Source organism: Candidatus Enterococcus myersii (genome assembly GCF_017316025.1).
Classification (GTDB): Bacteria; Bacillota; Bacilli; order Lactobacillales; family Enterococcaceae; genus Enterococcus_C; species Enterococcus_C montenegrensis.
The window spans coordinates 72,325-129,995 of record NZ_JAFLVT010000013.1 but is presented as its reverse complement, the minus strand read 5'-3'; the positions used below and the strand labels follow the sequence as shown (position 1 = coordinate 129,995).

The 57,671-nt window shown below is 37.9% G+C and carries 54 protein-coding genes and 1 other annotated feature (1 of these 55 running past the window's edge); of the genes, 6 read left to right on the top strand and 48 right to left on the bottom strand.

The window, feature by feature from the left end; genetic code table 11:
- From JZO76_RS09880 to map, 4 genes are all read right to left on the bottom strand, one after another.
- Positions 1-659, bottom strand: the 5' end (the start) of a protein-coding gene (locus tag JZO76_RS09880) for a heavy metal translocating P-type ATPase (RefSeq protein WP_206903903.1). 1,426 nt of this gene lie to the left of the window's left edge; 659 of the gene's 2,085 nt are visible here — the first part of the coding sequence; it begins with the start codon at positions 657-659; its stop codon lies beyond the left edge, outside the window.
- Between the two features lie 117 nt (positions 660-776).
- Positions 777-1,907, bottom strand: a complete 1,131-nt coding sequence (locus tag JZO76_RS09875) for a glycosyltransferase family 4 protein (protein ID WP_206903902.1) — start codon at positions 1,905-1,907, stop codon at positions 777-779.
- Between the two features lie 18 nt (positions 1,908-1,925).
- Positions 1,926-2,864: a YihY/virulence factor BrkB family protein gene (locus JZO76_RS09870; protein WP_206903901.1), complete on the bottom strand. Its 939-nt coding sequence runs from the start codon at positions 2,862-2,864 to the stop codon at positions 1,926-1,928.
- A gap of 185 nt (positions 2,865-3,049) precedes the next feature.
- Positions 3,050-3,814, bottom strand: a complete 765-nt coding sequence (gene map / locus JZO76_RS09865) for a type I methionyl aminopeptidase (protein ID WP_206903900.1) — start codon at positions 3,812-3,814, stop codon at positions 3,050-3,052.
- 236 nt (positions 3,815-4,050) lie between these two features.
- On the opposite strand from map, the gene JZO76_RS09860 reads away from it, so the two are divergent.
- Positions 4,051-4,494, top strand: coding sequence for a flavodoxin (locus JZO76_RS09860; protein WP_206903899.1), 444 nt, complete (start codon positions 4,051-4,053; stop codon positions 4,492-4,494).
- 266 nt (positions 4,495-4,760) lie between these two features.
- On the opposite strand, the gene JZO76_RS09855 is transcribed toward JZO76_RS09860, so the two are convergent.
- The gene (locus JZO76_RS09855) at positions 4,761-5,333 is read right to left on the bottom strand and encodes a TetR/AcrR family transcriptional regulator (RefSeq protein ID WP_206903898.1); all 573 of its coding nucleotides are present in this window, start codon (positions 5,331-5,333) and stop codon (positions 4,761-4,763) included.
- 260 nt (positions 5,334-5,593) lie between these two features.
- On the opposite strand from JZO76_RS09855, the gene JZO76_RS09850 reads away from it, so the two are divergent.
- From JZO76_RS09850 to zwf, 3 genes are all read left to right on the top strand, one after another.
- On the top strand, positions 5,594-6,823 hold the full coding sequence (locus JZO76_RS09850; RefSeq protein ID WP_206903897.1) for an aminopeptidase: 1,230 nt from the start codon (positions 5,594-5,596) through the stop codon (positions 6,821-6,823).
- Positions 6,824-7,128: 305 nt separating this feature from the next.
- Positions 7,129-7,776, top strand: coding sequence for a metal-dependent transcriptional regulator (locus JZO76_RS09845; RefSeq protein ID WP_206903896.1), 648 nt, complete (start codon positions 7,129-7,131; stop codon positions 7,774-7,776).
- Positions 7,777-7,787: 11 nt separating this feature from the next.
- Positions 7,788-9,311: a glucose-6-phosphate dehydrogenase gene (gene zwf / locus JZO76_RS09840; RefSeq protein WP_206903895.1), complete on the top strand. Its 1,524-nt coding sequence runs from the start codon at positions 7,788-7,790 to the stop codon at positions 9,309-9,311.
- A gap of 86 nt (positions 9,312-9,397) precedes the next feature.
- On the opposite strand, the gene JZO76_RS09835 is transcribed toward zwf, so the two are convergent.
- The 19 genes from JZO76_RS09835 to JZO76_RS09745 all read right to left on the bottom strand — a co-directional run bounded on the left by JZO76_RS09835 (position 9,398) and on the right by JZO76_RS09745 (position 34,006).
- Positions 9,398-10,837, bottom strand: coding sequence for a glutamate synthase subunit beta (locus tag JZO76_RS09835; RefSeq protein ID WP_206903894.1), 1,440 nt, complete (start codon positions 10,835-10,837; stop codon positions 9,398-9,400).
- A 1-nt stretch (position 10,838) separates the two neighbouring features.
- Positions 10,839-15,308, bottom strand: coding sequence for a glutamate synthase large subunit (gene gltB, locus JZO76_RS09830; protein WP_206903915.1), 4,470 nt, complete (start codon positions 15,306-15,308; stop codon positions 10,839-10,841).
- A gap of 254 nt (positions 15,309-15,562) precedes the next feature.
- A complete protein-coding gene (gene ileS / locus JZO76_RS09825; RefSeq protein ID WP_206903893.1) occupies positions 15,563-18,355 on the bottom strand; it encodes an isoleucine--tRNA ligase in 2,793 nt (930 codons plus the stop codon).
- A 73-nt stretch (positions 18,356-18,428) separates the two neighbouring features.
- Positions 18,429-18,639: a binding site (T-box leader), on the bottom strand.
- Complete coding sequence (locus JZO76_RS09820; protein WP_206903892.1) at positions 18,623-19,384, bottom strand: DivIVA domain-containing protein; 762 nt, start codon at positions 19,382-19,384, stop codon at positions 18,623-18,625. (Overlaps the previous feature by 17 nt.)
- An 18-nt stretch (positions 19,385-19,402) precedes the next feature.
- Complete coding sequence (locus JZO76_RS09815) at positions 19,403-20,185, bottom strand: RNA-binding protein (RefSeq protein ID WP_206903891.1); 783 nt, start codon at positions 20,183-20,185, stop codon at positions 19,403-19,405.
- A 20-nt stretch (positions 20,186-20,205) separates the two neighbouring features.
- The gene (locus JZO76_RS09810; protein ID WP_051113726.1) at positions 20,206-20,415 is read right to left on the bottom strand and encodes a YggT family protein; all 210 of its coding nucleotides are present in this window, start codon (positions 20,413-20,415) and stop codon (positions 20,206-20,208) included.
- A 70-nt stretch (positions 20,416-20,485) separates the two neighbouring features.
- Complete coding sequence (locus JZO76_RS09805; RefSeq protein WP_206903889.1) at positions 20,486-21,022, bottom strand: cell division protein SepF; 537 nt, start codon at positions 21,020-21,022, stop codon at positions 20,486-20,488.
- Positions 21,023-21,036: 14 nt separating this feature from the next.
- A complete protein-coding gene (locus JZO76_RS09800; protein ID WP_206903888.1) occupies positions 21,037-21,714 on the bottom strand; it encodes a YggS family pyridoxal phosphate-dependent enzyme in 678 nt (225 codons plus the stop codon).
- A 24-nt stretch (positions 21,715-21,738) separates the two neighbouring features.
- Complete coding sequence (ftsZ, locus tag JZO76_RS09795) at positions 21,739-22,977, bottom strand: cell division protein FtsZ (protein ID WP_206903887.1); 1,239 nt, start codon at positions 22,975-22,977, stop codon at positions 21,739-21,741.
- 24 nt (positions 22,978-23,001) lie between these two features.
- Complete coding sequence (gene ftsA / locus JZO76_RS09790; protein WP_206903886.1) at positions 23,002-24,330, bottom strand: cell division protein FtsA; 1,329 nt, start codon at positions 24,328-24,330, stop codon at positions 23,002-23,004.
- A gap of 148 nt (positions 24,331-24,478) precedes the next feature.
- Positions 24,479-25,573: a cell division protein FtsQ/DivIB gene (locus JZO76_RS09785; RefSeq protein WP_347401461.1), complete on the bottom strand. Its 1,095-nt coding sequence runs from the start codon at positions 25,571-25,573 to the stop codon at positions 24,479-24,481.
- Between the two features lie 10 nt (positions 25,574-25,583).
- Entirely contained in the window at positions 25,584-26,678 is a 1,095-nt protein-coding gene (gene murG, locus JZO76_RS09780) for an undecaprenyldiphospho-muramoylpentapeptide beta-N-acetylglucosaminyltransferase (RefSeq protein ID WP_206903884.1), read from the bottom strand.
- A 15-nt stretch (positions 26,679-26,693) separates the two neighbouring features.
- Positions 26,694-28,058, bottom strand: coding sequence for a UDP-N-acetylmuramoyl-L-alanine--D-glutamate ligase (gene murD, locus JZO76_RS09775; RefSeq protein WP_206903883.1), 1,365 nt, complete (start codon positions 28,056-28,058; stop codon positions 26,694-26,696).
- Between the two features lie 12 nt (positions 28,059-28,070).
- On the bottom strand, positions 28,071-29,033 hold the full coding sequence (mraY, locus tag JZO76_RS09770) for a phospho-N-acetylmuramoyl-pentapeptide-transferase (RefSeq protein WP_206903882.1): 963 nt from the start codon (positions 29,031-29,033) through the stop codon (positions 28,071-28,073).
- Between the two features lie 411 nt (positions 29,034-29,444).
- On the bottom strand, positions 29,445-31,649 hold the full coding sequence (locus JZO76_RS09765) for a penicillin-binding transpeptidase domain-containing protein (RefSeq protein WP_206903881.1): 2,205 nt from the start codon (positions 31,647-31,649) through the stop codon (positions 29,445-29,447).
- Entirely contained in the window at positions 31,650-32,060 is a 411-nt protein-coding gene (gene ftsL / locus JZO76_RS09760) for a cell division protein FtsL (protein ID WP_206903880.1), read from the bottom strand.
- Between the two features lie 14 nt (positions 32,061-32,074).
- Complete coding sequence (gene rsmH, locus JZO76_RS09755) at positions 32,075-33,028, bottom strand: 16S rRNA (cytosine(1402)-N(4))-methyltransferase RsmH (RefSeq protein ID WP_206903879.1); 954 nt, start codon at positions 33,026-33,028, stop codon at positions 32,075-32,077.
- Positions 33,029-33,042: 14 nt separating this feature from the next.
- Positions 33,043-33,474 carry a division/cell wall cluster transcriptional repressor MraZ gene (mraZ, locus tag JZO76_RS09750; protein WP_206903878.1) on the bottom strand — a complete coding sequence of 144 codons (432 nt, stop codon included), beginning with the start codon at positions 33,472-33,474 and terminating at the stop codon, positions 33,043-33,045.
- Positions 33,475-33,637: 163 nt separating this feature from the next.
- Positions 33,638-34,006 carry a DUF3397 domain-containing protein gene (locus tag JZO76_RS09745; RefSeq protein WP_206903877.1) on the bottom strand — a complete coding sequence of 123 codons (369 nt, stop codon included), beginning with the start codon at positions 34,004-34,006 and terminating at the stop codon, positions 33,638-33,640.
- Between the two features lie 173 nt (positions 34,007-34,179).
- On the opposite strand from JZO76_RS09745, the gene JZO76_RS09740 reads away from it, so the two are divergent.
- On the top strand, positions 34,180-35,133 hold the full coding sequence (locus JZO76_RS09740) for a magnesium transporter CorA family protein (RefSeq protein WP_206903876.1): 954 nt from the start codon (positions 34,180-34,182) through the stop codon (positions 35,131-35,133).
- Positions 35,134-35,211: 78 nt separating this feature from the next.
- On the top strand, positions 35,212-35,328 hold the full coding sequence (locus JZO76_RS09735; protein WP_206903875.1) for a DUF4044 domain-containing protein: 117 nt from the start codon (positions 35,212-35,214) through the stop codon (positions 35,326-35,328).
- A 190-nt stretch (positions 35,329-35,518) separates the two neighbouring features.
- Here the strand turns inward: JZO76_RS09735 and recN are convergent, their stop codons facing one another.
- From recN to JZO76_RS09615, 24 genes are all read right to left on the bottom strand, one after another.
- Positions 35,519-37,195 carry a DNA repair protein RecN gene (gene recN / locus JZO76_RS09730; protein ID WP_206903874.1) on the bottom strand — a complete coding sequence of 559 codons (1,677 nt, stop codon included), beginning with the start codon at positions 37,193-37,195 and terminating at the stop codon, positions 35,519-35,521.
- Between the two features lie 18 nt (positions 37,196-37,213).
- A complete protein-coding gene (gene argR / locus JZO76_RS09725) occupies positions 37,214-37,663 on the bottom strand; it encodes an arginine repressor (RefSeq protein ID WP_206903873.1) in 450 nt (149 codons plus the stop codon).
- Positions 37,664-37,944: 281 nt separating this feature from the next.
- A complete protein-coding gene (locus JZO76_RS09720) occupies positions 37,945-38,760 on the bottom strand; it encodes a TlyA family RNA methyltransferase (RefSeq protein ID WP_206903872.1) in 816 nt (271 codons plus the stop codon).
- 1 nt (position 38,761) lies between these two features.
- Positions 38,762-39,658 carry a polyprenyl synthetase family protein gene (locus tag JZO76_RS09715; RefSeq protein ID WP_206903871.1) on the bottom strand — a complete coding sequence of 299 codons (897 nt, stop codon included), beginning with the start codon at positions 39,656-39,658 and terminating at the stop codon, positions 38,762-38,764.
- Positions 39,655-39,876 (bottom strand): exodeoxyribonuclease VII small subunit, encoded by a 222-nt coding sequence (locus tag JZO76_RS09710; protein WP_206903870.1) that lies wholly within the window; start codon positions 39,874-39,876, stop codon positions 39,655-39,657. Before JZO76_RS09710 ends, JZO76_RS09715 begins: the two co-directional genes overlap by 4 nt.
- A 51-nt stretch (positions 39,877-39,927) precedes the next feature.
- Complete coding sequence (xseA, locus tag JZO76_RS09705; protein WP_206903869.1) at positions 39,928-41,280, bottom strand: exodeoxyribonuclease VII large subunit; 1,353 nt, start codon at positions 41,278-41,280, stop codon at positions 39,928-39,930.
- A complete protein-coding gene (locus JZO76_RS09700; RefSeq protein ID WP_206903868.1) occupies positions 41,281-42,138 on the bottom strand; it encodes a bifunctional methylenetetrahydrofolate dehydrogenase/methenyltetrahydrofolate cyclohydrolase in 858 nt (285 codons plus the stop codon).
- A gap of 347 nt (positions 42,139-42,485) precedes the next feature.
- A complete protein-coding gene (gene nusB / locus JZO76_RS09695; protein ID WP_206903867.1) occupies positions 42,486-42,953 on the bottom strand; it encodes a transcription antitermination factor NusB in 468 nt (155 codons plus the stop codon).
- A complete protein-coding gene (locus JZO76_RS09690) occupies positions 42,946-43,368 on the bottom strand; it encodes an Asp23/Gls24 family envelope stress response protein (protein WP_206903866.1) in 423 nt (140 codons plus the stop codon). The genes nusB and JZO76_RS09690 overlap by 8 nt, the downstream gene beginning before the upstream one ends.
- A gap of 26 nt (positions 43,369-43,394) precedes the next feature.
- Positions 43,395-43,952 (bottom strand): elongation factor P, encoded by a 558-nt coding sequence (efp, locus tag JZO76_RS09685; protein ID WP_206903865.1) that lies wholly within the window; start codon positions 43,950-43,952, stop codon positions 43,395-43,397.
- Positions 43,953-44,151: 199 nt separating this feature from the next.
- Entirely contained in the window at positions 44,152-45,045 is an 894-nt protein-coding gene (locus tag JZO76_RS09680) for an ROK family protein (RefSeq protein ID WP_206903864.1), read from the bottom strand.
- An 11-nt stretch (positions 45,046-45,056) separates the two neighbouring features.
- Complete coding sequence (locus tag JZO76_RS09675) at positions 45,057-45,221, bottom strand: DUF6903 family protein (RefSeq protein ID WP_206903863.1); 165 nt, start codon at positions 45,219-45,221, stop codon at positions 45,057-45,059.
- Entirely contained in the window at positions 45,214-47,367 is a 2,154-nt protein-coding gene (gnpA, locus tag JZO76_RS09670) for a 1,3-beta-galactosyl-N-acetylhexosamine phosphorylase (RefSeq protein WP_206903862.1), read from the bottom strand. Before gnpA ends, JZO76_RS09675 begins: the two co-directional genes overlap by 8 nt.
- Before the next feature lie 11 nt (positions 47,368-47,378).
- The gene (locus JZO76_RS09665) at positions 47,379-48,245 is read right to left on the bottom strand and encodes a carbohydrate ABC transporter permease (RefSeq protein WP_206903861.1); all 867 of its coding nucleotides are present in this window, start codon (positions 48,243-48,245) and stop codon (positions 47,379-47,381) included.
- Positions 48,246-48,257: 12 nt separating this feature from the next.
- Entirely contained in the window at positions 48,258-49,148 is an 891-nt protein-coding gene (locus JZO76_RS09660) for a carbohydrate ABC transporter permease (protein WP_206903860.1), read from the bottom strand.
- A 117-nt stretch (positions 49,149-49,265) separates the two neighbouring features.
- Entirely contained in the window at positions 49,266-50,612 is a 1,347-nt protein-coding gene (locus JZO76_RS09655; RefSeq protein WP_206903859.1) for a carbohydrate ABC transporter substrate-binding protein, read from the bottom strand.
- Positions 50,613-50,734: 122 nt separating this feature from the next.
- Positions 50,735-51,538: a helix-turn-helix domain-containing protein gene (locus JZO76_RS09650; protein ID WP_206903858.1), complete on the bottom strand. Its 804-nt coding sequence runs from the start codon at positions 51,536-51,538 to the stop codon at positions 50,735-50,737.
- 168 nt (positions 51,539-51,706) lie between these two features.
- The gene (locus JZO76_RS09645) at positions 51,707-52,774 is read right to left on the bottom strand and encodes a M24 family metallopeptidase (RefSeq protein ID WP_206903914.1); all 1,068 of its coding nucleotides are present in this window, start codon (positions 52,772-52,774) and stop codon (positions 51,707-51,709) included.
- Positions 52,775-52,951: 177 nt separating this feature from the next.
- Complete coding sequence (locus JZO76_RS09640) at positions 52,952-53,185, bottom strand: GlsB/YeaQ/YmgE family stress response membrane protein (RefSeq protein WP_206903857.1); 234 nt, start codon at positions 53,183-53,185, stop codon at positions 52,952-52,954.
- Between the two features lie 453 nt (positions 53,186-53,638).
- Positions 53,639-54,028 carry a DUF956 family protein gene (locus JZO76_RS09635; RefSeq protein WP_206903856.1) on the bottom strand — a complete coding sequence of 130 codons (390 nt, stop codon included), beginning with the start codon at positions 54,026-54,028 and terminating at the stop codon, positions 53,639-53,641.
- Between the two features lie 109 nt (positions 54,029-54,137).
- Complete coding sequence (locus JZO76_RS09630) at positions 54,138-55,049, bottom strand: PTS system mannose/fructose/sorbose family transporter subunit IID (protein ID WP_206903855.1); 912 nt, start codon at positions 55,047-55,049, stop codon at positions 54,138-54,140.
- Positions 55,050-55,071: 22 nt separating this feature from the next.
- The gene (locus tag JZO76_RS09625; protein ID WP_206903854.1) at positions 55,072-55,881 is read right to left on the bottom strand and encodes a PTS mannose/fructose/sorbose transporter subunit IIC; all 810 of its coding nucleotides are present in this window, start codon (positions 55,879-55,881) and stop codon (positions 55,072-55,074) included.
- 24 nt (positions 55,882-55,905) lie between these two features.
- Positions 55,906-56,898 (bottom strand): mannose/fructose/sorbose PTS transporter subunit IIB, encoded by a 993-nt coding sequence (locus JZO76_RS09620; protein ID WP_206903853.1) that lies wholly within the window; start codon positions 56,896-56,898, stop codon positions 55,906-55,908.
- An 86-nt stretch (positions 56,899-56,984) separates the two neighbouring features.
- A complete protein-coding gene (locus JZO76_RS09615) occupies positions 56,985-57,476 on the bottom strand; it encodes a mannose/fructose/sorbose PTS transporter subunit IIB (RefSeq protein WP_206903913.1) in 492 nt (163 codons plus the stop codon).
- Positions 57,477-57,671 lie beyond the last annotated feature (195 nt).

The following is a 57,671-nucleotide window of genomic DNA, read 5'->3' as shown; positions in this document are numbered from 1 at the left end:
TTAACTGTTTCAGGTTTCACCATTACCAACTCATTTTTTGTAACTAAACGTGCAACGTCTGGACGTACATCCATCAAGGCTTTAATATTTTTGCGAGATTTTCCCACCGCATAATCTTGGAAACACTCACCGATTTGATATAAGAGCATAACCAATACCGCTTCTGTGTGATCTCCAATAAAAAAAGCGCCAATTGTTGCAATGGTCATCAAAAAGTTTTCATCAAAAACTTGACCAGAAAATAAATTTGTAACTGCCGTTTTCACAATGTCATAGCCGATTAAAAGATAGACGGCTGCATACAAAATTGTATTCCAAGGATCTGTAAGTTGCAAAAAAAGTAGTAATGACAGTGCTAGCGTTGTAAGTAAAATTCTTGTCACTAATACTTTTGCGTTTTTGTTTCCATGATCGTGATGATGTTTTTGGCTAACTGTATCTTTTTTTATCATCGTTACATCTGGCTCAATTTTTTTTATAAGTTGCTTACTTGTTATCTCAATGGCTTCTGCATTTTTTTCATCGCAATCAATCGCTAAGCTTGCCTGCATAAAATCCACTTGTGCCTTACTCACTCCATCAACTTTTGCTATTGCGCGTTCGATTTTAGCGGCACAATTTGCACAATCCAAACCATTTAATTGATATTTTAATTCCATTTTAACCGCTCCTTTACAACCGTTTACATGAATATCTTTTCATACGTATTATAAATGAATGCAAATTCATATGTCAAGCGTAAAAAAAGAAGTTTCGCAACTAAGCAAAACTCCTTATTATTTATCCTCTTTATCTTCTGGATGTTTGTTTAAAACATCTTGCCGAAAACGGCGATTGCCTAAAAATTTCAAAGCACACATTAACGGTTGTCGATTTTCTCCCACCAAACCAATTAATTCAATAAATAATTCTAAACCAATAGCAGTAAAGAGAATTAGCAAAACCGTCGCCCAGGTACTCGCATAATTCATTAATAAAGCAATAAAAGAAAAAACTAAGGCTAACGCATAAATTGTCAGCACTGCCCCGCGATGGGTAAAACCTAAAGAAAGCAGGCGATGATGTAAATGCATTTTATCAGCCGAAGAAATAGGTTGTTTATTAAACTTACGGCGAATCATCGCGTAAACAGTGTCTGTAATTGGCACGCCCAAAATAAACATTGGTGTTAAAATCGTGATAAATGTGGCATTTTTCAATCCTTGCAAAGATAAAATCGCAATCATATAACCTAAAAAAAGTGCTCCTGTATCGCCTAGATAAATTGTCGCTGGATGAAAATTATACGGAAAAAAACCAAGGATAGCAGCTACTAGGCTAAAGATAATAATTGCCAAAAAAACACCCGTACGCGGTAAGAAAAAGTAACTAATCAACCCGATTGTCGTTAATCCAATAATGGAAATCCCAGCCGCTAAACCATCCAAACCATCAATAAGATTGACAGCATTGGTTATTGCTAAAATCCACAATAATGTTACCGGTAAACTCAACCATCCTAATTCAAAGCGACCAAAAAACGGCAAACTAAAGGTATTAATTTCAATGCCCCCAATGAAGTAAGCCTCCAAAGCGGCTAACGTTATCCCTAGTGTTTTTTGCAGTGGAGTTAATTCAAAAACATCATCAATTAAGCCGGTAATAACAATAATTAATGCACCTAAAATCATTGGCCAAACTTTTCCAATCGGTAACGTATCATTAAATTCCCAAAGCACCGCAATCGAAAATGAAATAAAAATACTCAAGCCACCAGCTGTTGGCATCGTTTTGGTGTTAATTCTTCTAGCCCCAGGTTTATCCACTGCCCCAATTTTAAAAGCCAAAAGTTTAATAATAGGTGTCAAAACCAAAGAGATAATCATTGTTAAAAAGAGCCTTATAATAAAACGAAAGGTAAAGGTCATCGTGTTTTCTCGCTTTCTTTACTTAGAAGAGTTCTTGGAATCATCTTTGCCAATTTTAGCTTCAATTTTTTTGCTAAGCTTGGTTAATGGTCCTTTCCGATCTTGAACTTCTTGTCCGGTAATATACTCTGCAATAATTGCATTGGTAATACCACCTAAAATAATTATCGTTGCAGCCATATTCAACCACAACATTAAGACGATAAAGCTACCAATAATTTGATAACCGCTGACTTTGGCAGCGAAAAATTGCGCATACAAACCAAATGCTTGTCCCAAGACCATCCAGCCAATCGTCGCCACCACAGCTCCTGGCCAAGTGGTCATTAACTTGACTTTAGCGTTTGGTACAATCCAATAAATAATCATCATAATCGCTAGTAAAGCAACAATTGTTAGGGGCCACTTGAAGCGCTGGAAGGTGTCGATAATCTGGCCTGAAAAACCAAGTATTGGTTGTAAGCCATCTAACAACATGCGACCAAGACCTAATACGACTGTTACACCAACCATGGCGACTAAAAGTAAGACAATTACAATTACAGAGACAATTCGTACAGCAATAAAATTTTTACGATCATTCACGCCATAGGCACTGTTCATAGCCGTTTGCAGACCATTAATACTTTTACTAGCTGACCATAAGGCAGCTAGTGCTGAAATCGACAAGACACCACCAGAACCTTGGGTCAAAAGGCTTTTGATTGCTGGACCAATAAAAGTATAAACCTCTTGGGGAATAATATCTTTAACATAAGGCAAGATAGAATTTGGATCAATTTTTAGAAAAGGTAATAAATTTCCCACCGCAATTAAGAGGGGAAAAAGTGACAATAGTAAATAATACGCAACAATGACTGCGTTATTTCCGATTTGAGCATCACTAAACCGATTTTTTACAATGGTGAAAAACCGCATTAATTTTTCGTTGTTCTTTATTTTTTCAACAAACTTCATCTGGCACTCCTTTAATTTTTTTGCAAAAGAAATGTCGCTAACTAGGTAAATGAAACACTTGATAGTAAGAAAGTAATTAACAATCACGACAAACCTATCGCTTATCGAGATTGTTAATTATTTTCTTAAATTAAATTTCAGAATAAGCAAGCACCAAAAGGCACTTGCCTACTCCGTTACTCAAATTAATACGTACCTTCTTCGCCTTGGGAAGTCAAAATTTGTGGTCCTGCTTTTGTGATGGCAATTGTATGTTCATACTGACAACTCAAACCACCGTCTAATGTATAAGCCGTCCAGCCATTCGGGTCCATTTTCATTTTCCAAGTACCAGTATTTACCATTGGTTCAATGGTAATCACCATTCCTTCTTTTAAGCGCAACCCTTTACCGGCTTCACCAAAATGAGGAACAGCTGGTGCTTCATGAATGGTTGGCCCAATGCCATGACCGATAAAGTCTCGCACAACACCGAAGCCTTCTTTTTCTACATAGGTTTGAATAGCATGGCCGATATCGCCAATCCGATTTCCTACTTGTGCTTGGTCAATGCCTAAATACAAAGCCTTTTTCGTAACAGCCATTAATTTTTCAACTTCTGGCGTTGCACTGCCAACCACATAAGCCCAACAAGAGTCTGACATTGCGCCTTTTAAGTCCACGCACATATCTACCTTAACTAAATCTCCTGTGTGTAAAGGCTTCTTACGAGGAAAACCATGACAAATTTCTGAGTTAATGCTGACACAAGTTGCGTATTTGTAGCCTTCAAAACCAATTTGCGCGGCTACGCCACCATGGCTTTCAATAAAATCACGAACAAAAACCTCAATATCCCAACTTGTGATACCTGGTTTAATAAAATCACGTAAATGTTTGTGAACATCTGCCAACAACGCACCAGATTCTCGCATTGCTTCAATTTCTCTAGCAGATTTTAATGTAATCATACTGTCGTCTCCTTTTAAATAAAGATTCCTTTTAAACTAATCGTACAAATAAAAGATGATAAAAAAAGATTTTTTTATCTTTAAACCTTTATTATTCTACCACAGGCACCGGTTTTCGCCAAATATTCAAATAACACAATAGTAGGCAAGGTACCTTACTTTTGTTATAATCGTTACGAACTTCAGGAAAATCATGAGAAACGATAGTTTAATTTTTACTTAAAGGAGTGGCTGAAATGGCCTTAGCAAAAATTGTCTACGCCAGTTTAACCGGCAATACCGAAGAGATTGCCGATGTTGTGGCAGAAGCATTAGAAAATTTAAATATTGATGTTACAGTTGATGAGTGTACACAAGTTGACGCAACCGAGTTTGAAGAAGCAGATATTTGTGTTGTCGCAACTTATACTTATGGCGATGGCGAACTTCCTGATGAGATTGTTGATTTCTACGAAGAACTGCAAGAATTGGACTTAGCTGGAAAAATTTATGGTGTCTGCGGTTCTGGGGATACTTTTTATGACGACTTTGCCAAGTCAGTTGATGATTTTGAGCAAGCTTTTGAAAAAAGCGGTGCAACAAAAGGCGCTGACTCAATTAAAGTGGACCTAAATGTTGAAGCAGAAGATATCGACAATTTAGAAGACTTCGCTAAAAAACTCGTCACAGCTTTGGGATAACTAGCTCTATTATTAGAAAAGCCTACAAACTGCCCTCAGTTCTCAAAAAATTAGCATAGGATTTTTTGAAATTGTTTCTTGTATTTTTGAAAATTTCGCATACTTTGACGAACTATTTTTTAAAGCTGCACACCAAGATGATATTTGCTTGATTTCGTCAAAAAAGAACCAAAAGATTTGCTCGTGTTCTAACCAAATACTAGGTTACAAAGAACACAACTTGCATGAGGAGCTAATCTTTTGGTTTTTTTATTTTTACGCTCTAATTAATAATTAATTTCTAGTGGCTCTTTTCTTTCCACAATTTGTTTGATTGTGTCCCGCATTAAGGCAATAATTTGCTCTTCTGTTGGGTTAATAATTCCGGATGATTTCAAGGCCGCAATTCCAGTTGCGACAATCCAACAACCAGTATGCAACGATTCAATTTCACTATCTGCCAAATCTTTAAAGGCCAAATCAGCTTTTACCGCATTAGAAAAATATTGGAAAGAAAATTCCTGCATCTCTTTTCCACCACCGTACTCTTCTAAATACATCGCCCGATACAAGCGCTTATGTTCTGTCGCAAAACCAATATAATTCAAAGCTAAATCAACAATATTTTCCCCAGTGTGTTCTACTGGAAAAATCTCAGTTGCTAAATAATCGTGTAGTTTTTTGATCAACGCCATTTTAAGATCTTCCATGTTTTTAAATTCCAAATAAATTGGCTGTGTTGAACACTTCATTTTTGCCGCAATATTTCGGGCAGTGAAACGGGAAAAACCATCAGTAGCAACGACATCATAGGCCGCATTCAAAATCTGATCACGGGTGATTGTTTTCTTTCTTGCCATTATTTTTTAACTCCCTTTTCCTTTAGTCTTATCGTTTTTTTGTTATATTAATATTGTACCATGTTTTTTTGTCTTTGCAAAAAAGAAAACGACAACTATTTTTGCTTTATAAAAAAATATTTTTTAAAAAAGACGATAAAACGGAAAACAAGCCCTTTCATTGTCTTTAATTTTGTAAAATGATATTATTTAAATAGTTTGAAAATTGACAATTAGAGCTATATTTTGTCACTTCTTAAAAGAATTTGGAGGTTTTTTTTATGACAGATTTTAATACCAATTTAGCAAAATACGCTGAGCTAATTGTGGCAGTGGGCGTGAATGTTTCAAAAGGCCATACCGTCGTTTTACAAATTAGTGTCGACCAAGCGCCTTTAGCTCGCCTAATCACGCAAAAAGCTTACGCGTTAGGTGCAGCAGAAGTTTTAGTCCAGTGGACAGATGATCAAATTCAACGGGAATTCTTACTTCATGCTGATGAAGAACGTTTAGAAAATATTCCTGCTTATAAAGTCGAGCAAACAGAAGACTGGCTAAAAAAAGGAGCAAGCCGCATTAGTGTTGTTTCTTCTGATCCAGGGGCATTAGCTGGTGTCGACGCCAATCGCGTAGCAACTTATCAAGCTGCTAGTGGCAAAGCAATGATGGGCCTACGAAAAGCAACACAAGCCAATAAAGTTAGTTGGACAGTTGTCGCAGCCGCTGGAAAAGAATGGGCGCAAAAAGTCTTTCCTGAACTTGAAGCTGAAAAAGCGCAAGCAAAATTGTGGGATGAAATCTTTAAAACAACGCGAATTGATACAAAAGATCCCATTGCTGCTTGGAAAAAACACGATGAAACATTACGCAATAAAGCAGAAGAACTAAACAAAGAGCAATTTTCTGCCCTGCATTATACAGCCCCTGGTACGGATCTAATTATCGGTCTGCCAGAAAATCACCTTTGGGAAGGTGCAGGTAGCTTTAACGCTCGTGGAGAAGAATTTATGGCCAACATGCCGACTGAGGAAGTTTTCACTGCCCCAGATTTCCGCCGGATTGACGGTGTAATCTCCAGTACGAAACCATTAAGTTACGCTGGTTCAATTATTTCTGGGATGAAATTCACCTTTAAAGATGGGAAAGTCGTTGATTTTTCCGCCGAAGAAGGTCAAGAAGTTTTAGCTAAATTACTAGCTACCGATGAAGGGGCTAAAAGTTTAGGGGAAGTTGCATTAGTGCCGGATCCATCGCCGATTTCACAATCGGGTATTATTTTCTTCAATACACTTTTTGATGAAAATGCCTCCAACCACCTAGCCTTGGGCTCAGCTTATGCCTTTAGTTTACAGGGCGGAACTGAAATGAGCGAAGAGGAATTAGCAGCTCATGGTTTAAATCGTAGTCAAACTCACGTAGACTTTATGGTGGGCTCTGATAAAATGAATATCGACGGGATAAAAAAAGATGGCAGCAAAGTTCCTATTTTCCGCAATGGTGACTGGGCTTAAATTTTGTAATTTTAGTTTAATAACTAAGAACTGACACTGACAAAATTATCCAGCAATCGCGATGAACCGTCATTAAAAAAGACTTTAACCAAATTGAGTAAATAAAAAGGCCGAAAAAGGTCTTTTTATTTACTCAATTTTAGCTTTAAAAAAAATCATACGAAACATTTGTCTATCTGTACTAACTTCAAGCTGAAAACATAGTAAATCAAGCCGTTTTTTGGTAAAATTTATAGTGATAGCCTACTGACTAACAGTTAGCGAGCCATTGTGAATGAGACATTCACCAGAAAGGATTGACTCCTGTGACACCTAATCGTGAAGATTATTTAAAATTAATTTTAGAACTTGGTGGCGACGAAGAAAAAATCAGCAATAAGCAGATTGTCGCCGGACTAAGTGTTTCACCTGCTTCTGTTAGCGAAATGCTATCTAAGCTGGTAAAAGAAGGTTTAGTCGAACATACTGCCTACCAAGGTGTGCAATTGACTGAAACTGGTAAAAAAAGTGCGAGTGATTTAGTCCGTAAACATCGCTTATGGGAAGTTTTTCTCGTGGAACACCTCCACTACTCTTGGAATGAGGTCCATGATGATGCCGAAGTTTTAGAGCACGTTACATCTAGCAAATTAGCCAAACGTTTAGAAGATTATTTAAACCATCCGCCATATTGCCCCCACGGAGGACAAATTCCGGCTGAAAACGCCTTGGTTACAGAGAAAAAACGGCAAACATTAGCAGATTTTCCAGTCGGGACAAAAATTAAAATCGCTCGAGTATTAGACGAGCGAGAGTTGCTGGATTATCTCGTTAGTATTGACTTAGCCATCCACGAAGAATACACCATTACTGCTATTGCGCCTTATGAAGGTCCAATCACAATTGCCAATAAAGAAAAAAATATGGCGGTCAGTTATAAAGCTGCCAACACGATTTTTGTCGATAAATTGTAAGGAGAGATCACATGACTGAAAATACTAATGTATTGTTTACCATCTTCGGTGCTACCGGAGACCTTGCCAAACGAAAGCTTTACCCATCTTTATTCCGCTTATATAAAAAAGGAGAATTAAGCGAATGCTTTGCAGTAATTGGCACTGCCCGCAGACCTTGGAGTGATGCACATTATCATGAAGTCGTTAAAGAGTCTATTGCTTCTTTAGAACCAACAAAAGAAGAAGCAGACAAATTTGCTAGTCATTTTTATTATCAGTCTCACGATGTTTCTGATACTAGTCACTATTCGGTTTTAAAAGAATTGACAGATACTTTAAATGAAAAATATCAACTTGGCGGCAATCGCTTATACTATCTGGCTATGTCTCCCCGCTTTTTTGGGACTATCGTTACCCAATTAAAGACAAGTGGTATGTTAGCTACCGATGGCTACCATCGCGTTATCATCGAAAAACCATTTGGTTCTGACTTTACTTCTGCCAATGATTTGAATAATGAAATTAATGAAGTTTTTGCCGAAAAAGATATTTATCGAATTGATCACTATTTAGGTAAAGAAATGGTACAAAATATCTCAGCTATTCGTTTTGCCAACAATTTGTTTGAATCTATGTGGAATCAACGCTACATTGACAATGTTCAAATTAGTTTAGCAGAAAATTTAGGTGTTGAAGATCGCGGCGGCTACTACGATCAAAGCGGGGCATTAAAAGATATGGTACAAAACCACATCCTGCAAGTTTTATCTTTACTTGCGATGGAGCCACCGGTAGCTTTCACAGAAGAAGCAATCCGCAGCGAAAAAATAAAGGCCTTAAATGCCGTACGCCTTTATTCAGAAGAAGAAGTTTATACAAATTTCATCAGAGGACAATACACAACGGGTAAACTTGGGGATAAAGAATTTATCGATTATCGTCATGAGCCAAATGTCGCAAAAGATTCTACTACCGAAACTTTTGTTGCAGGCAAATTTTTAATTGATAACTTCCGTTGGTCTGGAGTACCTTTTTATGTCCGTACGGGTAAACGCCTAACGGAAAAAGGCACACGGATTAATATCGTCTTTAAACAAGTACCAATTAATGTCTTTCGTTCTAGCACGACTGAAGTTAATACCCAAAGCGAATTACCGCCAAATGTTTTGACAATTTATATTCAACCAACAGAAGGTTTTAGTATGACGTTGAATGGAAAAGAAATCGGTCAAGGTTATTCTACAAAACCCGTAAAATTGGATTACCGCAATACTGCTGAAATGGTAGAAAACTCACCAGAAGCTTACGAACGTTTGATCTTTGACGCTTTGAATGGCGATAGTACCAATTTTACCCATTGGGATGAAGTAGCACAATCTTGGCGCATCGTGGACCGCATTCGCGCTGCTTGGGATAAACAAAAACCTGATTTTCCTAATTATGCTGCTGGTACAATGGGTCCACAAGCTGCTTTTGATTTACTGGCAAAAGACGGTTTTACATGGATCTGGCAACCAGATGAATGGTATAAAGAACGGAATTTATTAGACTAAAATTCAAATCTTTATCGTTTTAACACAAAAAAACACTCCAGTACAAAGGTCATGTTGAACCTTTGTACTGGAGTTTTCTATTTTATTTACTGGTAAACTAATGCGCGCAAAGCTTCATCAACTTTTTCCGCTGTTTTACGGCCTTCAAAAATCGCCCAAATAACTAAACTTGGCCCACGTTTTGCATCCCCGGCTACTAAAACACGTTCGTTATTGGTCGTATAATCATCGTAAACTTCAGCAACTGAAAACTGTTCCAATAAACTTTTTTCTGCCCCTAAAAAGCCCATCGCAAGTAAAACCAAATCTGCTCGAACTACTTGATTGGTTTCAGGAATTGGCTGGAAGTTTTGATCAACAGCAACTGTTTCAACCCCAATCACTTGTCCTCTTTCAGCGCCAATAAAACCTGTAGTCGAAGTGCTATAAGTCGTAATCGTTTCCCCAAAAGTTTGCAGGGCTTCTTCTTGACCGTAGCCGATTTTTCCAGTTAATGGGTATTCTGGCCACGGGTTATCGCTTGCACGTTGTGTTGGCAATGCCGGTGTAATTTCTAATTGTTTGACAGAAGCGGCTCCTTGTCGAATGGCTGCACCAATACAATCATTTCCAGTATCACCACCACCAATAACCACCACATGTTTTCCAGCTAATTTTTTGCTGGTCGCATCTTTGCCATGCTTTAAAACATCCTTTGTCGCTTCGGTTAAATAATCTACTGCAAATTGAATTCCTTGAAAATGTCGTCCAGTTACATTTAAGTCTCGCGGCACACTGGCTCCTGTCGCTAAAATCACGCGATCGTATTTTTTTTCTAAATCAGCAGCGGTAATATCTACCCCAATCTCGGTATTTGCAATAAATTTAACTCCTAGCTCTTGCATCAGATTAATGCGGCGCATAACGATATCTTTGTCTAATTTCATATTCGGAATGCCATACATCAATAAACCACCAAAACGATCACTACGTTCATAAATCGTTACATTATGTCCCAATTGGTTTAAACGCCAAGCCGCCGCTAACCCAGCCGGACCACTGCCAACAATGGCAACCTTAAATTTTGTACGTGTAACAAAGAGACCACTTTCTTTTACCCAGCCTTCTTCAAAGGCTTTATCAATAATAAAACGTTCATTATCATGAATCGTTACACCATCACCATTTAATGATTCTGTGCACCCTTTTTCACATGGAGCTGGACAAACGCGACCGGTCATTTCCGGTAGTGGATTAGTTTTGGCAAGACGTTCAAAAGCTGCCTTAAATCGCCCTTGGTAAAGGAGATCATTCCACTCTGGAATTAAGTTATCATTGGGACAACCAGAGGCAACTTTTTGTGTACCGTAAAATGTTCCCGAATGACAAAAAGGAATACCGCAATTCATACAGCGGGCTGCTTGCTCTGTTCTTTGTTTCTCAGCAAGCGGTTCTTGCAGTTCATACCAGTCGGCAGTTCGCTCTGATACGGGGCGAAAAGGATTATCTTGACGTTGATATTTTAAAAAACCAAATGGATCTGCCAAATTAGCCACGCTCCTTTCCTGCAACTGAAATTGTTACTTCTTTTTTTGTGCCGATTACTTTTTCAAAAGCGGCATGTAGCAATTTATCGCCTGCCAGTCCTTGTGCTTGAAATTCTTTTAAGGCATCGTTGACAGCGTGAAATTCCTTTGGATAAACTTTAATGAAATCTGTTTTTGCTGTTTCCCAATTTGCTAAAATTTCGGCTGCTTTTGGTGAAGCAGTATATTCAAAATGATTTTCAATCAATTCTTTTAAGATATGGTCTTGTTCGTCAATTGGATACAGCTCTACCATTTCCATATTGCAGCAAGCAGGAAAACTCTTATCTGGATCGTAAATGTAAGCTAAGCCACCTGACATACCCGCAGCAAAGTTACGACCAGTTTTTCCTAGAATAACTGCAATACCACCAGTCATATACTCACAGCCATTATCACCTACACCTTCAACCACTACTTTGGCACCGCTATTGCGGACACAAAAACGTTCGCCCGCTAAACCACGGAAGTAAGCTTCTCCTTTATTAGCGCCAAAACACGCAACGTTTCCAACAATTGGTGAATTTTTTGTATCATATGCTGCTTTTTGGGGAGGAACAATAATCAAGCGTCCACCACTTAATCCTTTTGCTACGTAGTCGTTAGCTTCTCCGATTAATTTTAACTCCATCCCTTGGGTTGTAAAGGCACCAAAACTTTGACCCGCAATTCCTTCGTACTCGTATTTCAATAAACCTGGCGTTAAGGCGTAATTGCCAAAACGTTCAGCAATCCAGCCTCCCATGCGTGCGCCCACAGAGCGTTTCACATTGTTGATATTTTCTTTTACTGTTACGGTTTGTTTGGCTTCAATTGCCGCTTTAGCATAATCATCTAGCAATGGCCATTGCCGTTTTTCCAAGAAAGGATCACTTACTTTTCGTTCAATACCGGCAGTTGTAGCTAACATTTTAGAAAAATCAAGGGATTTTGCTTTACCTTTTGCTACATAACGCGGTTTAATCACTTCGGTGTGACCTATCATTTCATCAATCGTTTTAAAACCTAATTGCGCCATAATCTCCCGTAAATCTTCGGCTAAGAACATCATTGCATTTATCACGTGTTCAGGTTTGCCCGCAAAGAATTGTCGGAGGGCAGGATTTTGGGTGGCGACACCGACAGGACAGGTATTTAAACTACATACCCGCATCATGACACAGCCAACTGCCACTAATGCTAAAGAAGCAAAACTGTATTCTTCTGCTCCTAATAAGGCGGCAACGGCAATGTCTTTTCCTGTCATAAGTTTGCCATCAGTTTCTAAAATAACCCGTTGGCGCAACTGATTTAGCGCCAATGTTTGATGGGCTTCAGTTAAACCCATTTCCCAAGGCAGACCAGCATCTCGCACTGAGTTTCTAGGAGATGCGCCGGTTCCGCCATCATAGCCAGAGATTACCACAACATCTGCTCCAGCCTTTACCACTCCGGTTGCAATAGTACCCACACCAGTCGAAGAGACCAGCTTAACATTGATTTTGGCGTAAGGATTAATCGCTTTTAAGTCATAAATTAATTGCGCCAAATCTTCAATGGAATAAATATCGTGGTGCGGTGGTGGTGAAATGAGCCTAACCCCTGGAGTAGAACCGCGAATTTCTGCAACCCAAGGAAAAACTTTATTGCCTGGCAATTGTCCGCCTTCGCCGGGTTTAGCCCCTTGTGCCACTTTAATCTGTAATTCTTCAGCGCTCATTAAGTATTCGGCGTTCACACCAAAACGGCCAGAGGCGACTTGTTTAATTTTACTATTAAAGTTTCGTCCATCTGGCAGTGGTTTGAAACGATCGCGATGTTCGCCACCTTCACCGCTATTAGATTTCGCACCAATAGCGTTCATAGCTTCTGCTAAACATTTATGGGCTTCTTCACTTAAAGAACCATAGGACATAGCACCAACTTTAAATCGCTTTACGATATCAGCAGCTGGTTCCACTTCAGCCAAGTCTACTGACGGTCGGACATTTTTAAACTCCCACATCGAACGCAAAGTCGCAGGTGTTGCTAATGCTTCTTCATTCATAGCTTTGGCGTATTCTTGATAGAGTTCATAACGTCCACTACGAACTGCTTTTTGGAAATTATAAATCGTTTTGGGATTAAACAAGTGATGTTCGCCATCAGCTTTGTACTGATAACTACCACCAGAAGTTAAATAATCATTGGCATTAGCACCAAAAGCTTGTTGATAACAAGCATAATATTCTGCTTCAATTTGGGCCAAATTTAAACCGCCAATCCGGCTAGCCGTACCAGTAAAATATTGTTCTACTACTGTACTGGAAATTCCTACTGCTTCAAATAACTGTGCCCCGTGATAGCCTGCGACAGTGGAAATACCCATCCGCGACATCACTTTAATGAGACCTTTTTCACAAGCCTTACGAAAATTTTCCACTTTATCACTTAAATTATAAGCTAGTAAAGAAGCATAGGCTAAATAAGGATGTACACCACTAGCACCATAACCGACTAACATGCCACAGTGATGTACTTCACAAACCTCAGCAGTATCAGCCACAATTGAAGCCAGTGATCCTTTTCCACGAGAAACCAAATAGTTATGCAACCCAGAAACTGCTAATAAAATTGGGATTGCCATTTCCCCTTTTTGGCGGTTGCGATCACTTAAAACGATAATTGTTCCGCCATTATCGATTTTTGTTTCCGCTTCTTTAAAGACATGTTCTAAAGCTTGCTGCAAACTGTTGGGATCATCTTCATTTACTGGATACAAAATAGATTGAACCACAGTTTTTTGTTGATCTTGATCGACTGTTAATAACTTTTCAAAGTCTGCTGTACTTAAAATTGGACTGTCAATTTTTACTTTACTACAATTTTCAGCCTGATCTTTGCGAATATCGCTATCTCTACCGAGGAAAAGTTCTGTCCCAATTACCATTTTTTCACGAATAGCATCAATGGGCGGATTGGTCACTTGGGCAAATTGTTGTTTGAAGTATGTGAATAAAGATTGTGGTTTTTCACTTAAAACTGCTAGCGGTGAGTCAAATCCCATCGAAATAACAGGTTCTTCTCCATTTTCAGCCATTGGTACAATGACGGTACGTAAAATTTCATCAGTATACCCATTGAGTTGCCACAATTGTCGGATTTCTTTTTCTGACAAGGGGTTGCTTTTTTTCTTTGGTGTTTTTATTTCGTTTAAATTGATTCGCTTTTCTTTTAACCATGTTTCATAAGGCTTAGCCGTAGCATATTTTTGACGAATTTCTTCGTTACGATAAATTTTTCCTTGTTTTGTATCGACTAAAAACAGATTAGCCGGTCCTAAAACACCTTTTTCAAGTACATCTTCTGGGGCTAAATCGACTACCCCGGATTCTGAAGCAACCACAATTAACCCATCTTTTGTAATGGAGTAACGAGAAGGCCGTAATCCATTTCGATCTAAAGCTGCCCCAACAATTTCACCATCGGTAAAACATAATGCAGCCGGTCCATCCCAAGGCGCCATAAAGCTCGCATTGTATTCATTAAAGGCTTGTAGTTCCTTGGTTAAATTGGCTTCTTTTGACCAGGCTTCTGGTACCATCATCATTAATGCATGGGGAATATCGCGGCCGTTACGATACAAATATTCTAAACAGTTCTCTAGTTTTGCCGAATCTGAATTGTCTTTGTTGTAGACTTCAATTTTATGGCTATGCATCCAATTTTCCGCACCTCGAAGTGTGTTGATTTCCCCATTGTGGGCCAAAAAACGAAAAGGCTGTGCGCGGTCCCAACTTGGAAATGTGTTGGTAGAAAAACGAGAATGAGTCAAGGCAATGCTCGTCTCCATTGACGCATCTTTTAAATCTGGGTAAAAAAGGCCTACTTGGTAAGCATGTAACATCCCTTTATAAACAATTGTTTTGGCAGACAAACTACAAATGACCAGCTCATCTGGATTGTATGATTTTTCAATTTTCCGGCGCAAACGAAATAGTTGGTCTTCAAAAGCGCGGCCGCTTTTCACATCCATCGGTTTTTCAATAAATAATTGTAAAAAATTCGGCATAACAGCTTGAGCGCCAGGGCCACATTCATAAAAGTTAAAGGGTACATCCCGCGCCCACAAAACATCATACCCCGCTTGTAAAATGTCCTGTATTAAAACATTAGTCATTTGTTCTTTTTGTATTTTATCCTTAGGTAAAAATAACATTGCTACTGCGTACTCGCCTTTTTTAGGCAATGTTACTCCAGCTTCTTGGGCTTTTTTTTGAAAGAAACGATCTGGTAAAGCCATTAAAATGCCTGCGCCATCACCAGTGTCTGGTTCAGCACCAGTCCCACCACGGTGATTCATTCGCTCTAACATCGTTAAGGCATGTTCAACTAATTGGTGAGAGGGCTTGCCATCTTTTTGTGCGATAAAGCCCATCCCACACGCATCTTTTTCAAACTTGGGGTCATACATCAAGTTTTTTTCTGCAATTTTTTCCACGCAAGCACCTACTTTTTTTATTTTCTGAAAATTCTAATTTTTACTAGTTTACATTGTTTTTCACGACACTGCAATTACTTTCAAAAATTTTCATCGTTTTTTTTTAGAAACGTTCGTAAAATATAACATTTGCTTAAAAAAACAGAAACGAAATAAGGACTTGAAATGTAAGACATTCCAGGTCCTTATTTATAACATGAAAAGCCGGGATTGGCGACTTTAAATTTTTATTCGATTCCTTCAGCTACTTCATTAGGGTAATTTTCTTTGACGATTTGTGTACAGTGGTGACATAAGGTTGGTAAGGCACTATCACTGCCGACTTCTTTTCTAACTTGACGGCAACGATCACAGACATGACCATCTGCTTTTTCAACTAAAATCGCAACGTCTTCAAATTTCATAGCATTTTCTGGAACAAGGCTACCAACTTGTTCAACTTTAAAGTAATCTTCTGCGACAATTAGTAATTGCGCCAAATTGCTATCGACTGCAGTTAAAAGGGCAGCAACTTGTTCATTGGGATAAATCGTTACTTTTGCTTCTAGTGGTTTACCGATTAATTTTTCATTTCGGGCTTGCTCTAAAGCTTTTAATACATTATCTCTAAAGTCTAAAAAGGCACTCCACAGATCAAGTAATTCATCTTGGTTGGCAAATTCTTTATAGCCGGGCATTTCTGCTAATTGAACGTAATCTTCTTCTTCTGGTAAGTAAGACCAGATCTCTTCAGCTGTGTGCGGGATGATTGGTGTCAAAAGTTTTGTCAAAGCAACGACTGCTTGATAAAAGACTGTCTGCATCGCGCGACGCGCATGGTCATTTTCAGCTTCAATATAAACGACATCTTTAGCAAAGTCTAAATAGAAAGAAGATAAGTCTACTGTTAAGAAATTCATCACGGTACGATAGATGTGTAAGAAATTATATTTTTCATAGCCATCTTCTAAGATTGTCTTTATAACTTGGTTTAACCGTACTGTCATATATTTATCAACCGAGCGTAATTCTTCAAAAGGCACAGCGTCAGCTTTTGGATCAAAGTCATTTGTATTAGCTAACAAGAAGCGCATCGTGTTACGGATTTTACGGTAAACTTCTGAAACTTGATTCAAAATATCCATTGAAACCCGTACATCAGCTTCATAATCCACACTTGCTACCCACAGGCGTAAAATATCTGCGCCCATTTGATTGATAACTTTTTCAGGAGCGATGGTATTGCCTAAAGATTTACTCATCTTCCGACCTTCGCCATCTAACGTGAAGCCTTGTGATAAGACGGCTTTATAAGGTGCCACGCCATTGATGGCAACACTGGTAGTGATACTTGAGTTAAACCAGCCACGGTATTGGTCAGAGCCTTCCAAATACATATCCGCAGGAAAGCTTAATTCGGGACGTTGACGTAAGACTGCTTCATGGGATGAACCTGAGTCAAACCAAACATCCATAATATCATTTTCTTTCGTAAATTCTCCGTTTGGTGAACCAGGATGTGTAAAGCCTGCAGGTAATAATTCCTTGGCTTCTTTTTCAAACCAGATATTTGAACCATGAGCGGCAAATAATTCAGCAACATGTTCAATTGTTTCCGGTGTGATGATTGCTTCCCCATTTTCCGCATAAAAAATTGGCAATGGTACACCCCACGCTCGTTGACGGGAAATCACCCAATCACCACGGTCACGAATCATGTTGTAAAGACGTGTTTTTCCCCAAGGAATAATCCAATCCACTTTTTCGATTTCAGTTAAAATATCGCTTCTAAATTTATCAATTGAAGCAAACCATTGTGGTGTTGCGCGATAAATAACTGGTTTTTTTGTTCGCCAGTCATGAGGATAGCTATGGGTAAAGAAGTCTAGTTTTAATAATGCACCTTTATCTTCTAATAACTTGGTAACTTCTGGGTTTGCTTTGTCGTAAAACATCCCTTCAAAACCAGGTGCTTCATCCGTAAACATACCACGGTTATCAACTGGTGATAAAACTTCTAGTCCGTATTTTTTACCAACGATGTAGTCATCTTCACCATGTCCTGGAGCAGTGTGAACTAAACCAGTTCCGGCATCTAGCGTAACATGATCTCCACACATTACAAGTGAGGTCCGATCGTAAAATGGATGTTTTGCCGTCATATACTCCATTGCTGTACCTGGAAATTCCTGTAAAACTTTGACATTTTCCCAACCAATTTGATCTTTAACGGTATCTAATAGGTCTTTGGCAACGACATATTTTTTTCCATCGGCTTCAATTTGTACGTAAGTATAGGTTGGATTAACAGAAATACCAAGATTTGCTGGTAAGGTCCAAGGGGTTGTTGTCCAAATTACAAATGAAGTGTCCGTATCTAGCAAATCTTTGCCATCTACTACTTTAAAGGCAACATAAATTGATGGTGATTTCACATCTTTATATTCAATTTCGGCTTCAGCTAAAGAAGATTCACTTGATGGTGACCAGTAAATTGGTTTTAAACCTTTATAGATATAGCCTTTTTCTGCCATTTTACCAAAAACGCGAATTTCGGCTGCTTCATAAGCTGGGTCTAAGGTAACATAGGGGTTATCCCAATCACCAGCAACACCTAGTCGTTTGAAGTCATTACGTTGTTTATCAACTTGTGACATCGCATATTCCCGACATTTTTCCCGGTACTCTGCCATTGTCATTTCTTTACGTTTAATCCCTTTATTGGTTAAAACTTGTTCGATTGGTAAACCATGTGTATCCCAACCAGGAACATATGGCGCCCGAAAACCAGACATTGATTTGAAGCGGACGATAATATCTTTACTAATTTTATTTAATGAATGACCAATATGAATATTCCCATTGGCATATGGCGGACCGTCGTGTAAAACAAAAGAAGGTTTACCTTCGTTTAATTTTTGGCGTTGCCCATACAAGTCAGCTTCTTCCCAATTTTTTTGCCATTCTTTTTCCCGGTTTGGCAAATTGCCTCGCATTGGAAAACCGGTTTTACCTAGATGTAATGTTTCTTTCATCTTCATGAATATCCGCTCCTGTCCTTTATTTTTACAGTTAGCAACTGTGAAAAAGTGTATAAAAAAACGCTCATCCCTAAAAAGGGACGAACGTTGTCGTGGTACCACCCAAATTTGTACAAAACTGTACTTCTTTGTGATTGTTAACGTGAATCACACGTCAATGTTTACTTCATTCAACATTAAAACCAATAGAGGATCTTTTTTTTAGTAGGGTTCATCGGTCTTTCACTGTCACCGACTCGCTTTAGAAATGCTAAAAACTTTTCTGTTCTATTTTTGGTCTTTTTCTTCAATTTTATTTAATAATTCTTTGGCATCATCTAATGTGTTGACCGCAGGAATTTCTTGACTTGGTGTAATGATTTTTTCACTAGCTTCTACGATATCGACTTGATTTTCAGTCATATCACTGTTTGAGTTTACTTCATCTGGATTTTCTTTGTCAAGTTCTTTTTCCATTAGTTGTTGGAAAGCTTCGTGGCCATCTTGAACGTAGCTTGCAAATGGCTTCAAAATTTCATCCCATTCTGGACTTTTCACTTGTTCTAATTGAGATTGCAACATTAATGTTAAGTTTTGGTGGAAAACGCGTGTTTTGGTTTTCAAATCATTGGTTTCTGTTGCAAGTTGACGCGCACTTTCGCTAGCATCATTTAAAATTTCTTTGGCTTTTTGTTCTGCAGCGGTGGTTAATTCATGGGCGTGTTTTTCAGCACTTGAAACTAACTCATCGGCACGATTTTGCGCTGAGGTAACAATTACTTCAGATTCTTTGCTTGCACTCGTTTTTACTTTATCAGCAGTATCTTGGGCTACAATGATGGACTGGTTTAAGGCGTCTTTTAATTCATTGAAATATTCCAGTTTTTCTTCTGCATGTTTTAAAGCTTTTTCCATTTCACGATTCTTTTGAAGTAATTCTTCATAATCACGACCAACTAAATCCAAGAAGTCGTCTACTTCATCTTGATTATATCCCCGCATTTTTACTGCGAAGGTCTTATTATTAATGTCTAATGGAGTTAATGCCATTTTTTCTACCACCTTTACTTATTTTCTTAAAACACCTAATGTTAAGCGTATTTTATCTTTTTTGGTTTTACCTTCAATTCCTTGTAGCTGAATACGACCAAAGCTCCGTACTGAAATAATGTCTAGTAAATCTAACATAAAATCTGGTCGCAGCGTTTCTGTCCAGTTGACTTTGATTTTCCCGCTTTCCACCAATTGTTTGGCCCGCTGGCGGGAAATGTTGAAAACAGTAGAAATTACTGTGTCTAAACGTAAAGAAGAAACCGTAGTTTTTTCTTCTTCCCAACTGTCTTTGGGTTTTAAAATCTCTGTATAACGCACTTCTTCTAGGCGAGTTGTTACATTACCGACTTTAGTAAGTTGTAAGGCAACAAAACTAGCAACTTCTTTTGCAATGAAGATTTGCCAGGCTGTACCATCACTAATAATATCACCGAAATATTCCCGCTTAATTCCAGTACCCATTAAAGTACCTAATAATTTACCGTGACTTAAATTGGCAAATTTAACAGGATAGTGCACTTGATAAACGGCAATATCAAATTCGTCTAAAGAAGGTTCGTAATAATCCGGATAAATTAATAAACGCCGTCTTTCAGCTTGTTCATAACCGCCATAAAACATAAATTTCAATTCTGTTTCCTGACGAATCAACGTTTGCGCGATATACGCTTGACGCGGATCTAAAAAGTCGGTTAAATACGGTGCATATTGCATTTGCACTTGTTCAATCCAATCAGTTACAGCGTCAATAAAAGGGCGTTCATCAGCCCGAAAATGTTGATAGACATTTACGTTCATTGACTCCCACCCCTCATTTCTTAATACATAATATTGACTAATATAGTCGTTAGGCCTTGGCTGGCCAAATTTAAAACGATAATTGCAACAGCAATCGTTAAGTCAATCGGCCCAATTGTTAAATTAAGACGATCGAATAAACTTAAATATGGTTCACAAATTTTCCGCAAAAAGCGACCAATCGCTGATTGATAACCGCCTGGAAACCAAGACAGTAAAGCATAAATCATTAGTAAAACCGAATATAAATAAACGGCATCGCTAAATAAACTCAATAACCTAAAAATGGCAATTGCCTCCTCAATTTAAATCGTATAAATCCGTTTCAGTTGGAAAAGTTCCCTGACCGTCAATTTCAACATCATAGGGCGTACATAAGAAAATTTCGTCCCCCACGCGTTTAATGTCGCCATCTTGAGCATAGACTGTTCCGGTTAGAAAATCTACGATTCGTCTTGCTTGATCTTCTTCAACTGATTGAAAATTAACTAAGACTGCTTCTCCATTTAAAATATGTTGGGCAATCTTTTTTACTTCATGGTAATTACGCGGTTCTAAAATCGTAATTTTTCCAGCCGTATTTTTACTTGTATTTACCGGCTGTTGCCGTTTAGGCGTTACGGGTGTCTTCATATTTTGCCGTAACGAAACAACTTTTTTATCTGATTTGGGTGTTTCATAGACAGGTTCATGATTTGTTACAGGATTTGATTTTTCAACCGGAATTTCTTCAACAACTGCTTCTTCATAACCATTGACCGCAGGGGCCACTTCATATTCTTCATAGCTATCTTCTGATAGACCGAAAAAATCTGCCGCTTTACTAAAGATCGACATGATAACTCCTCCTTTTAGGCATCTTTGACTAAAGCCGTACCGACACGAATAAATGTTGCCCCTTCATAAATAGCTGCTGGAAAGTCATTACTCATTCCCATACTTAATTCATGACAGGGAGCATAGACTAAATTGGCTGCTTCAATTTCTTGTTGCAGCTGCCGTAGCTTTCCAAATATAGCGCGTTGTTCTTCTACCTTAGCTCCAAATGGTGCCATTGTCATCAGACCTACGACTTGGATTTTATCATAAGCGTAAAGAGCAGCAATAAATTCAGGAAGTTCTGCCGGTGTGACGCCATGTTTTGACGCTTCACCAGAAACGTTAACTTCTACGAAGCATTTAACTACATGCTCCGCTCTTTTTTGAATTTCAGCCGCCAAGCTTAAGTTATCTAAAGCATGGAAATAGTCTATTTTATTTATAATTAATTTTACCTTTCTCCGCTGTAAATTGCCAATAAAATGCCAGCAAATCGTGTTAATATCGGCTAATTCTTGTTTTTTTTCTAAGAAAACATCTGTCCGGTTTTCTGCTAGATCCAAAACATTTTGCGCAATTAACTGGCGCATTACCTGGCTGGAGACAGTTTTCGTCACGGCAACCAACCGGACACTTTTTTCATCACGACCAACAAGAGCACATGACTCCTGTATCTCTTGTCGGACCTCCCGCAAGTTCTCAGCAATCATGTGCTCTTACCTCCAAAGCTTTAATTAACGTTTGCGACGGAAGAATGGTGGTGTACTTAATTCGTCATCATCACCAGATTTTACATCGTCACGATTAAATGTATCGAATTCTTTCTTTTCGATATTTTCAAATTGTGTATCATCAACTTTAGGACGCACTGTTTGCTCCTTGCGAATATCCCAATCACCAAAAGCATTATCATCTTCAGGTTGTGTTGGTTTTGCTTGTTCCATATCTAAAACCGGTTTTTGTGGGATGCTGTGGATTTGATTTTGTCTTGAAGTGCGGCCTTTATTTTCTTTTTTTGTTGGATCAATTCCTGTTGCAATTACTGTTACGCGAATTTCATCACCTAATTCTTCATTAATTGAAGTACCTAAGATAATGTTTACATCGCCAGTTGCAGCATTTGCAACAATATCAGAAGCATCTTGTGCTTCAAATAAAGTCATATCCAAGCCGCCTGTGATATTTAATAAGACTTGTTCAGCACCATCGATTGAAGTTTCTAACAATGGCGAAGAAATAGCTTTTTTCGTCGCTTCGATTACGCGATCTTCACCAGAGGCAACCCCGATCCCCATTAAAGCAGTACCTTGGTTTTCCATAACTGTTTTCACATCAGCAAAGTCCAAGTTCACGTAACCCGGAGCTGTAATCAAATCAGAAATGCCTTGTACACCTTGGCGTAAAACATTATCAGCTTCACGGAAAGCTTCTAACATTGGCGTTTTCTTATCAACAACTTCTAATAGACGGTTGTTTGAAATAATTAATAATGTATCCACATTTTCTTTTAATTGTGCGATACCTTCAGCTGCAAAGCGGCCGCGTTTTGGTCCTTCAAAAGTAAAAGGACGTGTCACAACACCTACAGTTAATGCGCCAAGTTCTTTGGCGATTTTTGCTACGATTGGAGCAGCACCAGTACCAGTACCGCCACCCATACCAGCGGTGATGAAGATCATGTCTGCACCATCTAAGGCTTCGCGAATTGATTCTTCACTTTCTTCAGCGGCTTTTTGGCCAACTTCAGGTTGTGAACCAGCACCAAGACCACGTGTATATTTAGGGCCTAATTGAATAACTGTTTCTGCTTTTGAATTTTTTAAGGCTTGCACATCCGTATTAGCTGCGATGAACTCTACACCTTTAACGTTTTCTTCGATCATTCGGTTGACTGCGTTGCCACCGCCACCGCCGACGCCGATAACTTTAATGACTGCGCCGTCATTTACGGTATTGTCAATTGAAAATTCCATAATGTTTATTCCTCCTGCTTGGGTTTAGTCGAAAATATTCGAAAAGAAATCTTTTACTTTATCTTTAACGCTTTCGCCAGTAGATTCATTTGTTTCTTCATAAGTATCTTCTTGGCCGTCATATTCATCATAGGCTTGCTCTTGTGTAACAGGAACTGGTGCTTCATGGCTTGTTGCAGGTTGTGTTTTTTCCCCTGTTACAGCCGTTTTAGCTAATTGATAAACTTCACTTAAGTTAGCAGAATAGTCTACGATTGAAATCACATTAGTAAAGACTGGGTTACGTAATCCCATGTGATTTGGCACGTACAATTTCACATTTGTGCCAAAAATTTCTTGGGCTAAGTCTACCACACCAGGTAAGCTTGCAGCGCCGCCTGTTAAAACGACACCTCCTGGTAAACTTAACGCATCAATTTCGTCTAGTACTTCTTTAGACTTGTTGAAGATTTGTTCCATCCGTGCTTCAATAATTTCTGCTAAATAGCGTTCATCAATTTTAACCGGTTCAGATTTACCAATGACATCTACTGGAAACTCTTCGCTAGCAGAAGTACGCTCTGGATAAGCATCCCCATAATTGATTTTTAGTGCTTCAGCGTTGTTAAATGAAGTATTTAAAACAGTTGAAATATCTTTTGTAACATATTCCCCGCCTTCTTGGTTAACGTGGGTGAATTTCAATTGTTTATCATGCATAACTGAAGTTGTCGTTTGACCGCCACCAATATCAATCACGGTCGTACCAAAATCTTTTTCACCATCAGATAAAATAGACTCTGTTAAAGCAAGTGGTGTAATCACCATTTCATTTAAATGAAGTCCTGCTTTTTCAACACATTTACGAATGTTGTGTAAAATTGTTTTAGGGCCGGTGAAAACAACGCCGAACATTTCTAGACGTACACCAATCATCCCCCGTGGATCTTTAATACCTTCAAAGCCATCCACAGTAAATTCTTGCGGCAAAATCGTAATGATTTGTCTTTCAGGAGGAACTGAACGTACTAAAGCAGCTGAAGCGACGTTACGTACATCTTCATCTGTAATTTCTTTTGATTCGCTGTTAACAGCAATCATTCCTTGACAGTTTTCTACTTCTAATAAGTTTGCTGGAACACCAACGCTCACACTGCGAATTTGGATACCTGCTTTTTCTTCTGCTTGCTTGACGGCCCGTTGAATTGCTTGAACCGACTTTTCAATATCGACAATAATCCCTCTGTTAATACCTTCAGATTTGGCGTTGCCTACACCAATGATATTCATTTGGTTTTCGACATACTCTGCAACGACAACTTTGACTGAAGTCGTTCCAATGTCAAGGCCGACATACATTCCCGTTTTTGCCATGAATGGGATTCCCTCCTACTAAATTTCCATATAGATCGAACAGTAAAGGTTCGTTTTTATCTATCAGTTTAATATTTTGTTCACTGCTAACAATAATACCACAAAAATCGACTTTTTAGAAATACGTTATGAAAAATATTTGAAATTTTTATTGCCCTATTTGACTGTTATTATTTGTTTCACTTTGGCTTTCATTTTCTGCTGTATTTTCATTAGTTTCATTTTGATTGGTAGTATCATTTGCGGTTGTTGTTTCATTGGTTTTTGTAGTAGCTTTTTTTTCTTCTTTGGGATAAGGATAAGTGAAAATCCCCACTTCCATATCCACTACCCCTTTGCCTTTTAATTCTTTAGCAACTTGAGGATAGTATTTCAATTGTTCTGCTAAATTCGAGATATTAATAATCACCGTATTGCCATCATTCATTAATAGATTTAGCAATTCTTGATTAGCGCTAGTTGGCGTGTATTTAATTTGTGACACGCTAGAACGTAATTCTTGCGAAAGTTTTTGATATTGCGTTAAAACAGCTAGAATTCGTTTTTGCGATTTAAAATCTTCTAAAATTGGTAAGTTTTTAGCTGGTTCTTTGACTGTCTCTGCTAACACTTTCCCATTTTCAATGACAGGGGCATAACTGTCGCCTTTTTCTAAAATAGCCACTTCTTGATATTCGGTAATCGCTAGTTTAAATTCGTTGAAATGTTCAATTGAGATTGCCACATTTTTAACACGTGGTAGTGCTTTTTTTATCTTCTCTTCATTACTACTACGCTGAAAATATTGCGACCACAGGCCTTGACTCAGTTTAAAGTCTGCCGCTTTTGTCACAGCAGCCTTTGAGACGGCATCATTTTTCACCACATGAAGTGCGGATAATTTACTTAATGGTGAAACATAATAAAGAGCAAATAACAACGGAATCAAAAACAGCGTAATGATAATTGCTAAGCGGCGATAAAGAACCGAATTGCGCTCATATTTCAATTTTGGCAGCCGATCGGCAAAAGAACCATTAGGATTTAACGATCCTCCCTCAGCTGGTAAGTCGCTCGCATTTTCGGGTAACTGCACTTCTTCTTTTTCTTGCCCATCAATGACTGTTGGCGACCACGGCGCATCTTGACCATTTTTTTTCCGATACTCCAAGTTGGCCTTTTGCCAGGGCGTCAGATCCACTGCATGAACATCAGAATTCTCACCTTTTTGCTTGGACTGGTCTTTTTTACTGATATGCGTCACCACCTTTAACTTACACTGTAATTTCTTTAACTAATTGATATAAACGCTCACTAGCATCTGGAATTCCCTCAGCCTTAGAAGCTTTAGCCATCTGTTGGCGTTTTGCTTGATCTTGCATAATTTCGTCAACAGCACGAACTAATGTTTCAGCTGTTAGCGCATCATCTTTAATCATTAGTGCTGCCTTAGCATCGACTAAGCTTTGCGCATTTTTTGTTTGATGATCTGCGGTCACGTAAGGACTTGGAACTAAAACTGCTGGCAAGCCTAAAGCCGTAAATTCGGCAATAGATGTTGCACCAGCACGTCCCACCAATAAGTCACAGCAAACCATCACTGCTGCCATTTTATCAATATAGGGGGCAACCCTGACATTTGTCAACTGGCTTAAATCAATCTTTGCTGCATCTTTAATTTCATTAAAGTAGCGTTCACCAGAAGCGTATAAAACCTGATAATCTCGACTAGCAAAAATCGGGAGCGCAGCTGTAACAGCTTGATTGATTTTTAATGCCCCTTGACTACCACCAAAAATTAAAACGGTAGGCTTTTCTTTTGCTAGACCAAACGTTGTTAAAATATCCGATTTTTGCGTATTGCTAACTTCACTGGCACGAGGATTCCCTACCAATACCGTTTTTTCTGCAGGAAAAAACTGGGCAGCATCTTTAAAACAAATCCCAATTTTTGTCGCATAACGACTTAAAAATTTATTGGTTATCCCTGGAATACTGTTTTGTTCGTGAACAATTGTGGGAATCTTCATCTTGGCAGCAGCATAAACTACCGCACCAGAAACATAGCCTCCTGTTCCAATTACAACATCAGGTTTAAAGTTTTTTAAAATTTGTTTTGCTTCTTTGATGCTCTTAAAAAAAAGTTGCAGTGTTTTAACATTATCAAAAGACAACTTGCGCTTAAATCCTTGTATTTCTAACGTTTTAAAAGGAATATCTGTTTTTGGTAGAATTTTGTTTTCTAATCCTTTTTTTCCACCAACATACATAAACTCAGAAGCCGGTTCTTGTTGTTTAACATAATTCACAAAGGCTAAGGCTGGGTAGATATGTCCCCCTGTTCCGCCACCGGTTACTAGTATTTTCACGTGCTTCGCTCATTTCTATTGTTTATTCAAGTTATTGACCGCCGCAATAAAGCGATCTCCTCTAATTTCAAAGTTTTTGTACTGATCCCAGCTAGCATTTGCCGGAGATAATAAAATCGTATCGCCGACTTCACTAATTCCATAGGCTTTTTCAACTGCGGTTTCAGCATTTTCACTAAATTCAACCCGTGGTACTTTTGCATCTCGTGCGGCTTGTGCGAGCTTATCTTTGGTTTCGCCAAAAACAATTACAGCCTTCAGACCGACTAAAGATGGAACCAATTCATCAAAACTATTACCACGATCTAATCCACCTGCTAATAAAATTAATTTTTCATGGTCAAAACCACTTAAAGCCATTTCAGTAGCTAAAATATTGGTAGCCTTGGAATCATTAAAAAAGCGTCGTTCATTAACAGTACCGACAAATTGTGTTCGATGCGGCACACCACTGAAACTTTGTAGTGTTTCTTTGATGTCTTCATTTGAAATGCCTTTAAGTTTTGCTACTGCAATTGCGGCCAAGGCATTTTCCACATTATGATTTCCGGGAACACCTAATGTGTCTGAATCCATGATAAATTCATCTTTAAAGTACAGCTTACCAGCTTTTTGATAGGCACCAAAAACAACTTGTGTGCTAGAAAAGGGAATAACTTCTGCCTTGGTTTTTTTCGCTAAATTTTGTAATACTGCTTGATCCCAATTTAAAATTAGATGATCATTTGGCGTCATATTTTCTTGGATATGCCATTTGGCTTTTTCGTATTCAGCTTGTGAACCATGATAATCCAAATGTGCCGAAAAAATATTGGTGATAACCGCAATTTCAGGATGAAAAGTCTGAATTCCCATCAATTGAAAACTTGATAGTTCGGTCACCATAACGTCTTTTTTTTGTGCATGTTGGGCGACTGTACTAGCAGGATAGCCAATGTTTCCGGCTAGTAGCGCTTTACCTTCCCGCATACCCGCATTTAAAATTTCACCAATCATAGTAGTCGTGGTCGTTTTACCATTTGTCCCTGTAATCCCAATTAGCGGACATTCAGCAATTTTATAAGCTAACTCAACTTCTGTAATAATTGGCAGACCTTTTTCTAAAGCCTTTTTAACTAACGGCTGGCTATAAGGTATCCCCGGATTTTTCACCATCAAGGCAAAATCTTCATCTAACAATTCAATTGGATGACTTCCCGTAACAACTTTTACCCCTAACGCTAAAAGATCTTGTGCTTCCGGGTTTTCTTCAAAGGGTTTACCGTCGTTAACGGTAACAAGTGCGCCCAAATCATGTAACAATTTGGCCGCACTGAATCCACTCTTTGCTAATCCCAGCACAAGAACTTTTTTATTTTGATATTCATTAATTTGCTTCATTTTTTCCATCTCCTACCAAATAATCAAAAGCGTAAGTGCAGAACAGACTACCGCGATCCCCCAAAAAACCAGATCGATTTTCCATTCAGTCCAACCGCTCATCTCAAAATGATGATGGATAGGTGACATTTTAAACAGGCGTTTACCGGTTAATTTAAAGGAAGTGACTTGTAACATAACACTGGCTGTTTCAATCACATAAATTAAACCAACCAATAACAACGTCCACTCTTGATGTAAAAGGATTGACGTTGCCGCAAGCAAACCGCCAAGGGCAAGCGATCCTACATCTCCCATAAAAATCTTTGCTGGTTTGTGGTTGTAAGGGAAAAAACCCAATAGTCCACCAATCACACTTAAACAGATGATCAAGACATCAAATTGGTTTTGCTTCCAAGCTATCATACCATAAGTTGCAAAGGAAATAACCCCCAATCCGGATACCAATCCGTCAATACCGTCCGTTAGATTAACAGCATTGGAAAAACCAACTAACCAGAAGATGACAAAAAGCCCATAAATAATTCCTAAGTTAACTTCTAAACCAAAAATATTTAATGTGTTCGCATTTCCCTCATGTAAAAAAACAACATAAAAAATAATTGCGCCTAAAATTTGACCAATTAATTTTTGTAGAGAATTCAACCCCATATTGCGTTTTTTAAAGATTTTAATAAAATCATCTAAAAAACCCAATAAACCATATAAAAATAGAATAAATAAAAGAATGAACAACGATGGTGTTAGTAAATTTTGCCACGCACCTACCCAAAGGCCTGTTAAAACCGAGGCAATTAAAAAGACAACGCCACCCATTGTTGGTGTACCAGCCTTAGCATTATGCCACATTGGTCCTTCATCACGAATTTCTTGTCCAAATTGTTTGACTCTAAAATAGCCAATAAAAAGTGGCATGACGGCATAGGTCATCGCAAAACTACTCACAATCGGTAAAATCATCTTTGTCCATTCCATTTTTTAATTCTCCTAGTTCATTTTAATGTATTCATTTTTTCTAAAAAATGAGTTCTATTTTCACTGCGTATATCATTTTTCTACAGCAGAAATCGCTTAGAAAAACTGACATCCTAGTTCATTTTAATGTATTCATTTTTTTCTAAAAAATGAGTTCTATTTTCACTGCGTATATCATTTTTCTACAGTGGAAATCACTTAGAAAAACTGACATCCTAGTTCTTTTAATGTATTCATTTTTTTCTAAAAAATGAGTTCTATTTTCACTGCGCATATCATTTTTCTACAGCAGAAATCACTTAGAAAAACTGACATCCTAGTTCTTTTTAATGTATTCATTTTTTTTCTAAAAAATGAGTTCTATTTTCACTGCGTATATCATTTTTCTACAGCAGAAATCGCTTAGAAAAATTATTCCATGGTGAATTCTATTGCCTTATCACCGATGCGTTCGTAAGGAGCCAGGCTTTGTGCTGTGCAGTAGCCATCGCCTTTAAAAGTGACTTTTACCCCCAATAAGTCGCCTAATTTAACTAAGTCAGCTTTAGACCAACTCGTTACGTCTGGCATATAATATTCTGAACCAGTCGTTAGCAGCAATAATTTTTCTCCGGCTAATACTTTTGTTCCATGGGAAGTTCCTTGTTCTTTAATTTTGCTACCTGTGCCAAGCACGACAGGAACTAAACCATTTTTGCTGGCATCAGCTGCAGCAGAGTCTGTTCCTAAATTACGATAGTCGGCAATTTCAATTTTTTCTGTATTCTCACTAGCGGGATCTGTCTGTTCATCTTTAAATTCCATCGCACGTTTTAATAATGAATTCCCAATATCGCCTAAAGCTTTTTGTTCCCAATGTTCAGGCATCTTCATCGTCATGTACAACACATACTCTGGATCTTCTGCAGGTACCATTTCAACAATAGAATACAAATAAGCTGTATCCCCTTGATAATAGCCGCCATTTTTTTCATCCGCAATTTGGGCAGTACCAGTTTTAGCAGCGATTTTATAGCCTGGGACATGATACACGTTATAAGCACTCCCATAGTCTTTGCTTTCCACTACATCCCGCATATATTCGCGTACTTTTGCCGTTGTTTGTGCACTAACAGGATTGCCCACCACTTCAGGTTCGGTTACACGTTCTGTGCCATTTTGACTGTTAACAACTTTACTAATGTAATGTGGCTCTAACATTTTACCATTGTTGGCAATTGCAGAAAATGCCCGCATCATTTGAAAATTCGTTACCCCAACCCCTTGACCAAATGAGCTCATGGCTTTATCCACAATATTATTGGTTGGTAAAATACCACTATTTTCCCCTGGCAAACCGGAGTAAGTACTTTGACCAAAACCAAATTTCTTCAAATACTGTTGCCAAGTATCTCCCATTTTTTGCTCGAGTTTTACCATTCCAACATTACTTGACCAAGATAGCGCTTGTCGCATATTCAAAGTTCGGCGTTGCTCTTGGTAATCCCAGTCGTTAATTGTGGCATCAGCAATTTTAATTTCACCAGAAGTAAACGTCTCGTTTTCATTAAAGACACCGGACTCAATTGCCGCTGCGGTAGTCATTACTTTCATCGTTGAACCCGGTTCGTAGCGATCTTCAACTAACAGGTTCATCCAATTGAAGTTTTTATCAGAAAATTCTTTTTTTGTTTCAGGGTTAAAAGTTGGACGTTGTGTCATGGCCAATATTTCGCCAGTCTTAGCTTCCATCAAGACAGCAGTCGCATCTTCTGGTTTGTATTTTTTAACAGCAGTGTCCATTAAGGATTCTAAATAAGTTTGTAATCCACTATCAAGTGTTGTGTAAATATCTTGACCATCTTTGGCTGCTTTTTTTTGAGCAACGGTTCCTGGCAATGGGTTTTGGTAGTTATCTTTTTGATAAACAATTTTGCCATCTGTCCCGCTTAAAATATCGTTATAAGCAGCCTCCAATCCCATCTTGCCAACTAAGCCTTTATCAATTCCTTTGTCATCTACTTCAGGCTCGGCATAACCAATAAAATGAGATGCAAATGTACCATTAGGATAAATACGATTGGGATGTTCATCAAAGTCTAATCCCGAAAGTCCTGCATCTTCCATCGCTTTTTCGATTTTTTTCTTTTTCTCTAAAGTTATATTTTTTCCCTTACCGGAAAACTCCACTTGATACAGTTCATTTTTGGCACCGTCTTTAAGGCGATCGATGACTTCTTTTTCATCTAAGCCTAAAATATCATGCAAAATAGTAGCAACTTTTTCGTAGTCCTTACTTTGGACATACAGTTTTTTATCCCCGGTTTTGTAATTTTTTGACAAAATAGCTTTTAAAGAATAAGAGGTAGCATCTTCAGCAATTGCAACACCATTACGGTCGTAAATCGTTCCTCTTTTAGCCTTGACTACTTTGCTGCCTTCATATAATGCCGCTGTCTTTTTCTCCAGTGATGTGCCAGCAACGTTTCCTACTACGACTAAATAGCCCAAACGAGTGGCAAACAAAAAGAACAACCCAATACTCGTAGCAAAGAGAATAATCCCTACTTTTTTGCGGTTGTTCGTTGGATTTTGATTTTTCTTACGGAAATACTTTCTAATTCGTTTAAAACGCATTTACTTCACTTTCCTTAAATTATCATCGTTAATTTTAAGTCCTTTTTTCTCTGCGATTTTTTTAATTCGCTCAGTTTTCGAAAGTTCGCTTTTTTCTTGTTCTAGCCGCGTTTTTTCTTCCGCTTGCTGTGTTGTTTGTGCTTCAATTTGGGAAACTTCTCGTTCTAGTTGACTGATATCAGTCCTTACATAGACAGTTAAAACAGCTAATCCGATAACTGCTGCCAAAAGAAAGATTCCGATAATTTTTTCCAAACCACTGATACGTTTTAATTTTCGTGCGGGTGAAGATGGGATGCGAATAATTTCAGGACGAGGTGGCGTCGATGGTTTCGCTGACGGATTTGGTTGTTCAATTTGTGGTGCTGCTTGATTCATATCGTAGTGATATTCACGTTTCGCTTCTGCCATTTCGACGCTCCTTTTTATTCTTTAATTCTTTCAGCAATTCGCAATTTTGCACTGCGGGAGCGATTGTTTTCATCAAGCTCTTTTGTAGTTGCAACAATTGGTTTGCGATTAATTAATTTTAATTCTGGTTGATATTCCACTGGTACGATTGGTAAACCTGGTGGCAAATCTTTGGGACTGCTGTATTCTTTAAAAATATTTTTAACCAAACGATCTTCTAACGAGTGAAAGGTAATCACACTCACTCTACCACCAACATTCAAAAGTGCTATCGCTTGTTCTAGAGACTCTTCAATTGCACCTAACTCATCATTGACTGCAATGCGAATCGCTTGGAAAATTCGTTTCGCTGGATGACCACCCTTACGTCTTGCCGGTGCAGGAATCGCCTCTTTAATTAAATCCACCAATTCTCCGGTAGTTTCAATTGGTGCAATTTGACGTGCGCGTTCGATTTTACGGGCCACTTGTTTAGAAAATTTTTCCTCGCCGTAGCGATAAAAGATTTTGACTAACTCATGATAATCATAAGTATTAACTAAATCATAAGCAGAAAAATCTGCCGTTTGATCCATCCGCATATCTAAAGGCGCATCTTGATGGTAACTAAAGCCTCGACTCGCTTCATCAAGTTGTGGCGATGAAACACCTAAGTCATATAAAACTCCATCAACTTGATTTATTCCTTGCTCTTTTAATGCGGCAGCTAAATTGCGGAAATTACTTTTTATAAAGGTTACTTTTCCAGCTGCAATCGCGTCTTTTAAAAAATCTTTTGCATGATCAATTGCTTTTTGATCTTGATCAAAGGCATAAAGATGACCTTTTTCATTCAATTGGGATAATAAATATTGACTATGACCGGCTCCGCCTAAGGTACAATCAACATAAATACCGTCTGGTTTAATATTTAGTCCATCGACTGTTTCTTTAAGCATCACGGTGTAATGTTGAAACGACTCCGCCATTTAAGTTCCTCTTTCTATAAGCCAAAATCAATCATTGTTTCGGCAATTTCGTCAAAATTCTCTTCGGCTTCTTCTGAGAAAGCCTGCCATTTTGCTTCATCCCAAATTTCAATACGGTTACTAACGCCGGTAATCACACAATTTTTCGTCAAACTGGCGTGTTTTCGTAAAGTCTGGGGAATATTAATCCGACCTTGTTTGTCAATCTCACACTCAGTTGCTGCAGAGTAGAAAAAACGGACAAAGGTACGGGCATCTTTTTTAGCCAATGGCATTTCATTTAGCTTTTCTTCTAATTTTTCCCATTCTGCTATCGGATAACCAAATAGACAGCCATCAAGTCCTCTTGTGACAATGAACTTTTCGCCGAGTTTTTCTCGTAATTTCGCGGGGACGATTAAACGACCTTTTGCATCGATTGAATGCTGAAATTCCCCCATAAACATCGAAAAAGCCCCCCTGTCACCACTTGATATACACAGTCTACCACAATCCCCCACTTTCTACCACCAATTATGTATACTAATCAGAGAAGTTTTTTGACTTTTATTCACCAAGAAAGACAACAGAATCAATAACAAATTCATTTCACTTTTGAATGCTAGAAAATCAGACAAAATGCAGGATGCTAAGCACAATAACAAAAATATAAAATACCATTGTTAACAGAAAAACCAAGCGCCAAAACATTTTCAAGTAACGTCCGTAAGACAGTTCACCATAAAAATAAGCGTGGAAAATTGCCAAGCCAATCCCTAAAACCAACATACCAATAATAAAATACGGTAATGCTGAAAAAGCAAAAGTAGCTTGTGATACTTGGTTGATTCCCAAAAAAAGAAAAGGAACAGCCAAGTCTGGTGCTTTGATTTTGAAACGTTTCGTTAAAGCAAAGGTCGTAACCAAAAAGTTACAGGCAACCAAAACGATTACCGGAAAAATGTACCAAAATGCTAATAACGGTGTAAACTTTTCCATTTTTCATTTCCTCTCCATACCGCTAGGGTAACTATACTTGATTTTCTTTACATCCGTGTAACAGTTCTTTTAAAAGTTCTTGTAGTCACCTAAGTTTTTCTTAAGTTTTCATACCCTTTCAAAAGAAATCACACCGTTTTTCTATTATAATGTTTCATAAAGGATGTGACTACATGATTACGCATTATTTTCTTAAAGATAATCAATTGAATGTAACAGAAGATATTAAAGAGTCTCTTTGGCTTCATGTTGAAAAACCAACCAATGAAGAAATCGAACATCTTTCAAAAAAATACGAATTGCCAAAAGATTACTTAACCAGTGTCTTAGACGATGCAGAAAATGCGCGTGCTGAAGGCCTTAACCAAGAAAACTTTTTAATTCCTGCGTTGCTATTATTACAGTTTCCTTATGTTTCAACAAGTCCTAGTGGTTATTTGCAATTTAATACTTACCCTTTAGCCTTAATTATCACCCCTGACAAAAAACTGATTACCGTCTGCAACTATCATATGCCTTTTTTTAAAGCTATTTTGGAAAAACCGTTACCTAAAAATGATATGAGCAGCAAGTTAAACTTGGTTTTACAAATTTTATGGCATTTGGCATTAACGTATAATCAAAATCTGGCTGATTTAAAACGGCAAGTCGACAAATTAGAAGGCCAAATCCAAGTTTCCACCGAAAATAAACATCTCTATCAACTTATGGATATTCAAAAAAGTCTGGTTTTGTTTGAAGCCGCTACAAAAGCTAATTTTAAAACCTTAACTAAATTAGCCAGCACAACCGAGTTTCAAGATCATCATGCTTATCATAATCATCTCCATGATATATTAGTTGAAACAAAGCAGTCCATGACCTCTGCTAAAATCAATTTACAACTCGTCAGTCAAATGAATGAAACTTTTTCAGCCATTGTTTCAAACAACTTGAATATCGTGATGAAAATTTTGACTTCTCTAACGATCGTTTTAACAATTCCTACTATTATAGGTGGTATCTATGGCATGAATGTAAAACTGCCTTTTGCCGAATCGGATAATGCTTTTTTACTGATTACTGGCGCTACGATCCTTCTTTGCTATTTAGCAATTAAATATTTAAAAAAGAAGAATCTTTTGTGAATTTATTGCCAGTTTACTTGAAGTAAGGCGCAAAAGAGAGTAAACTCCAAGAGAAGAATCTATGTAAGGGTGGCCTCTATGAACGAAAAAAAAACAAGCAGCACTTTTAGTAAAGTAACTAAAATCGTCATCTGGACGATGCTAATTTTAACGGTTGGTTCTGTCTTTTTGACTGCCATTTTAAGCGTCATGTAAAAATGAATACTGATTAAACAAAAACTGGAGACAAATTGTCCAGTTATAAACAAAGAGACCATAAAATCCAAAAGTTTGAGCGCTATCTTTTGAATTTTATGGTCTTTTTGTCTTAGTGGTAATTCTGTTTTACTTTTTAATTTCAACCTAATCACAGAAAAACATTTACATTCCACGGTTTTTTTACACTTTAATGACCTGCCATAGCTAAAAGTTCTTTGGCGTGTTCTAGCGTTAAATCTGTCACTTCTGAACCTGCTAACATACGGGCGATTTCATTCACTCGTTTATTCGGGGCTAATTCAGAGACGATCGTTTGGGTCCGTCCGTGGCTAATTTCTTTTTTAATGTAATATTGATAATCGGCAATAGCGGCCACTTGTGGCAAGTGGGTAATACATAAAACTTGTGAGTTTTCAGCAATTTTAGCGATTTTCTCGGCAATAGCTTGTGCGACCCTGCCACTCACGCCAGTATCAACTTCATCAAAAACAATACTTGTAATGCCCTGACTTTGAGAAAAAATGGTTTTTAATGCTAACAACATCCGCGATAATTCCCCACCAGACGCGACTTTGACTAATGGTTTTAACGGTTCTCCCGGATTTGTAGTCAAATAGAATTCAACTTCATCAAACCCATTTTCATGGAGTACTTTTTTGCCATTTTTAAACCGTACTTCAAATTGACTGTGTTCCATATAGAGTTCTTTTAACTCGGTTACAATTGCTTTGGCAAGTTTTCTAGCAATTTCTTTGCGCTCTTGGTGTAATTCTTCAGCTAAGTGCCAAGTAATTTCTTCTTGGGCACTGACCTCTTTTGCTAATTGTTCCAACTGACCTTCAGAAAAAGCCGATTCTGCCAATTCCTTTTTTATTTCATCATAGTAAACTAAAATTTCTGAAATAGTTTCACCATATTTACGTTTTAATTGGCGAATTAATTCCAAACGTTGGTTAACCTCTTCTAGGCGACCTTCATCAAAGGATAAACTATCCAATTGCCGGGAAATATCCCCAGCAGCATCTTGTAACAGATAAAAAGCAGATTGTAAATTTTCACTGACTGTTTCGTATTCACTATCCAAATGCGCAATATCTTGCATACTCGTTAAAGCTGCACCGATTCCATCTAAACTATTTGCTTCATCATTGGTTAAAAGCGCATAACTTTGGGCCAAACTATCGACAATTTTTTGATAGTTACCCAATTTTGCTCGTTCTTCTGCTAATTCTTCTTCTTCGTTTGGTACTAAATTTGCGCTGGCAATTTCATCTTGCTGAAAATGCAGCATATCCACTCTTTGTACATAGGACTGTTCATTGGCTTGAATTTTACGCATCTGCTGGTTCAAATGGGTAAATTTTTCATAGGCTCGTTGATACTTTTCCAATAACCCATGAAATTTTTTACCACCGAATTGATCCAATAAATGCAAATGACGTTCCGGCTGCAAAAGTTCTTGATGTTCATTTTGCCCTTGAATGTCAACTAAAAAAGCCCCAATCCGGCGCAAATTAGCCAACGTCAATGTGCGCCCGTTCACGCGACAAATATTTTTACCACTTTGGCTAATGTCCCGCTGCACTATTAATAATTCCTCTTCTGTTTCAATGCCTAATTCTTGTAATAGTTCACTAAATTGACTGTCTTTAGGCAATTCAAATAAGCCTTCTAGACTACATTTACTGCTGCCTTCACGAATATAATCACTCGATCCACGACTACCACACAAAAGGCCCATCGCATCAATAATAATCGACTTACCTGCTCCTGTTTCCCCTGTTAAGGCAGTCATTCCTTCATGAAACTGCAGTCGTAGGCTGGAAATAATGGCAAAATTTTTAATCGCTAATTCTACTAACATCTGCCTCAACTCCTGCTTTTATAAAAAGCGTAAAAATTCCCGACGTAAATCTTGCGCTGCCGTTTCCGTCCGGGTAATCATTAAAACGGTATCATCATCATTTAACACCGAAAAAAGATTATCTTGAAATCTTTTTTCAATTAAATTGGCGATAGCAGACGCGTTTCCGGGTAATGTTTTTAACACCACAAATTTTTCCATCTGATCGACAGAAACAAAGGCGTCTTTTAACATTTTTTCTAATTTGGCGCCTACATCTTCTGCTGTTTCAGCTGGTAGACTATAACGATAGCCACCTTCTTGGGATGGCACTTTGATTAATTTTAATTCTTTTATATCACGAGAAATCGTTGCTTGTGTAACCACAACACCGCGACTTTTTAACAAATCAACAAAGTCTTCTTGTTTTTGGATATTCTTTTCTGTTAACAAGCGGGTAATCAAACGATGACGCTCTTTCTTTCTCATAGCTTGCTCCTTCACATAAAATAAAGCCGCAGTAAATCAAATAAATCAATTCACACGCCTTTTTCTAAAAATTATTTTACTTTGAATTCTTATTAATAATAACGTATTTTTGCGTATAAATAAAGGTAGGAGTAAAACTAAAATTGCCCTGTTACTTTCCTTAAAAATAAAAAAAATCCAAATAGTAGCTGTACTTTAGCTATTTTCACAACGCTTTAGCACAAGGAGAAACGTTGTAAAATTAAAATACAATTACTATTTGGATGATGGAGCTAAAACTTTCATTGTTTTAATTGCAGATGGGCTTTATCCACCACATCGGAAATGACAATATCTGAAGCCAGCACTGGAACTTCACTTTTTTTCAGGTGGGTGATAAACTCAATGTTTCCTTCGCCACCTTTAATTGGTGAATAGTCTAGCCCAACCACAGAAAATCCGCTGGCTACTGCCATTTTTAGCGTCTTTTCCAATACCGCTTGATGGACCTTAGGATCTCTTACAATTCCGTGTTTTCCTACTGCTTCTTTTCCAGCTTCAAATTGAGGCTTGATAAGGGCCATGACATCTCCGTTGTCCACTAGAATTTTAGCTAACGGGGGTAAAATTAAACTTAGTGAAATAAAGGAGACATCAATTGTGGCAATTTGTGGCAAGCCATTGATAAAATCATCCGGTTTACTATAACGAAAATTCGTACGTTCCATCACGACTACCCGAGAATCTTGGCGTAGTTTCCATGCCAATTGATTATAGCCGACATCTAATGCATAGCTTAACTTCGCACCATTTTGCAACGCCACATCAGTAAAGCCACCTGTAGAAGCGCCGATATCTAACAAAACTTTATCTTGCATCGTCAAATCAAAAACTTGTAAAGCTTTTTCTAATTTTAAACCGCCGCGAGAAACATAGGGTAATTTGGCGCCTTTTAGTTCTAATAGGGCATCTTCTGCAATCTTTTCACCGGGTTTATCCAAGCGTTCGCTATTTTTAGCTAAGTAGACTAACCCTGCCATCACACCTCTTTTAGCTTGCTCTCTGGTTTCAAATAAACCTTGTTGGTGTGCTAAAACATCTACACGTTCTTTTTTCATCTTACAACTTCGCCTCCAAGGTTAATTCTTCTGTTAACATAAGCAACAACTCTGGTTTCACCAGTGAAATTTCCTGTAATTTTTTAAGAGATTCTTTGGATGCTGCTAATTCAGCTGCTAATAATTGATAGCTTTTTTCTACCCCCAGTAAAGCTGGATAGGTACTTTTATTTAACGCGGCATCATGACCGACATTTTTACCTAATTGGGCAGTAGTCGCAGTTACGTCTAATAAATCATCGCGAATTTGAAAAGCTAGTCCTAAATGCTCCGCTAAAATAGCTAATAAGGCGATGACACTTTCCTCTTGTTGAGCCAACAAACCTCCAGCTGTCAAAGCAAACGTAAACAAGGCCCCTGTTTTGCGTTGGTGTATATAAGCCATTTCTTGTAAATTTAATAGCTTTCCTTCGGCTTGCACATCTGCCGCTTGACCAGCAACCATCCCAAAACTGCCGCTAGCTTTGGCTAGATTTTGAACTAATAATAAACGCAATTCACCGTCTAAATCAGCTCGACTTAAAAGGTGAAATGCTTCAGTCAAAAGCCCATCACCTGCTAAAGTCGCCATTCCGGCACCAAATTTCATGTGGTTTGTTGGTAAACCGCGCCGCAGTTGATCATTATCCATCGCCGGTAAATCGTCATGAATTAACGAGTAGGTGTGAATCAACTCTAGTGCTGCACTTACCTGATAGGCACCTAAATCAATTTCTTTTTCAAAACCGGCAATCGTGGCTAATAATAATAGCGGGCGTATTCTTTTGCCCCCAGCATCAATTGAATAGAGCATACTTTTAAGGAGTGTTTCATCTGTTGTCTGCTGCCTTAGAAAATTGCGCATTTCAGCTTCAACCAATGGGAGCTGATTGTTTTTAAAAGTCGTTAATAAACTCATTTTTCTTCCTCTTCAAATACAACAGTCTCACCGTTTTCTTGCATAATCTTTGTTAGTGCATCTTCGGCTTTGGTTAAAGTTTCTTGACATTGCTTGCTCAATGTAATCCCTTTTTTAAAAGCAGTCAAAGCTTCTTCCAAAGGAACATCTCCTTGTTCTAGCTGCTTTACAATAACTTCTAATTCTTGCAATGATTCTTCAAATGTTTGTTTAGCCATTATTTCCTCCATTTATAAAGACGCTGCTTTAACATTCAAGCTTTTTTTAGTTTACTCGCTTATCTTCTTATTGTCTGTCTCAGCAATGCTTTTAACTTTTGCTGTGGCCAGACCATCTTGATAGTGAACAACTAATGTATCGTCCACTACAATTTCTGTAACACTTTTAATCACACTATCGTCTTTAGTAGTATAACTATAGCCTCGTCCCATAATTTTTAGCGGGCTTAATAAATCCAAAGACTGCACTGTATTTTGAAACACTTGTTGCTTTTGTTGTAACAAGTGATAAATACTTTTTTCTAAACGTTCTTGTAAATAGTTTTGTTGTTGCATTAATTCATTTACTTTATTTTTAGGATTAAATTGACGCAAATTATGATCTAGTTGCATAACTTTTTTTTCTTCTTCAAAAAGACGATTTTGCGTACTTTGCAGCAGTCGTTGTGTCAACTGATCCAATTTAATCGCTTGAGCTTCATACAATCGTTCCGGCTGGCGCAAGACATACGAAGCACTTAGACGTTCATAACGTTCCTTTTTCAAGGCTAGTTGATGCATAAAGGCTTGTTCTAGTCGCGTTTGTCGTTCTTTAATTTTTAAAATCTCATCACTTAACACCGGTACCGCCAATTCGGCTGCGGCAGTCGGTGTTGCCGCTCTCACATCCGCTACTAAATCGGCAATCGTTGTATCTGTTTCATGTCCCACCGAAGAAATAATCGGCGTTTTAGCTGCAAAAATTGCCCGTGCAACTTTTTCTTCATTGAATGGCCACAAATCCTCAATCGAGCCACCCCCGCGGCCAATAATCATCGTATCAAAATCTCCACTGGCTTCTACACGTTCAATATTAGCTACGACATCTCCGGCTGCTTTATCTCCTTGTACCACGGTTGGAAACAACGTAATCTCAGCAATCGGATACCGTCTTTTCACAGTCGTCATAATATCACGAATGACGGCTCCACTAGGACTGGTTAAAACGGCAATTTTTTTAGGATATTTGGGTAAAGCTTTCTTTGGCGCTAAAAACAGGCCCTCTTTTTCCAGCTTTGCCTTTAATTGTTCATAAGCTTGATACAAAGCTCCGACGCCATCAGGTTCCATTTGTTCAACATAAATTTGATAATTTCCACTTGCTTCATAAAGGGAAATACGCCCGACAATAAAAACCTTCATTCCTTCTTCTGGCTGAAATTTTAGTTTACTAAACGCGCCTTTAAACATTACCGCAGAAATTTTAGCTCCATCATCTTTTAATGAGAAATATTGATGATTAGGTCGCAAGCGAAAATTTGAGATTTCACCAGTCAAGTACACTTTTTCCAAATACGGATCTGCATCAAATTTACGTTTCAAATACTTGGTTAATGCTGTGACTGTTAAATACTCCTGCGCCATTTAAACACCTGATTTCTGCATATTATAAGCTTTGATTGTTTGATACAACAACATCGTAATCGTCATAGGCCCTACACCACCAGGAACTGGCGTAATAAAATCGGCAATCGGCTCCACCGCAGCAAAATCAACGTCACCGATCAACTTATTATTTGCATCGCGATTCATGCCCACATCGACCACGACGGCACCTTTTTTTACATAACTTTCATCCACTAAATGTCCGACACCTACTGCTGCAACTAAAATATCAGCTTGTCTAGCAATTTCTGGTAAATTTTTGGTTTTGGAATGAGTAATCGTTACTGTCGCGTTTTCCTGTAACAAAAGATGGGCCATTGGTTTACCAACAATATTACTACGACCAATCACTACCGCATTTTTCCCGGCTACTGAAATATCGTAAGCTGCTAAAAGTTTCATAATTCCATAAGGGGTACATGGAACCATCAAGGGATCTCCAGCAAACAAACGGCCAATGTTTAAAGGATGAAAGCCATCCACATCTTTTTTGGGGTCAATGGCCATGATGACTTTTTCTTCATCAATATGGGCAGGAAGCGGCAATTGGACTAAGATTCCATGAAAACGTGGATCTTGATTATAAGTTTCGATTAAAGCCAATAATTCTTTTTCAGTAATATCAGCTGCCCGTCGATCAACTTTAGAATAAATTCCCATCTTACCTGCTGCCGTTTCTTTATTACGAACATAAATTTTGCTGGCAGCATCTTCGCCTACTAAAATTACGACTAAACCAGGTGCAGTTCCATCATTTTCTTTAATCTTTTGAACTTCAACTTTCATTTTTGCCTGCATCGTTGTTGCTAATTTTTTTCCATCTAATAATTGGGCCACACAATCGCCTCTTTCATTCATTTAGACCTATTCTAGCACAGGGGAGTTTTATTGTGAAAGTTCCCGCGATATTTTGTAAGAATTTACCATTGAAAAATAAAATCAACTCACAGCATATAAAGGCTTGGCAAATTCACTTAACTTTTGAGTAATTCAGGCAAAATATTTTTAAAATGCTCTCTTAATTTTTGAAATACTTTACAGATTACCACTAAAGTTGATTTTTGAAGTAAACTACCAATAAAATTGACTAAAAAGCAGATTCCCTCGTGTCTTAAAAAAATTCTAATCACTAAAAAAAACAGGTGAAAATCATTTAAGATTCTCACCTGCCTTAATTTACTTCACTACAGTTTATCCTTATCGGCCACTTCTTTAGTCAAATCCGTATTAATTGCGGATAAAACCCCATTGACGAATTTACGTGATTGATCATCGCTAAATGTCTTGGTCAGTTCCAAGGCTTCGTTTAAGGCCACTTTGTTGGGAACATCTTTTTCATACATCATTTCGTAGCTGGCAATGCGTAAAATACACAAATCCATTTTAGAAAGACGTTTAATACTCCAACCTTTTTTTAAATGTTTTTGAATCAATTCATCTAAGGCTACTTTATGTTCACACACACCTACTACTAATTGATCTAAATATGCAGGAACAAAATTTTCTTGTTCTGCGTCCACCATTTCGTGGTGCTCTAATTCGATTGCTTGCATAATGGCATCTTTTTTGTCTAAATCCTGGTTAAAATCTAAGGGAAATAAAGCTTGTAAGGCCATTTTTCGGATCTCGTGACGAGATAATTCTTTACTCATTTTCTTCCTCATTTTCAAATAATTCATCTAAATCTGGTGTTTCAATTTTTTCTGGTACGACAGCAACAACATGAACGTTTACCTCAGTTAATTCAACATCTGTCATAAAGAGTACTTGTTGTTTCACTCGTTCTTGAATTTCCATCGCTGTTTTTGGCACAGAAACACCATACTTCATATAGCAGTAAAGGTCAACCTTAATCCCGGTCTCGTCAATTGTTAAAGAAACACCTTTACCATGGTTTGAACGACCTAATAGTTGGGTCACATTACTCGTAAAGCTTCCTTGCATGTCATAGACACCGTCAACCTTGGAAGCGGCAATCCCAATAATAATCTCAATCACTTCAGGAGCGATTACAATTTCTCCTAAATCTTGATTTGCATCTAATACTAAATTCTTTTCGTCAGCCACAATGACGTCCCCCAGTCTAATTACAATTATGCGCGTGAAACATATGAACCGTCAGTTGTATTAATAATCAATTTATCACCTTGATTAACAAAAAACGGTACGTTCACGGTCACGCCAGTTTCCATGGTTGCTGGTTTACCGCCCCCAGAAGAAGTATCTCCTTTGATATTGGGTTCTGTTTCAGCAACTTCTAAAACCACAGTATTTGGTAAATCAACACCTAAAATCTCTGATCCATACATAATAACCGTGATTTCCATGTTCTCTAGCATATATTTCAGTTCGTCTTTAATTTGTTCTGTTGGAATCTCAATTTGTTCATAAGTTTCCAAGTCCATAAAAACATGGCTGTCGCCACTTTCATACAAGTATTGCATTTTACGATTATCAATTTGCGCTTTCGCAACTTTTTCACCGGCTCGGAAAGTTTTTTCTTGCACGGCGCCATTCCGCAAATTTTTTAATTTTGAACGGACAAAAGCTGCCCCTTTACCAGGTTTTACGTGTTGGAAATCTACCACACGCCAAATATCACCGTCAACTTCAATTGTTAAACCTGTTTTAAAATCATTTACTGAAATCATGGCTATCCTCCTTATTTACTAGCACCAAAAGGCTGTCTGCAATCCAGCATATTCGTTAATAGTTTATCATTATTTTAATCCAAAGGCTATAAAAACCCTCTTTGTTAGCTACAACTCTTATGTAAAACCGTTTGCGTTCACGACAAAAAAACGCAATTTTTTATCGGATAAAACCAAATAAAAAATTGCGCTTAAAAAATTACTGCAAGGCGTGTAAACCAGCCCCAATAATTCCGCCAGTGTTTGGATAAGGAGAGATAGCTAATGTACTAATACTATGACTTTGCGCAGGAACAATCCATTCTCCTAATTTTGTTTTGATTAATGGAAGTAAATCAGGATTTAGCGTCATAACACTGCCGCCAAAAACAATTTTTTGTGGGTCTAGCAATGACACGATGGTGTATATCGCCTGACTAACATCTTTGCCCCAAGCTTCCACTAAATCTTTTGCTAAGGGTTCTCCTAAGCGATAACGGCGAAAAATTTCTTCTGGTGTTACAGTCCCATCATTATAGGCTTCTTTGCCTTGTTCTGCTAAAGCAGGACCTGCCGCACTTTGCTCGACAGAATACATTTGACCATTTCTTTTCTTTAATGGAATTAAACCAAGTTCTCCGGCAAAACCATTGCCACGAATAAAGTCACCTCTAGTCATAATAGCACAAGACAATCCTGTACTAATGGTGACATAGACGAGTAATTCCTCATTTTTAAGACCAGCATAATTCCATTCTGCTCGCGTTGCTTGATAGACATCATTGTCGATCACGATATTTCCCACAGCCGGGAATGCTTCTCTTAAACGCGCGACAACTGGAAAATTTTCCCAAGCTAAATTATTTTGAAAAACTGCCACACCAGCTTTGCGGTCCACTAGACCGGGAACCCCTAGTCCTACACACACTTCATGAGGGGATAACTTACTATCAACTAACACTTGTTCGATTACGCGACAAACGACAGCAAACATTCCTTCACGATCACTAGCACTTGAAAGTAGACGGGTGATATGGGTGACATTCCCCAGTTCATCCACCAAACCACCAGCAACTTTTGTCCCCCCAATATCAATACCGATTGCATATTTCATTTTGCCATCTCCTACTGATAATTTTTGTTATAGCGCCACAAAAGACTAAGTAGCCCTGCAAGACCTACAACTTGTAACGCTAAACCTGTATAGCCAATATTTTTTTGACCATAAACGATTAATAAAAAACAGACGATAAAGACTGCTACCTGCAGCCAAAACTTCGCTTTACTCATCATAATTCCTCCATTCGATTGCCCCAGGAGCCAATGTAATCACGTAATTTTTTTTGTCTGTATAAATTTTTGACACTTGTTTTTCGTCTGTATTATTTACCACCGCATATTGTCTTTTTTCTGGATACGCATGAACTTCCACATCGGGATTTTCTGCATACCAAATGTTTAACTCTTCTTCTTTATGGGCTGCATAATAAATGGCCCGTAAAAAGATTTGTGCATTTTCTGGTGAATAAGGCATGCCACTAAAGTACACGCCACGTCCTTTAGAAAAGTCGTGGGTAGCCAATTGTACACTACCATCAAGATAGCGTAAAATTTGTGTTTCTTCCGATAGTGCATAAATATTTTTTTGCATTTCTCCAAATTCTACCTGCGTTGCTTTGTCGGTGATGAAATGTGCTGAAACTTCATCTTTAAAGTATTTATCTGTCGATAAGCTGAATCCTAATTCTTTGTCGACACCTAAAATATGCGCCAATTGGAAGAAGCGTCCATTCGCTAGATGAGCCGTTGGTTCTCCAATTCCAATTAAACCACCACCGTTTGCTACCCATTTCGTTAAAGTTGCAATTAATTGTGTATCTTGCCAATTTTTGCCACCAGAAAACGCGGTACCCGCATCTCCTACATTAATCAAAACATCAATATCTCCTGGAACACCTGCTTTTATATCCGCAAAGTTTAAAAATTCAACGGCAATTTTTTGTCCTGATAATGACTCTAAGACACCAAGATAGCTATAAATTTGTTGATACCACAAAGCGTGGGCCACCATATGAGTCTGCCATGAACGCAGTTTTCCCCAAGAGTTTAAAATACCAACTTTTATGCCTACATAAGGTTTGACATCTGCTATTCTTTCATACAAATCGCGAAATTCTGCAGTGACACTACTTACGTAATCAACAAATTCAGGAAATTTATTGGCTAGGGATAAATACCCGCCATAACCAATGCGATCGACAGGTTTACGTAAAATAGCGCGTCGCGCTGTTAACCAGTTTTCTTTGGCTTCGATTGTTGGATCATTTCCCTCATAAAAAACATCTGGGAAAAAGTACGGTAAAAATCTTCCTTCCGTGTACTTCACATGGGGAATTTCTGAAATCATTCTTAAAGTCGTTCCGTTGCCTACGCTTCCTACAACTGCATCCAAGCCAATTTCTTTAAAATAAGGTCCATAGGGCTCTGTTCCAATCCAGTTATCTCCTAGAAACATCATCGCTTCTCGTTTAGCATCATGTACAATTTCCACTAGCTTTTTGGCTTCATTTGCAACAAAGCGTTGGATGAAATCAATATAATCCAAAAAGGCTTGGGAAGGAACACGAAATGGTGAATTATAATACCCTTCATCAACAAAATCTTCAGCGTGTAATTTGTAGCCATAGGCTTGTTCAAATTCTTTTAACGCTCGCACAGATACCGTCGAACCATAACCAAACCAATCGACAAATTTTTCCTTTTTTTGATCATTGAAAAATAGTGTAAAATGATAAAAAAAGGTCGTAAAACGCACCACATCAGTATCTGGATTATCGGCTAGCCAGTTGGTCAAAAAATTACGAACAAAGGCTTTGGACTCAGGCTGTCTAATATCAAAAGGAATCTCATGGGGTTTATCTCCCCAATCGTTGGTGATATGATTGTACATTTGAGTTGGATCCCAAATCATACTGGCTAAAAAGGAAACTGTGTACTCATGATAAGGTTGCCATTTTTTTAAAGAAACGACATTTTGTTTTTGATCCACTTCCCAATCTTCATTGGCTAACTTCTCACCAGTCGTTCGATCGTATACTTCCCATAATTCTTTGGGATCTTCTCTGTAATTTGGTTGCAGTTGTTCTTCTAGATAACCTTTCATAAACCAAATTTTAGGTTCATCTTCTGTGGCACAGACCCGCTCACTTAACAAAAAAGCTTGTTGCACTTCTTCTAAGTGCTTTTGGGCAAAGTCATTGTGTCCTCTTGCTACAAAATAAGTCGTATAAATTTTTGCTCCAATTTGTTTTAGCTCTTCATCAAGCTTTGTACCATCGCTATCGCGAATGGCATCTGCCCCCCACAAAGCCATTAAACGTTTGGTTTCTGCCAAGAAGTTACTCTCACTTGGAATGGTTACTCTTCCTTTTTCCATCTTCGTCTCTCCTATTCCTTATTCCCGCCAACTGTCATTCCTTGGGTCAATTGTTTTTGAACTAAAATATATAAAATTAGTGTAGGTAACATCACGATTACTAAACCGGCGTATAATTGCCCATAATTAGCAGCAGCTTTTTGTCCGGCCATCAAATTAATTAACCCGACTGGTAACGTCTTATTCGGACCTGGAATCAACGTTAAGGCGATGATATACTCATTCCAAAAACTCAAGAAGTTAAACAAAATAACCGTAATAATACTTGGTTTTGCCAAAGGCGCCATGACGACCACCAGCGTTTTGAAAAAACCAGCGCCATCAATATAAGCTGCTTCTTCATAAGAAGAAGATAACGTACGAAAATAATTTGATAATAAATAAATCGTAAAAGGTAAGGCCGTAGCGGCATACACAAGGGCTAAAACAAAGAGATTATCAATAAAGAAACCTTGACCACTGATTTTTCGCAATGCATTATCCCCGTCCAAAAGCATTAGAAAAATCGGTACGACAATATAATTGGAGTTAATAAACAAGCCCATCATAAATAATGTATTTAAAATCCCACGGCCTTTAAATTTGAAGCGGGCTAAAACGTATGCTGCTGGGAGTGCCACAACAATTAAAATCACTAATGCCAGTGCTGTTACTTTGACTGAATTCCACATGTAAAGTCCCATGTTAGCTTTTTGGAAGGCGGCTACAAAATTGTCGAAATAAAAGCCTTTTGGTAGTGCCCACGGATCGCCGTAAAACTCTGAATTTTCTTTAATTGATGCTAAAAATACCCACGCAATCGGTACAACAATCGAAATTGCCAACGTGATGAGGGCAACATAGACAAAGATTTTATAAAGTTTTGTAGATTTTTTCATCTTGTTTCCCTCCTAAAATTCATAAACGTCACGTTTGGTAATTTTGTTTAACACTGCAGATAAGATAAACGAAAAAGTAAAGACAACCACTCCGATTGCCATCCCATAGCCATAAGAAGAATTTGTATAAGCTTGTTTATACATATAACTTAAAAATACTTCTGTTGAGCCATCTGGACCACCATTGGTCATTGCTTTGACTAATAAGAAACTTAAATTAATCGTACTAATCACAAAAAAAGTTAAGGTTGTTCGAATGGTACTCCAAGTTAGTGGCAATGTTATCGTGAAGAATTGCTGGATTGCACTCGCCCCTTCTAGAGCCGAAGCTTCATAAAGACTTTCTGGAATTGAAGCCATTGAAGCCATGTACATCACCATGTAATACCCAATTGCCTGCCAAATTAAGGCCGCCCCAATTGAATAGATAACAATTTTTTGATTACCCAGCCACAACTGTTGTAAGTTTTCAAGACGCACTGCACTTAATAAATTATTCAATAACCCGCTGCTGGGATCATAAATAGCAGAAAAAATAGCTGCAATAACAACGATTGATAAAATATTAGGGATGTAAAAAATAATCCGGAATAAATTAACACCCTTGAATTTTTCCCGCGTCAAAATTGAAGCAAAAATTAAGGCTAGAGCTAACGTAAAAATAGTAACGATAACAATTAATAAAATTGTGTTCTGGAAAGAACGGAAAAATGCCATGTCTTTAATTAAGGTCTTAAAATTATCTAACCCAACAAATGTCTTTTCAGCAGAATAACCGCCCCATTTAAATAAGGACATAAAGAAAACATTAATGGTGGGATACACCATGAAAATCAATACCAATAATGTCGCTGGGAGCAGACATAAAGTGATAAACACCTTCTTTTGTTTCTTTTCATTCATAGGATCACCTTTTTTAGTATTATTTATAAACAGATATTATTTTTTTATTTATAACTTTTACTACTTTATGATAAAAGGCTGCCACAAATTCCTTTGTCACAGCCTTTTATCTGCTACTTATTGTTTATCTGCTGCTTCACGAATTTTATCCGCCGCACTTACAACGCTATCTTGCCAGTCTTTTACTGTCTTATCGCCAGAAACAACACTGTCTACTGCGCTAAATAATGTATCCCGCATATTTACGCCTTCAACTGTTACAGTATTTTCAAGGCCACCCATTACTGCTTTGGCACCATTATCGTAAATACTGTAGAATAATTTATTGTCGCCCTCTAATTTTTCTGACATCCCTTGGATTGGTTGAATTGCGCCAGCTTCTTTAAAGATATCTGCTGCTTTATCAGAGTACATATAAGAAATGAATTTCTTACCTTCTTTTTTATTTGCAGCTCCTGTTGGCATCCACATTTGTTCAAAGAATGTATAAGAATAGCTATCACCACCTGATTCAAAGGCAGGCAAAGCAGTCATTCCCCATTCAAAACCATCAGCTCGTGGTGCATCTTTCATCTCACCAGGTACCCATGTTCCATTTGGCATGAAGATCGCTTTATCATCTAAAATTAGTTGTTGATTTTTAGTAAAGTCATTGTCATTGGCATTGGCAACTGTTGTTGTAGCCGTATATTTCGCCAATTTACCAACTGTATCAAATGCTTCTGTCGCTTCTTTAGAAGACCAAGCTCCTTTTTGATAGGTCATCGCTTCATTAAAGAATTCTGGGCCACCTGTTACAGAAAGCAAACTATACATAAATGAGTCCAAGTAACCGGCTGTTGGATAAGTAAATAATGCAATTCCTTCTTTTTTCGCTTTTTCACCTAAATCCCACATCTCATCCCAAGTTTTTGGTACTTCCCAACCTTTAGTTTTTAAAAGATTTGCATCATAGAATAAACCAGTTGGTGAATAAAACATCGGAGCCATATACGTCTTTTTGTCATTGTAAGGATTTGTTGCTAGTGTATCAATAAAGCCTGGAATCAATTTATCTTTCACGGTCTTATCTTCACCAGGTACTTTCATATCAAATACATCTGTTAAATCTTCCAAGTTTTTGTCTTTGATAAAGGTTTCGGTCAACCCCGCTTCACGCCCGGTCGCAAGTAAGATTACATCTGGATAGTTTCCTGCTTTCATATTTGGACTAATGACATCTTCTAGTTTTTTGTCAACGGTCAATTCTACGGTCACGCCGGGATTGTCTTTTTCGTATGCAGCTTTTACTTTATCCCACATATCTGCGCCATAGGCAGATTCTAGTGCCGCCACTTTCAAAACTTTTTTATCTCCTGCTGCTTTGTCTCCGTTGCTGCCGTCAGTACTGCCACCACCGCCACAACCTGCTAGTAAAAGACCTGATAACCCCAAAGCTAATACCAATCCTAATGCTTTTTTCATGTCGGATTCCTCCCTCATTTGATGGCTTAAGTATACCTTTATTGTAAGCGCTTTAGTTTTAAAATATTGGTCGTTTTTTTAGAAATATTTATAAATTCCCGATTTAGTAAAATATACTAAAACTAACGGTGGTGTTTACGATATTGATTAGGGGAAGTGCCAATCCCTTTTTTAAAGGCTTGGTTAAAATAAGATTGCGAAGTAAAACCCGCAATTTCTGCAATTTGACCAACAGAATAGTCGGTACTAATTAATAATTCTTGGGCGTTTTCTAGACGCTTTTGCATCATATAATTCATGGGTGTTTCAGCAAAGTTCTCTTTAAAAATATGAATCATATAGTATTTATCCAAATGCAGTTGACGGGATAAAACATCTAAGGTTAGATTTTCTTTATAATGTTGATCAATAAAGTCTTTAATAATCGCGCCATCTTTTGAAATATTTTTATTTTCAATCTCGATTAAACTAAAATTATTACTGCGTAAAACTTTCACCAAAACAACTTCCGCCAATCTTTGCAAAACAGCATTTGCCCCTTGTTGTTTTTCATTTATTTCAGCAATAATCAATTTTAATAAAGGCACCATTTCGTCCAAAACATCGCGAAAAATATAGTGGCTTTCCCGCTTGTTTTGTTTAACAAAACGGATATTGTTCACTCCAATCACGATATACCATAAAGGAAATTCTCCTGATGATTTTTCGGTATGGCGTACATACGGATTAACCACGACAATATCGTGGGCTGCAATCGGATATTCTTTCCCTTCGACAATAAAACTCCCCCTACCACTTAATACGTACATAACTTCCGTAAAATAATGGGTATGTAAAGTACTATGCCAATCTTCTTCACTAAATTTAGATTGATGTACATAGATTAGCTCAGCTTGCTTTAAAACAGCATCAATTTCTTTTACCATAATTTCCCTCCTTCCTTCGAATTGTAAGCGTTATTTTCACTTAGGTCAAAATAATTCTCGCATTTCTTTTTGCAAATAAAAAAATACTATTAACATTCGGGTCAAATTAGAAAAAAACATAAAAAATGCGTTACCAACAAGTAGTAACGCATTTTTTTGCTTAGTAGCTTATAAAATAATCAGCTCTTTTGGTGAGCGAGTTAAGACTTCATTCCCAGAAGCTGTAATTAATAAATCATCTTCAATTCTCACACCACCGATTCCCGGTAAATAAATTCCTGGTTCATCTGTAATGACGTTATTTACAACAAACTGTTTATCTGCTCTAAAGGAAACATTTGGTCCTTCATGAATTTCTAAACCAATACCATGACCGGTAGAATGTCCGAATGCTTCGCCATATCCAGCCGCTGCAATGTGGTCTCTGGCAATGGCATCTAATTGAATACCGGTTAAACCTGGTTGTGCTGCTTCAATTACTTTTAATTGTGCTTCTAACACAATTTGATAAATTTCTTTTAGCTTTTCGCCTGGGTCGCCGATTGCAAATGTTCTCGTCATATCCGAAACATATCCCTCATAATAACAACCAAAGTCTAACGTAATTAAATCACCTTGTTCAATTATTTTATCACTGGCAACCCCATGAGGCATTGCAGAACGAAGACCACTTGCTACAATCGTGTCAAAAGAGACGCTGGTTGCGCCAAGAGAGCGCATATAAAAGTCAAGTTGATTGGCAACCTCAATTTCAGTCATACCCGGACGAATAAATTTTAAAACATGTTCAAAACCTTGATCGGCAATTTGGCATGCTTTTTGGATAAGTGCAATCTCATTTTCATCTTTTACTTCCCGCAGCGTTTCAATCATTCCTGCAATAGGAATGAGCGGTGTTTCTTCTATGATTTCTTCTAAAACAGAGTATTCAGCAAAGCTAATATAGTTTTCTTCAAAGGCTAGCGCAGTGATATTTTCTTGTTGACATAATGCCGCTACTTCGTCAAAAATTGGTCCTACATTTTTAATAATTTCAAAATCAGGCGCTTGTGCGCTAGCTTGTTCTGTATAGCGAAAATCCGTCACAAAAAACGCTTTGTTTAATGTGATAACAGCTAAACCTGTCGTGCCAGTAAAATTGGTTAAGTAACGCAAATTATATGGACTTGTCACTAAAAAGCCATCGACTTGTTCTTTGCGCATCGCTGCTCGTAATTTTTCTACTCGTAACATCATGTTGAATTCCTTCTTTCTTTTGACTTTCCCAATCATTATAGCAAATATAAGAGAAAATAAAAAAGATTGCGACAAAACTATCTTTCTTTACGGATACAAATGTTATTTCCCATTCATATCCGTCACAACTACAAAAAGTAGTTGCGTACAGCATAGTTTTTCACAACCTTTTAATCATTATTTGGCTTTACCAAAAAAGAAAGATACTACCGCTACAACGATTACCGCACCTAAAATCGATGGGATAATCGCCATGCCCGCAATATCAGGTCCCATATTGCCAAACAGTGCTTGTCCGACTGAAGCCCCTGCCAATCCGGCAATAATATTAAACAAACATCCCCGTTTTTCACCGGTAATTGCTCCTGCAATTGCTCCAATCACAGCACCCACAATTAATGTCCAAAGCATTTTTTTCACTCCTTTTACAAAAACTACAAAAATAAAGTTTCTAACAAATAACTAGGCTGTCTATAAGCTATTTAAAATTTATCTTCAATTTATGGTAACATATTTCAAAATAATAACGAAAACATTGACTCAAAGAACGCCTTTTTTTCAATCTTTTGTGGTCATCAAAAGTTGTTAACGACACTAACTTATACCAAATAGTTACATCTAATTTCTAAGTTTTAACGTAATTTTCAACAACCCAACTAGAGTAGGAAAAGCTAACGAAATCCTACCCCCTAAGGCAAAAAATTATTAAAGTGACTTTTTTTATTTTCATAAATTTTAGCTTTGAAAAAAGTGATTCGTGAAGCTAGTCAGTGCTAGCGCAATCAAATCAATATTTTTTTATGAAAAATTTATACTTCCTTTCTGTCAGATAAAAAATAACCATAAAAGCACATGCCTTTACGGTTACTGTTTTTTGCCCATTAATTTTACTTGCCAACTTTTTAACCCGCGTTTGACAACTTGAAAAAAAGTTAGGGAACGTACCAAGTGATCTGCCGGTACATATTCTCTGATGGCACGTAAAACCTTTTTCGGTTGTTTTGAAGAAAACGAGTAAATCCCATTTTTCTTTGTTTGAATAGCATAGCGTGGGATCCATTTTCCTTTGAAATAAACAGAAGCTACCACAAAATCTACTTCTTCCCACGGAATTTGGATGAATTTATTAATATCACGATCATTGTAAAATTCAAAGGCCTTATCACCAATCATAATCTTCCCATACTCACCAATGCCAAGATAAGATGTTGCATCAATAGTCAAATCAACTTTGCTATTTAACGACTGAACCATTACAGACACTTCCTTTATGGATATTTATTAAGTATTATAGCCATAACAACTACCAGATGTAAAACAAAAGCCCAGGGAACAACCCCTGAGCCCTTGTAAAAAATTTTGATTACATGATGTTTAATACGTGTAAACCAACACCGACAACGAATAAGCCAATGATGATAACGATTGGAGAAACTTTTTTCTTCAATAACCACATGCAAAGTAAAGTTAGTAATAAACCAGCAAGACCTGGAATTAATTGATCCAAGTTATCTTGTAAGGTAGTTACTTTTGTAGGAGTTTGGGAAAGACCCGCACCTACTTGACTGAAGGCTTCTTGAATACCTTTCCAGCCGTCAGGTAATTTATCCCAGTGAATAAATGCTTTGTCGTCTAATTGAACTTCAGAAACAACCGGCGTAAATTTAACACTTACCCAACGTTGTACTAATGAACCTAAAACGAACATACCTAAGATAGAAGCACCTTTTGTAACTTTTTGTAACAAACCACCTGATAAGTCATCAGTAATTTTTGAACCAGCTTGGTAACCAAATTCTTGTGTGTACCACAAGAAAGCAATCCGGATAATATTCCAAGCAAAGAAGAATAATAATGGACCCATAATGCTGCCGCTCATTGCAAGAGAAGCACCTAAGGCACCTAACATTGGACGTACAGTAAACCAGAATACTGGGTCACCGACACCAGCTAAAGGTCCCATCATACCAACTTTAACCCCTTGAATTGCTACATCATCAACAGGTGCACCATTCGCACGTTCTTCTTCAAGGGCTAAAGTAACCCCTAATACTGGAGCTGCTAAATATGGATGAGTATTAAAGAATTCCAAGTGGCGTTTTAAAGCTGCCGCACGATCTTCTTTGGTTGTATATAATTTTTTAATTGCTGGGATCATTGCATATGCCCAACCACCGTTTTGCATACGTTCATAGTTCCATGAACCTTGAAGGAACATTGAGCGGAACATGACACTTCTACGGTCTGCTTTTGTTAATTGAATTTTTTCAGCCATTGTTTGTTCTCCTCCTTCAAGATTAATAGTCGTTCAAAATATCGCCTAATGGGTCGCCTGTGTTACCGCCACCGCCATTACCTGAACCACCAGTTTCTTCTAAGTGTAGGTAAATTAAAGCGATAGAAATAGCTAAAGCACCTAATGCGATTAATGTTAATTGTGAAATAGCCGCTACCACAAAACCGATAGCAAAGAATGGCCATACTTCACGAGTTGCCATCATGTTAATAACCATTGCATAACCAACGGCTACTACCATACCACCACCGATTGCCATACCATCTGTTAACCAAGCAGGCATAGATTCTAAGAAGCCACGTACTGTGTCAGCAGGAATCAATAGTAAAGCGGCAGCAGGAATAGCAATACGTAAGCCTTGCATACAAATTGCAACCCATTGCCATAGTTCAATTTTACGGTAGTCGCCTTCTTCAGCAGCGCTATCCATGATATGGATAATTGGCACAGCTAAAGTACGTGCGATCATTGTTAAGAACAAACCAGCAACAGCTAGTGGGATAGCAACGGCAACAGCAGATGCAACACCAGCTTTTCCTTGTCCACCTAAAACTAAAATAATTGCGGATGCGACAGCTGCCAAAGCAGCATCTGGTGCAACTGCGGCACCGATATTTGCCCAACCTAGGGCGATCATTTGTAGTGAACCACCCAAGATGATTCCGACTTCTAAGTTACCAGTTACTAAACCGATCAACGTACATGCTACTAGTGGTTGGTGGAATTGCCATTGGTCCAAAATACCTTCCATACCAGCTAAGAAAGCAACGATGACCACTAAAATCATTTGGATTATGTTTAAATCGTGCATGATTAAGCCTCCTCTTTCTTATGACTAATTGGCGTTTGCCAATTCAGTTTTTGCTTTTTTCAACAATTCGTCAAAGTTTTCTTTTGAGTTAGCTGGTACTTTACGTACGTCAAAAGTAATTCCTTTGTCTTTTAATGTTTCAAAAGTTTGAACGTCTTCATTATTCATTGATAACACTTTGTTGACTTGAACTTTACCAACTGAATGGGCCATAGAACCAACGTTAACTTCTTTAATATCAACGCCACCTTCAACAGCTTTCAACAAATCTTCTGGGTTTTCAAACAACAATAACGCTTTTGTATTACCAAAACGTGGGTCTTTTGCTATTTCAATCATTTTAGAGATTGGAATAACGTTAGCTTTAACACCTGGAGGAGCAGCCTGTTCGATTAATTTTTTACGTAAATCATCTTTGGCAACTGCATCAGAAACAACAATGATGCGGTTAGGACCAACTGCTTTTGTCCAAGCTGTTGCGACTTGACCGTGTAATAAACGAGAGTCAATTCGTGCTAAAACAAATTTGATATGACCATCGCCTAAAACTGTACCTTCAGGAATAGCACCTGTTGGTTGTCCTGTTCCAGCTGCTGCTGGAGCCGCGGTTTGTGGTTCTAATTCTTCTGGTTTAACCCGGACACCTTCCTTTGCAGTTTCAATGATATGAGCTGCAATTTCTTGTGCAGAGTTCATTGAAAAGCGTGAAGCGTATGCTTCAATGACCATTGGCAAGTTCATGCCGGCAACAATTGCCCATTTGTCTTTGTGGGCTTCAAACAAGTTATTCGCTTGGTTGAATGGTGTTCCGCCCCAAAGATCGACCAAGAATAATACTTCATCTTGATCATCAAAAGAACTAATCGCTGCTTCCATTTTGGCTCTTACATCATCGGGACCTTCGCTTGGCATTAAAGTTACTGCTTTAACATTTTCTTGTTCTCCGAAAATCATTGCGCCGGATTGCAAGATGCCTTCAGCGAATTCTCCGTGACTAGCCAGGATAATTCCTACCATCTGTATACCTCCTATAACATTTTTGTTTTACTAATCGTCTAAGGGATAAATAAATAATTTCTCAAAAATGCGACGATTAAAACCAACTAGACAAAATTTTCCTTTTCCAACAATTCCATTAAGTAGACTTTGCGATCTGCTGGTACCTTTCGCAACTCTAATTCAATACCTTGTGAAGCAAGAAATTGAAAAGAGGCAATATCAGCTTGATCTAAAGAGACAAAATTGGTCAACATCTTCTTTCCAACAGTAAATCGCATTCCACCAATGTTAATTGAAGTCAACAAAACACCGCCGCGAACCAAACGTTCAACAGCATTAGGATCGGTAAACAACAACATAACTTTTTGATTAGCCAATAAATCTTCATGATAAAGTGTAATCATCTTATCAACACTAATCACATTTGACTTGATTCCTGGTGGGGAAGCTTCTTGCAACAAAAACCGACGTAACTGATCTTGGGCCACCTCATCTGATACAACTAGAATGCGTTCAATCCCGGTTTGTTTGGACCAGGCCGTCGCAACTTGTCCATGAATCAGACGATCATCAATGCGCGCTAAGGCAATATCAATGCTCACAAGCAACCCTCCTACTTAATAAAACTGAGCAGCAAAAATTTTAAACTCTGCTCACGCCAGAGTATTCACCTCCTGTGTCACCTATATATAAGCAAGATGTGTGCCAACTTCAAAAACGATACACAATTTTAAAAATCCTTAATTATAAAGAATAATCTATGAAAATTTCGATACACAAAAAACGACACA

Coding starts and splice junctions, on each gene's coding strand:
- gltB (WP_206903915.1), bottom strand. CDS start 15,308: ATGTATGACCCCAAGTTTGAAAAAGATGCGTGTGGGATGGGCTTTATC.
- JZO76_RS09745 (WP_206903877.1), bottom strand. CDS start 34,006: ATGGAAAAGTTTACACCGTTATTAGCATTTTGGTACATTTTTCCGGTA.
- murD (WP_206903883.1), bottom strand. CDS start 28,058: ATGAAGCAAATTAATGAATATCAAAATAAAAAAGTTCTTGTGCTGGGA.
- JZO76_RS09735 (WP_206903875.1), top strand. CDS start 35,212: ATGAACGAAAAAAAAACAAGCAGCACTTTTAGTAAAGTAACTAAAATC.
- JZO76_RS09635 (WP_206903856.1), bottom strand. CDS start 54,028: ATGGTTCAGTCGTTAAATAGCAAAGTTGATTTGACTATTGATGCAACA.
- JZO76_RS09665 (WP_206903861.1), bottom strand. CDS start 48,245: ATGAAAAAATCTACAAAACTTTATAAAATCTTTGTCTATGTTGCCCTC.
- JZO76_RS09850 (WP_206903897.1), top strand. CDS start 5,594: ATGACAGATTTTAATACCAATTTAGCAAAATACGCTGAGCTAATTGTG.
- JZO76_RS09740 (WP_206903876.1), top strand. CDS start 34,180: ATGATTACGCATTATTTTCTTAAAGATAATCAATTGAATGTAACAGAA.
- efp (WP_206903865.1), bottom strand. CDS start 43,952: ATGATTTCAGTAAATGATTTTAAAACAGGTTTAACAATTGAAGTTGAC.
- rsmH (WP_206903879.1), bottom strand. CDS start 33,028: ATGGCGGAGTCGTTTCAACATTACACCGTGATGCTTAAAGAAACAGTC.
- JZO76_RS09875 (WP_206903902.1), bottom strand. CDS start 1,907: ATGACCTTTACCTTTCGTTTTATTATAAGGCTCTTTTTAACAATGATT.
- ftsL (WP_206903880.1), bottom strand. CDS start 32,060: ATGGCAGAAGCGAAACGTGAATATCACTACGATATGAATCAAGCAGCA.
- mraZ (WP_206903878.1), bottom strand. CDS start 33,474: ATGTTTATGGGGGAATTTCAGCATTCAATCGATGCAAAAGGTCGTTTA.
- JZO76_RS09660 (WP_206903860.1), bottom strand. CDS start 49,148: ATGAATGAAAAGAAACAAAAGAAGGTGTTTATCACTTTATGTCTGCTC.
- JZO76_RS09625 (WP_206903854.1), bottom strand. CDS start 55,881: ATGCACGATTTAAACATAATCCAAATGATTTTAGTGGTCATCGTTGCT.
- zwf (WP_206903895.1), top strand. CDS start 7,788: ATGACTGAAAATACTAATGTATTGTTTACCATCTTCGGTGCTACCGGA.
- xseA (WP_206903869.1), bottom strand. CDS start 41,280: ATGGCGCAGGAGTATTTAACAGTCACAGCATTAACCAAGTATTTGAAA.
- argR (WP_206903873.1), bottom strand. CDS start 37,663: ATGAGAAAGAAAGAGCGTCATCGTTTGATTACCCGCTTGTTAACAGAA.
- JZO76_RS09855 (WP_206903898.1), bottom strand. CDS start 5,333: ATGGCAAGAAAGAAAACAATCACCCGTGATCAGATTTTGAATGCGGCC.
- JZO76_RS09650 (WP_206903858.1), bottom strand. CDS start 51,538: ATGGTAAAAGAAATTGATGCTGTTTTAAAGCAAGCTGAGCTAATCTAT.
- JZO76_RS09645 (WP_206903914.1), bottom strand. CDS start 52,774: ATGATGTTACGAGTAGAAAAATTACGAGCAGCGATGCGCAAAGAACAA.
- mraY (WP_206903882.1), bottom strand. CDS start 29,033: ATGGAATGGACAAAGATGATTTTACCGATTGTGAGTAGTTTTGCGATG.
- JZO76_RS09680 (WP_206903864.1), bottom strand. CDS start 45,045: ATGAAATATGCAATCGGTATTGATATTGGGGGGACAAAAGTTGCTGGT.
- JZO76_RS09710 (WP_206903870.1), bottom strand. CDS start 39,876: ATGGCTAAACAAACATTTGAAGAATCATTGCAAGAATTAGAAGTTATT.
- JZO76_RS09810 (WP_051113726.1), bottom strand. CDS start 20,415: ATGATTTATGCTTTACTGTCTTGGTTTCCAGGCGGTTATCAATCAGCG.
- recN (WP_206903874.1), bottom strand. CDS start 37,195: ATGTTAGTAGAATTAGCGATTAAAAATTTTGCCATTATTTCCAGCCTA.
- ftsA (WP_206903886.1), bottom strand. CDS start 24,330: ATGGCAAAAACGGGAATGTATGTCGGCCTTGACATTGGAACGACTTCA.
- JZO76_RS09640 (WP_206903857.1), bottom strand. CDS start 53,185: ATGCTTTGGACATTAATTGTGGGTGCTGTGATTGGAGCAATTGCAGGA.
- JZO76_RS09800 (WP_206903888.1), bottom strand. CDS start 21,714: ATGATTGCTGAGAACTTGCGGGAGGTCCGACAAGAGATACAGGAGTCA.
- JZO76_RS09765 (WP_206903881.1), bottom strand. CDS start 31,649: ATGCGTTTTAAACGAATTAGAAAGTATTTCCGTAAGAAAAATCAAAAT.
- JZO76_RS09720 (WP_206903872.1), bottom strand. CDS start 38,760: ATGAAAAAAGAACGTGTAGATGTTTTAGCACACCAACAAGGTTTATTT.
- JZO76_RS09860 (WP_206903899.1), top strand. CDS start 4,051: ATGGCCTTAGCAAAAATTGTCTACGCCAGTTTAACCGGCAATACCGAA.
- JZO76_RS09675 (WP_206903863.1), bottom strand. CDS start 45,221: ATGAGTAAAGCGAAGTTTTGGCTGCAGGTAGCAGTCTTTATCGTCTGT.
- JZO76_RS09820 (WP_206903892.1), bottom strand. CDS start 19,384: ATGGCATTAACTCCATTAGACATTAATAATAAGACCTTCGCAGTAAAA.
- JZO76_RS09805 (WP_206903889.1), bottom strand. CDS start 21,022: ATGTCGATCTTTAGTAAAGCGGCAGATTTTTTCGGTCTATCAGAAGAT.
- JZO76_RS09870 (WP_206903901.1), bottom strand. CDS start 2,864: ATGAAGTTTGTTGAAAAAATAAAGAACAACGAAAAATTAATGCGGTTT.
- ileS (WP_206903893.1), bottom strand. CDS start 18,355: ATGAAGATGAAAGAAACATTACATCTAGGTAAAACCGGTTTTCCAATG.
- map (WP_206903900.1), bottom strand. CDS start 3,814: ATGATTACATTAAAATCTGCTAGAGAAATTGAAGCAATGCGAGAATCT.
- JZO76_RS09620 (WP_206903853.1), bottom strand. CDS start 56,898: ATGGTAGGAATTATCCTGGCTAGTCACGGAGAATTCGCTGAAGGCATC.
- JZO76_RS09815 (WP_206903891.1), bottom strand. CDS start 20,185: ATGAACGTAAATGTCTATCAACATTTTCGGGCTGATGAACGCCCTTTT.
- nusB (WP_206903867.1), bottom strand. CDS start 42,953: ATGAGTAAAGAATTATCTCGTCACGAGATCCGAAAAATGGCCTTACAA.
- JZO76_RS09715 (WP_206903871.1), bottom strand. CDS start 39,658: ATGAGTTTATTAACGACTTTTAAAAACAATCAGCTCCCATTGGTTGAA.
- ftsZ (WP_206903887.1), bottom strand. CDS start 22,977: ATGGAATTTTCAATTGACAATACCGTAAATGACGGCGCAGTCATTAAA.
- gnpA (WP_206903862.1), bottom strand. CDS start 47,367: ATGGAAAAAGGAAGAGTAACCATTCCAAGTGAGAGTAACTTCTTGGCA.
- JZO76_RS09630 (WP_206903855.1), bottom strand. CDS start 55,049: ATGGCTGAAAAAATTCAATTAACAAAAGCAGACCGTAGAAGTGTCATG.
- JZO76_RS09655 (WP_206903859.1), bottom strand. CDS start 50,612: ATGAAAAAAGCATTAGGATTGGTATTAGCTTTGGGGTTATCAGGTCTT.